Here is a 57,671-nt window from a genome sequence, read left to right as displayed (position 1 = left end):
CGGGGGTGAAGTCCACCACATCACTGATTCCGCGCATCGTCATCCGCACCGTCACGTTCTCGTCCACGAGCTGGAGTTGGTCATTGTCACCGGTCACGATGAGCACGTGGAAGCCCTGCTCCGCGGCGCGCTTGGCGAGCGTGCCCGCAAGGTCGTCGGCCTCGAAGCCGAGAGCCTCCAGGGAGGGTATGCCTAGCGCGGCTACCAGGTCACGCATCGTGGGAAGCTGTTCCTTCAGCGCCGGGTCGGCTTCCTTCCGATGGGCCTTGTACTCAGGAAACTGGGCGTGCCGAAAGGTCTTCCCCGGCGCATCGAACACGACCACGATGCCGTAAGGGTGTTCCTTGTCCAATAGTGAGAGCAGCATGTTGGTGAGCCCGAACAACGCGTTGGTGGGTCGCCCATCACTCGTGGTAAGCAGTTGCGTGGCAAAAAACGCCCGGAAAGCCAGGCTGTAACCGTCCACGATGATATAAGTCTTCCGCGTTGACTTATCGCTCATGGCTGTTCTACACTCCCTAGAGCCTGCCCCGCCTAGAGCCTGCCCCGCCGAAGGCGGGGGGGAACCTGCCGAAGTGGCGGAACGGTAGACGCGGCGGTCTCAAAAACCGTTGAGGGCGACCTCGTGTGGGTTCGACTCCCACCTTCGGCACCATCTTTTCAGGCCCATCCCCCCGGCTAAGCCCCCTGCGTCGCTTCCTGTGCAGTGTACCGGGCTCGCGCTAGCGATGCTCCGGTACCCAGTAGGCAGAATCTCTTAGTTCGCATCGCAAATCTCGCAACGGTACTGATCGGATTCGCCGGACAGGCGCCAACTCCCGAACATATGCATATGAGTGCGCTTGCCCGAATCGGGAACGATCACCCAGGAGTATCTATCACGGAGGATAGCAGATGGGCCTAGGAGATAGCCTCTACAGCCGCTCATCCATCTCATTTGCCGGCCTCTCGACGGGTTTGGACACGGACTCGATCATTCAGCAGCTGCTGGCAATCGAGCAGCGTCCCCTTATCCGCTTGCAGAGCCAGCAACTGCAGCTTCAAAACAGGTTGTCGCTGTACCAGCAATTCAGCGGACGGCTCGCGGCCTTACGTGCCGCAGGAGACGCGCTCAACACGATCACCACCTACAACGCGACCCGCGCCACCTCGTCCGACGACACCAAAGCTACCCTTAGCGTCGGGACCGGAGCCCAGCCAGGCATCTACACGCTCGCGATCTCTCAGTTAGCGCAGGCGCACAAGATCTCCTCTGCAGCCCAAACCGATTCGACGAGCGCGCTCGGCCTATCGGGCACCTTTCTTATCAACGAAAAGGTAATCGAAGTTGCAGAAACGGATACCCTAGCGCAGATCGCCTCCCGCATCAACGCCGCGGGTGCGGGTGTCGTGGCATCGGTCATTAGCGGAGGTACCGGCAATACCTTCCTGACCCTCACGTCCGAGAAGACCGGCGCGGCATCCGCCATCCGCATGTCCAACGTGGGCGACTCCTCGGTGCTGGACAGCCTGGGGTTGCAAGGTACCGCCACGACCATCCGGGAGCCCACGACGAACGGCGCGCTCAGCGCGACTTTTTCGGACCCGAACACCGCTCTCGGACCCTTGCTCAAAGTAACCAACTTCCCGCCCGGCAACCTGAGTATCAACAGCATGATCGTGTCCATAGACCTGATGACGGACACGCTGACCAGCATCGCGCAGAAGATCAACCAGGCAGAGATACCGGGGGTGACCGCGTCCGTCGAAACTATCGAAGAAGGGGGCACCACGAAATACCAGCTCAAGATCGTGGGAGACTCGGGGACGCCGACATTCGTGGACGACAATCACATCCTGGAAAACCTGGGAATTCTGCAAGCTACTCCGAGCAACCAACTACTGGCCGCTCAGGATGCCGAGTATTCGCTGGACGGCGTGAACCTCACCAGCTCGTCGAACACCATCACTTCGGTAATCGCCGGCGGAACACTGAACCTGCTGGAGGCAGGTGGAGGGCCCGTCACCCTCTCGGTATCCCGCGACCTCGATGCCGTCAAAGCGTCGGTCAACAACTTCGTATCGGCCTACAACACGCTGAGAGACTTCGTCTCTAGCTTCTCGCAGTTCGACCCCGAGACATTCCAGAGTGGACCGCTGTTCGGCGACTACAACATTACGGCTAACATGGACATCATCACGGCGCGCATGACAGGAGCCGTCGCAGGCCTCAGCTCCGGCGCGCTGAACTCGCTAGCTCTCATCGGGGTCTCCCTCGGCGAGGACGGCAAGCTGAGCGTGAACGACTCGACGCTGACCTCGGCACTAAACGACCGACTGGATTCCGTGAAGAGCCTCTTCATGGCCGTAGGCACCCCCAGCAATCCCTACGTCCAGTTCCTAAGCGCAACATCCAAGACGCGTACCTCCCCCACCGCTGGCTACGAGGTCGTGATCACCCAAGCAGCGACAAAGGCCAGCACGACCGCCGTGACCGCGCAGGCGGAGGCCAGCACCGAGGTAGAGACGCTCACCTTTTCGGGCAGCCTGTTCGGCAACACGCCGGTCAGCATCTCGCTCAACGTCGGCAACACCGTGGACGACACCATTGCCCAGATCAACTCCCATGCCTCGTTGCGTGGGCTCGTCACCGCCTCGAAGGACTCCGAGGGCAAGTTGGTGCTGACTTCCGCGGCCTACGGTTCCAGCAAGAGCTTCACGGTCACCTCGGACCAGGAGGCCGGTTCGAACAACAGCGGAATTGGGACCACGGAGCAGCAGGCGGTCGGTCTGGACGTGGCGGGAACGATCAACGGCGAAGCGGCCTCCGGCAACGGTCAGATACTCACCGGCGACGACACGAACGAGTACACGGCTGGGTTGGCCCTCCTGATTACCGCCAGCTCGCCTGGAACCTATGGCACGGTAACCTTCACTCGGGGCATCGCGGCGTCTGTCTCCGACGCGGTCGCCACCCTGACGGACCCAACCACTGGGGCTCTGACCGAGCAGGACAAGCAGCTTCAGGCGCAGATCGACGACTTGGACGCCGCCATGGAACGTATTCAGGAGACAGTGACCCGCCGAGGAGACGAGCTGAAGAGGCGGTTTGCCCAGTTGGAGAGCTTAGTCGCGAGCCTTCAGGCCCAGCAAGCACGGCTAACGATGCTCATGAAGAACTGGGGTTCCAGCTAGACCCCGCGATATCAGCAGCCTGTACAACCACCGCCAATCGGCCAATCCAATAGTGAATCGGTGCACAAACGGAGGAGTGCGTGACGGTAGTTTCGGGACGTCAGCTTGCCGCCTACCGCAAGACTGCGGTGGAGACGGCATCGCCTTTGGACCTGATCCTCATGCTGTATGACGGCGCCTTGCGCTTCCTGGAGAGGGGACGCGCCGCCATGGAACGCCGAGACCTAAGTGAGCAGAACGAGAGCCTGACACGCGCACAGGCTATCCTCACCGAACTCGCGGTCTGCCTGAACATGGAGCAGGGCGGGGAAGTGGCTGCCAATCTCTTGGGCCTTTACGGCTACATGAGCAACCGCCTGGTGGAAGCCAACGTGAGCGACGATCCTAAGGCGGTTCAGGAAGTCGCCCGCCTGCTGGGCGAGTTGCGCGAGTCTTGGGCGACCCTGGCGGCGCAGGAGAAGCAGAGGCAGGATGAAGTCGCCTGACGCAGCAGCCGCAATCGAGCGTCTCCGCGCCCTAACGCTAGAAATCGAGCAAGCTTGGGCCTCGGGCGATCATCCACTGGTTGGGCAGCTCGTGCGAGAGCGAGAACGCGTCCTGCGGGAACTAGAGCAGTGTCCACCCAGCCCCGAGCACCTGGAGACTCTCCGCAGGGCCGGTAGCCTGGACACGCGCCTGCTAAGAGTTCTCGAGGCAGAGATAGAGGCGGTGAAGAGCCGCCTCACGACAGTCCACCGCTCGAAGCAGGCACACGCAGCCTACTCGGGTGGCCACAAGTTCGCCCCCCGCCTCATCGAGCGCGAGGGCTAAGCCCCCTTACCCTATGCCTCCGCCGCTTGCGGCGGAGGCATAGGGTCGGATTGAGCGCGCGACCATACTTGGTGCGTGAGAAGCCGCAATCCGGGGGCAATGCCTGGCCAGTGGCACCACCATCCGCTCCCGTACCGTCATCCTGAGCTTGTCGAAGGATGCGATCACCATCCGCGCCCGTACCCCTGAGCCTGTCGAAGGATGACACCCCGCAACTACCACACGCCCCTACGTTCCAGACTTGTGGAAGTTGATCATCACGATCGTGAGGTCCTCGAGGTCCACCTTGCCCGAGCCGTTCAGGTCCGCCTCCGACGTTTCCATCTTGTTGAACCGCAGCAGCACCTGGTTCATATCCTGCAACCCGACTTCGTTGTTCCCGTCCACGTCCCCGTTCTTCAGCAAGTAAGAGGCATACGCCGGGCTACTCGGGTGCAGTGACAGCCCGTCCACTTTCTGACTCAACCAGTGGCTCGCCTTGACCCTGAGCGATGCGGTGCCGACGTGCTGCACCTCGATGCGATACGCGCCGTTCGCACCGAGCAGTGCCCACCCTTCGCTGACCACCGCCCCGCCGCCGTCCATCACCTGATAGGTGATAGGGAAGCCGTCCGTCGGTGGCTGCCACAACTCGAGGAACACCTGACCCTGAATGGCCGAGGCGGGCACGTCCACCCACAGGGCGCCACTCGCCTCGTTCTCCCAGTACTGCGTGTCGCCCGCCCACGTAGCCGTGATCTCGTGCCGGCCAGTCTCGGCGCCGCCACCGACAGGGTAGGGCAGCGAAGCATAGCCCAGCGCGTCGGTCTGCGCATCTCCTACCCACGAGCCGTCCACGACGAACGAAATCGTGCACCCGCTGATACCGAGGCAGGTCCGCCCGAGCGCCAGTCGCGCGCGCAACGTGACGGAGCCTCCCTGCTCCGTGTATGCATCGTCTAGCAGCAGCATCGTCTCCTGCTTCACTCTCTGCCCTGGTCCGATCGCATACAGCGTGTCGTTCACGTGCTGATACAACGTGCCGTTCGCGCCCAGAATCGGCCCTCCCATCGAGTACACCGGACCGAACGAGCGAGACCACGCCTTCGCACCCAGGAAGTCGCCCAGCCACAGGTCTTGGTTCCACCCAACGTTCCACATGCCGCCCAACGCATCCGAGCCCGCCGACCACACGTACTGAATGGTCTCAGGCAGCTTCCATAGGAGGGTGCCATCTGGGTCGAACTGGTACATGTTCACGCGAACACCGGGGCTCCAGCCACCTACCACCCCGATGCGGCCGTTTGCGAGCAAGGTCGGCTTGCCATTGGCCCACGCCGGAATGGGGTAGTTCCACAGCGGCTCACCGACCGGCCCGAAGGCATACAGTCCCGTCGTCGTTGTCACGTACATGCGACCGTTCGGGCTAAGCACCGGCACGGAGGCGTAGTACCCAGGCACGGTCGCGAATCCCTCCACCGCTCCGTCCAGCGTCAGCCGGTACACGCGGCATTGCCCGGTGCCTGCTTCCGCCGTGACATACACCTTGTCGTCCGCACCCACGGAGAGCCCCGCACCGTTTACCGGAACATCCAGGGTTTGTTCCCAACGAGGTGTGCCGTCCAGCCACACACTGAACACCCGGTTGTCGCCTGAGATGCCCGTGTGATACAGTGCGCCGAAGCGGTCCAAGACCAGATTGCCGTGCCCGCCCTGCGCCAAAGACCACAACACCTGCAGGTCTTCGGTGAGCGAGGTCAGGGCCTCGTCGGTCAACGCATACAGCGTTCCGTCTACACCGATTGCCACCGCCGTCAGCCACTGGCCTGGCAGCGAGATCGAGCCGAGCGACTGGCCGGATGAGGACACGCGTTGCAACGTGCTCCCCCAGCCGCAATAGATATCGCCCTTCGCGTTGATGGCGAGCGGTTCGCCGATGCCACCCACCGACCACTGGTCCGATTGCGTCTGCGGTGCGATCGCCCACGGGCTGTTGTGTGTGGATGCGCTGTCGGCGTGCAGCGTGGGCCATGGAGAGTCGCCCTGGTAGGCTCCCACAGGCTCCATGGCAAACACGCGCACCTGCAGCCCTCCTAACGACGCGGTGGAGCTACCGTTGTCGATCGCGAGCGTTACCGGATGCCCATCGCCGAGCATCTCATACCGATACACGTGATCGGGCGAGAAGGTGTGTGGGTGGTAGAACACGCCGTCGGTGGTTCCCATCCAGTCCACGTTCTGCCCGTTCACCAGCAGGTCCAGGCCGTCGCCCGGAGCGGTCGCGTGCCACTGCCCGAAGCTGTCACGATAGAACTCGGCGTCCGTCCGCCTGCCCTGGTGCTTCCCACCCCATTGGCCAGAGGCTTCGATGACGTACCGCGTGCCTTCTCGCAAGGGGTGTGTGCTCACCGGCGTCCCGTCGGCGGGAACCTCGAACCGCTGCAGGTCCGCAGGCGCGCGCTCGATAATGCCGAAGGCGACATGGGTGATCGGCTTGGTCTCCCACTTGCCGCCCTGGCCGGGACCGATGATTGCCACCTCGCCGCTGCCGGGCTGACCATCGGCCCAGTCGAGGTAGCCCACCGCCTCGCCGCTCTCCCACCGCCACTTGCCACTCGGCGCCTTCACGTCGCGCAGACCGATGAGGAAGCCGAAAGACGTACCAAAGGTCGAGACCAGCCAGTCCGCCTCTTCCTCGTCGTTGATGGTGACTAAGCTTCCTCCGAGCGATCTGGCGATGCGCTGCATCTCCGGCCAGGTCGCCTGCATCGCGGGTACCAGGTACTTGTGCTTGTTGCGAGGGTTCCACATCCACTGACCGATATTGGGCCCGCTTACGTGGATGTAGTTGTCGGTGACGAGGACCGAGGCGCCTTGGTAGTCGAAGATACGAGTCGACAGGCCGGTACCGGTGATTCGGTTCTCGAACGCCCAATGAAGCTCCTGGCCCTCGGATCCCTGTGCGACGGTGAACGTGAACAGCGTGCGGTTGAAGTTCCAAGAGGCTTCGCGGCTGCCACTGACACCGATCAGCGCATAGAGGCCCTTCGTCGCGACCTTCGGATACGTGTCGTCGCTCGGGTCCACGGCGTTGTCATACATATCGCCGTAATCCGGCTGCCAGAACGTCCTGATCGGGAAGTGCGTCGGCGGCGTCAGCACGCTATTCACTTGCGTCGCCCAGGTGTTGGCCTGCTCGTCGGTCATGATGGACTTCCCGTCGAGAATAATGGTTGCCTGGAAGGTTCCCCACTTCTCGGTATTGCCGGTCGGGTCGTCTGCGTAGAAGAAATACTTGATGGCGATCTGGTCGCCGACGTCGCAGATCAAGGCGCCCGCGTTCGAGGTGCCCTTCGTCAGGTTCTCGAACCAAAGCCGGACCACATAGCCGCAAAAGCCGGGGGTGGCGGCGAGAAGAAGCGCCGTCGCCAGAAGAGCGGGACCGATCCACCGGAGCCATACACTCGATGCACGCATCGCCTAGCCCTCCGACACAGCAAGTATCGTAGCCAGTATAACCCAGGTTTCCCCCATCCGACCCTCGCCCGGTCCGCATCCCTCCGCCAGAACCCCGCCTCGCTCATGGCGGGTGAGACCCGAGGGCCTACGACATTTGCGGCGCCGGTTCCAAGTGCGGAGCCACCCGGGGCACCTCATGCGGCAGAACGCAGGAGATACTAACGGCTTCGAGCGCAGGAGCCCCCTCGTCTTGCTGGCGAAGCGGTTCGGTCAGCGGGCGTGCACTAGCTTGGGCCGCGCTGCCCTAGGCAGTCTGCGCGACCATGAACAAGCCCCAGATCATTTCGGTCACCCAGTGCCCCCAGTTAAGGACATTCGCTGTGCGCTGTCGTTCTACGAGCATATCGGTTTTGGACGGGTCTTCTTAGGGGCACCCTCGCTATGCCGTGGTACGCCGTGACGCCGCCACGGTCCCCTCTAGTAAGCGGCACCAGGGTGATTGGTGGAGATGAGGAGATTCGAACTCCCGACCTCTGCAGTGCGATTGCAAGTTCAGTCGATTCGAAGAGCCCAATATAGGTTCCAGAACCGGGTCATATGGGGTCTCGATGAGCCAACTCGTTTAGGAACCTCATTAGGAACCTAGCTGCATTTAACCAAGCTTTGAGGCTGGCAAGAAGGTTCTCATCCGAATTGTCTGAAGAGCCCCGACAAGCCGATCAACGACTCCAGACTCAAATAGCCCGTCCGGTCCAAGCGGACTGATGTCAGTGAACGGGGATTCATAAAGGGCACGAGGTTCCATGACGCCATACTCAGTCAAGTAGTCCACGACCATGTTCACAAACTCGATCTGGCTGGCGGTCAGCGTCTTGCCCGCTAGAAACTCGTTCAGCACCGACTTGGCCGCCTCGCGATCTAAGCCAACCAGGGATCTCACAAACAACCCTAGCCCACCTTCTGCAGCCTTCTCGATCGTTTGCTCAGTTCCGGCACCGCTTTCTATGAGGATCTGCTCGAGGTCTTCGAGGTCAGCTTCGGTCAGGGGCTCGTTCAGCCGAAGCTTCTGGATGGACTCTCGGTCCTGGTGACTCCGCAGGAATGCTCTGGCCTTTTCCTTGAATCGCTCAAAACTGATTGCATCCGTGAATCCGGGCAGATCAATGTCAGCCTCGTCTCCCATCTCGTCGGTGAAGTCCGTGAACACGGGACTGCCCTTTCGATGCTCGATAAGCTTAACGAGATTTCGGAGTCTGAGTCTTACGGTTTCTAGCATCGGCACGGTCACGTCATCCCACCAACCGTCCGACTGCAGGTCTTGGATGAGGCTCAGCTGCTCTTTGATGACGGGGATGCTGGAAGACTCTTCAAGCAGGGCCGCAATCTCCTGAACCTGTTGCTTCATGCGCTTGAAAGCGTTCGTCCCCTTCAACGTCGAGATTTGCAGTCTGAGGATGAGAAGGTCAAACTGCTTTGTTTCGACCGCCTCCGGCTCCTTCTCGCTGGGTAGCCCGGCGATCTCATGTTCAAGTTCCGAGAGCTTCTCCTCGTCCAAGCTGAGCCACTCATCGGCGTTCTGATACTTCTCGACCAATCTGCGCTTCGCACGGACGATGAAGTTGTCGGTGTTCATCGATCCAACTTCTGCTTTCAATATTTCGAGGATCGACTGGAAGACTTGCTCGTCAGTCATCGGTTCCGAACCGTACTGCGCCAAGTGCTCCTTGACCGCTTTGGCACCTTCCTTCGATCCCGAAATCGCGGCTAGCAGCTTCAATCGGGCCGCGAACAGACGCTGTGAAAGCGATGCCCCGGAAGTGCCTTCTGTACCGTCGAGTTGCTGGCTGAAGAACTCCAGATTCCCGCAATAGTCGAAGATGTAGAAGAACTCCTTGTCGAGCCCTGGCCCGAAGAGGTTCGGGCAAAGCCTGGTTCCTCTGCCGATCATCTGCCAGAACTTGGTTTTGGAGCGAACCTGCTTGAAGAAAACAAGGTTGACGACCTCGGGCACGTCGATCCCCGTGTCGAGCATGTCAACCGAGATCGCGATCTGTGGCAGCTTGTTCGGATTACTGAATCGGTCAATAAGATCCTGAGCGTATTCGACCTGGAAGTCGATCACGCGGGCGAACTCTCCGCGATATTTTGGATAGTTCTTGTTGAAGCGCTCGGCGATAAAGACGGCGTGGTCGTGGTTCTTGGCGAAGATGATCGTCTTGCCCAACTTGTCGCCGCCGTCCACTTTCAGGCCCCGTTCCATGAGGTGCTTCAGCACCTTGTCCACCGTGTCCTCGTTGAAGAGCCACTGATTCACTGCGGTCGGCTCGACGCGTCCTGAAGCCAACACGTCCTCGGCTCGATCCTTCCAGTCGGTCAGCTCGAAGCGTTCCTTCTCCTCATCTGAAAGCAGGTCGTAGGTGATCCCCTGCGAGGGGAGCTTCAAGGGCACGGAGACTGACTTCGGCGGAACCAGATACTTGTCGGCAACCGCTTCGCTCAGCGGATACGCGTCCGTTGGCACTCCGTCCTCCAGTTCGAAGAGCTTGTAAGTGTTGCGGTCAACTTCGTCTTTCGGCGTTGCCGTCAGCCCAACTAGGAAGCTGTCGAAATAGTCGAAGATCGCACGATATTTCATGAACACCGATCGGTGCGCCTCGTCGATGATCACCAGGTCGAAGTGGCCAACTCCGAACCGACGCTCCGCTCCATTAGTCGCGTCGATCAGGCCCAACATCGTCGGATAGGTTGAAACGTAGACCCGACCTTCTGCGTTTTTCTCTGTCACCAGGTTCACCGGCGCCGCGTCCGGCAAGTACCGCTTGAATGCGTTCACCGCTTGGTTCACGAGCGCGGTACGGTCGGCCAGGAACAGCATCCGCTTGGCCCAATTGGCCTTCATCAGGAGGTCTACAAGAGCAATTACCGTTCGGGTCTTTCCGGCTCCCGTCGCCATGACAATCAACGCTCGACGTGAGTGGTCTTTTTCGAACGCCTCGCCTATCCGCCGAATCGCTCGCGTCTGGTAGTAACGGTCCACGATCTTCTCGTTGATCTTCACGGCCGCGGGGCTTCTGCGGGTCTGGCGGCGCTGGATCAGCAGCTCCAATTCAGACTTCTTGTAAAAACCCTGCACGGATCGAGGCGGATACATCGCGTCGTCCCAAATCCAGTGTTCATAGCCGTTCGTGTAGAAGATCACGGGACGTTGGCCGAACCTGGTTTCCAAGCAGTCGGCGTAGAGCTTCGCTTGGTGCTGGCCGACCCGGGCGTCTCGCCTCGTCTTCTTCGCCTCAACCAAGCCAAGCGGCTTGCCATCGTCGCCCCAGAGCACGTAGTCCACGAAGCCTTTGTTCTCGGCATTGGGCATGCCAGCGACCTCGTATTCTGTGTCCTCTTTCTTGTCGAGTACCCAGCCGGCCTCTCGGAGAAGCAGGTCAATGAAGAGGTCTCGCGTCTCAGCCTCGGAATAGTTGTGAGTGTCGGGTGTGGCCTCATTGTCTTTCTTCGCGGCCGCCACCTCGGCCCGGAGGCGCTTCAACTCGTCGTCAAGCGTCTCCTTTTCGGCAAGAGCTGCGAAGAGCCTCTCTCGCTCTGCAGCGAGCTCGTCATTGAGGCCCTGAAGCTGTGCCAGCGTCTGCTTGGGGACGGCCGTCGTCTTCGGAAGCGCTCCGGGATCGAAGCTGAGTCCGGGCTCGGGTCTGTTTCCCTTGGCGTAGGTTCGGACAAACCAGTACGTGACGTGAAAGAGCTCGCGAACGGCGGAGACCGACTCCTTCGTGGTCATCGGCTTCTGGCTGTGCACGGCGTGGTTCCCAAGATCCTTGATCGCGCGGCACTTGTAGAACACCGCTTGGCCGACCATGTTTCGGAACGTTGGTTCGTGGATCAGAGCGCTCAGATCTTCCCGGTAAGGGAGCTGTAGGATCGGATCGTGCTCATAAGCCCAGTTCACGGCCAATTCGAGAGCTCGTCGAGCATAGAAACACGACGCCCGAGGGTCTGAGCATGCCGTCTCCTCCGCCCGTTGGGCGGATTCGAAGAGCTCTGGAAACTCGGATTCAAGGAAGCTGAACTGCGAACTCATGTTTCTGTTTTCATCATCCTAGCTAAACCTGAACAGATTAGCTACTGCTTCTCGCGGCCCCCGTCGTCAGTGGCACTGTCTTCTTCCTGCTTGTCATCCTCCAATATCTCGCCACTGTGGAATCGGGCGTTTCGCCGCATCGATTTGATGCAGAAATCCCGCGCCCAAAGGCCATCTTCGGTTAGCAGCGAGTCTTCTAGCGCTTCGAGCCCCTTGAAGAAGGGGGAATCCAATTCGCCGCCCCATCCTGAGAAGCCCTGTTGCTTGCGCATGATCGCCATCACATGGTTCACGTATTTTGCCAATCGAGCAGGATCTGACGACATCTCGTCAAACCACTTCTTGTAAGCCTCTTGGCCGTCGAGCCAATTCCAAGCCAGGAGGAACTCGTCAGGACTCGGGTGATCGAACACGGCTTCCGATTCAACGGCATGACGCAACATGGGCGTCAGTTTTTCAGAGAGCGCTGCAAAACGGTCGCTCGTAGTCCAATCTCCCTGCCCGTGAAGCTTCTTTATCTGCTCATGCTCCATTCCGCAGATGTAGCCAATACAACCCACGGCGTTCGTCTTGTCTAATACATCGAGTACGACTTGGACAGCGTTCTCTGCCTTGGCGATGCGAACGAGACACGACGTCCCGATTAGCCAAACTGCGCCCATCGGATCCATGACATTGGCAAAGTTGTCATAAGGTTCAGAAGCCTGCTTCTCGCCCCAGGCGACGATGACTTCAAACAGCTTCTTAGCTTCGTCTATCGACAAGTCAATCGCTCGGTCGGCTACGGCACGGGCAAAGATTGTGCGGTCTTCGGCGTTGGAAAGACGGTCAAGCCAAGGGTAATCCTGAGTTTGCTGACCGAGCGTCGTCCGCATATCGCTCCAGTCCTCATCCTTTAGGGCCGCTCGGCCCGAGTGAAATCCGAAATACACTGGCTTCCAATGCTCGGAAGCAAAGCGCCGCTCAGTATGTTGCCGCAGAGTCCAAGCACGGCGAACGCCGGCGTAATTGTCGACGTCGTCGTTTAGAATGGCGAGTGCTTCAGTCGCCAATGATCGCATGGGCTCATATTCCGGGATCGCTTCTTCCCGCGACTGCTTGCGTCGCTCGGCAAGCTTCTCAGAGTGTGCGATCTCGAAAACAAGGCCCCCGGGAACAGGTGCCTCCTCCTCTCGGAGCACGTTGTATAGCTTCGGAACATATTGTCGAAGGAACTCAAGCGCCAAGTAGTCGGCAGGATCGACATTGCGATATTGATCCACTACCACGCCTGGGAGAAGTGACGCAACGGTGCCCACATACCGCTTGACATGACGAACAGTCGGCAACCCAGGCAAGAGCACACTACGAAACACTTCTTGGAGCCGCTCAAGCGGCTTGCCTTCCAGCTCATGGATGCCAAGCGCTTCAAGATTCCGAGCCAAAACTATTTCTCTCTGCTTCTTTGTCGCCAGAGGCAAATCGAAAATCTGCCCAACAATCTTCTCCAGGAACGCCTCGGCATCATTGACAGAATCCTTGAGCGCGTGGACAACTTGGTCTCGATCATAGAGCAGTAGATAGCGGACGTTCGGAAAGTCAGCACATGCCTTGATGAGTTGAAACACAGTTCGGACTTCGTCTGTATTGAGCCGGTCAATATCGTCGATCACCACCACGACCGGCTTTTCTAAGTCAACCAGTGCCTTGCTCAGCGTTTCGCGAGCTTCTCGGAGAGTCGGCTGGTGCGCTTGAGCTTCGAGTCCCTTTGCGGCTAGGTCAATGGCTTTCTTGCTCCCCCGGAGCGCTTTTGTGGTAACCCCGGCGAACGGGACTCCAAGGGTGTTGCCAGCGTCGGTGGTCAGAGCCAGTGCGTCCAACGTCAAGGCCGTGTACTTGTAGAATCGGGCACGCTTCTCCTTGGCTTCCTTCGTGTCGCTCTTTGGAAGCACAGCCTTTCCAAGCTCCTTGAAGAACTCCCGAGCAAGGGCTTCCGAAGTGCTCACCATCCATGGCTCAAAGCGAATGATCTCGATGTCTTTGTTCGCGGCCCTGACTCGGCTGACGACAAAGTTGGCGACGGTGCTCTTTCCTGTACCCCAACCTCCGGTAAGGCCTACGATCGTCGCTCGCTTCTTGTTTTCCGCCAAAAGTGCGGTGGCAATGAGGGCAGCAAAGGGTCCCCTACCAAGTTCGTCCGCTTCTTCCTCTTCAAGCGGGCTGTCGATCCATTGGCTCATCCACAATCTCCTGAGAAGGCACTCCATTGAAGCGAGGTGCGGAGAGCGTGGGATTCGTCGAGGACGGATTGATAGGCGGCTCTGATCCCTGCAATCTGCTCGACTCGAACAATAAACTTGTCTTGGGCATGCAGATCAGGCGCAGGGATCAATAAGGATCGTACTTCTGACATCGGCGGAAAATTCTGCAAACCGCTTCCTCTTGAGAAACCTGCCAATACCTGCTGAACCGCATGGGACTGCAGAGCCAATCGAAGAAACGTAGGTCTCATCTGGTCGTTCCGCACCCTCAGGCGAAGTAATGCTTGGTTGATTAGACCTGGTGCTGCATTACGAGGAACCTGGGCGATCCGCCCTAACGTGCCAGAGCACGAAACGAGTAGGTCATCGGGCGCAATCTCGAATCCACGCATCTTGCTAAATCGTCGCTCGTCAATGAAGTAGTTCCCGATTTCAAAATCATCTGCAATAACGTTGCCCTGCTCATAGACCTTGAATCCTGATTCAACAAAGAACTCCTTCTTGAGAGCCCCGCCGAATGGGCCACGCTTAAGCTCTGCGAGCTCTGAAAGAGATTTGAGCGGAACTCCGTCGCCGAACATTTCGAGGAAGATGGCTTGGGGGAGTTGGTCGAGCAGGGCGATGGCGGCGCGGCGCTTGGCGCGAAGCTCCTCAGCCTTGTCGAGCATCGCCGCAATCCGCCTTTGCTCATCGATTGGTGGCAACGGAATGGGAAAGTCGATTAGTACGCGGGGGCTAAGGCGAGGCAGATTCGCACCGGCTGCACGATCGGAGGCAAGCGCAATCATTTTCGGCGTCAACAGATAGTGAGCCAGGTAGCGACGATCCAACTTTGGCCCTGGCAAGATGGGAATGATGTCAGTGCTGCAGACGCCTTCGAAGTCAGGCAAAGCTATCTTCGCTAAGTAGGGTCGTAGCTTCCCGTACAGAACATGCTTCGGCGTGAAAGCGAACTTCGTGCTTGCAAGCTCGCCCTCGTCAACTGTCGATACACCCTCAAAACCTCCACCCTTCTTGATGTTCTCAAGTCCAACGAATAGTGTCCCAGACTTGATGTGATTCGGTAGGACACCGTCACGGGCAAATTCGGCAACCTCGCCGAGCTTAATCATAGGGCGACTCATTTGCCTGCCAGCCTCGCTGCCTCTTCGATCCAAGTTCCGAGGTTTTTGTAGCCGTCATCATCTACGTAATCGTAGGTCTTGTAATAGGTTGAAGCGGGCTTCTTCGATCCGCTCTTGAATGTCACGGTGGCGTTGTCCAGTGGGTTTACTCCCTTCCCAGTCACTTGCCCACCAAGGTTCTTTAGTTTGTTTATGCGAACGCCCACGATTCCATTTCCCCGTGCGATGCTCTGTTCGAGTTCGTACTTCACCCAAGGTCGGTCGTTTGTTCTGCTGCCGATTAGAACAACGGTCACTGACGTACCCTGGAGGGCGTCCATGATGAGTTTCTTCAGGGCATCTGTGCTCTTGCGCTTTGCCTCTTCCCAGAGGGAGGCATCGATGAAGCTCTTCACCGTATCGCTGTGTGTAAGCGGCGCATTGCGAATGATGGATGCACGATGAACGTCGAGCTCGTAGTGAAACGAAAAAAAGGCTCGCCGGGCCATTAGGAATCACCTCCCATGAGCTTTGGTGCAAGCAACCAGACCGCGATGATCACGCCGATCAGTGCTAAATAGAACGGCGCGAGAGTTCTAGTGAAGGCGACTCGCAACGCACCTGCAGTCTTTGGCTTCAGCTTCGAAACATCGAGGGAGAAGTCCACCTCCAAATCGTCCTTTGGAGGGTTTTGTCGGACTTGGTCATAGAGCGCCCGGAACTCGCGCTCCGTGCGAAGGTAGTAGGCGTCAAGACTCCAGAACATGATCGCTGGAATCAGCGCGATTGAGGCTGCGTTGGGGTTCGCGTCCTTCGATGTGAAGGCCAGGATGGCGGCCACAAGTGTGACCGTCCAGCCCTTGATCACGAAGGAGTTGGCTGCCATTCGAACGATGGTGATTTGGATGAACTCCAAGTGCTTGATGAGGTTTGGCCGGTCTGGGCTCATACTTGCCCCTCATAAGCTCGTTGGATCAGCGGTAGCGACCTCTCGACGTCCTCTAAGGTGCGAATCTTGACTTCGAGGTCTCCCGTCCCCCAATGACCGATCGTTCGGACATCGCGAAGGCCGTCGCGCATCTCCACTTCCTCCACGTTAACGTGAAGGTAGAGGTTGAGGTCCGTCTTCGTCGCATAGGTCATCGTCGCGAAGTTCCGAGTCCGCTTGTATGCGATGTAAAGTTTGGTCGCTTTCTCGGAGACATCCTCGCCTTGGCTGAGAATGGCTTGCTTCAGAGCCTCGTAGAGAGCCTTGATGTTGGGCGGGGCCTCCTCGAGCCACTGAGAAATGGGCTTGTCAGGGCCGCTCTTCGTGCTGGTCGTTCCTGTAACCGGGGAAGCGGTGACTTCCGATGAAGTGATCCGTTCAAGAAGCAGTTGGCTCTCGCCGAATCTGCGGTACCGCACGAGATCGATGCTGTTTGGCATAAGCTCGTATGCGCCAAGGTCGTCACGGGTGAAGTCGGTGGCGATGCAGATGAGGCGCGTTGAAGAGTGGTCGATGGCGTCAGCGGCCTCCTTGCCGAGCTTCTCGAAGACGACCTTCCAGAACTCAGCCTTGTGGCTGCGGAGCCATGCCATGTACGACATTCCCTGATTGATGACTGTGCGGTTCTTGTCGAGCTTGTACTCGATGACAACCGGGAAGCCGTTCTCGTCAATGCCAAGCGTGTCGATGCGCCCGCTCTGACCGGTCGGGAACTCGGAGGCGACGAAACGGACTCCGAGCAGAGCTTCAAGATTGGCTTCGAAGAGATTCTGGACCTCGCGTTCGAGCTTGAAGCCGGAAGCATGATTTTCGACGGCCTTGCCGCCTTCAATGGAGTAGAGGCGAAGCTCGCTCATTCCTCCCTCCACACTTCGATCCACTTTGCCTCGCTCCCGAAAACTGCCGGGAACGGTTGACATTTGTGCCGCGTTTGCCCATAATGAATGTAATGCGCGACTGCGCAGGTGGACGGCCCGAATGGGCCGGCGAGGGACGAATCCGAAAGGAGTCGTCCCTTTCTCATTTCAGAGGAGCTTCCAGCCATAGCCCTCCACCTGACCAGTGTCGTTCCTGACGTTGAACTTCAGCCGCGCGGCATCGGCGAGCCGGCGTCCGTAGCCTTGAGGTTCCGCGATGATGCCCTTCTGCCACAAGACCCACTGCTTAACCGGATGAGCCAAGACGTCCGCCAGCTGTAAGCCCGCGATGTCCGCGTCCTTGCGCCTAAGCTTCAGGGACTTGCTCGTCAGCACCCGCTGCGCCGTCGACGCATCGAGATACAGCGTTCCGCTGGCGTGGATGTTCGCATAGGCGCTCTCCAGTTGCTGGTCTTCAGCCCTCCCTCTCGCTTCGGCCAACACGTCCCCGACGACGTTCTTGTAGTTCAGCCAGCCGCAATACCTCTGGAGCACCGCCGCCAAACAGTAGTGGTAGGGATGCATCGGGCTCGCGTACTTGTCTTGATGTTGCTGCTTGTCGATGACGATGCACACCATCCGAAAGCTTGAGTTCTGAACGAGCTGGAGCAGCCCATCATTCAGGGCCTTCTCCTTCCCTGGGTCCTGCAGCACGTAGAAGTCTCCACGCTTGTTGATGATGTCTTCACGGTGGAGGATGACCGGATCGTCCGGCCGTGGTCCGAACACGTCGCGACGGAGCTTCTCAAGGCTATCGTGCAAAGCGACGTACTCGTCCCTTTGGCGGCACCATAGGCCGAGAAGAGCCAGGTAGCGATGGCTCACCTCAGCGAGCTTTTTGTATGCATGGTCCCCGGACTCGTCAATGTAGAGCCGATATCGATCTGGACGATGGGTGGTCGGCTGCCCCGCGGCCACGGTGCCTTGCCCGCTCATAAAATCCGCTCCCGCCGAGGTGCTTCTCCAATAACCCCAAACGAACTATTCGGGATTTTCGAATAGTTGCCCGGTCGGTGGGTAGTATGTGCAAGTTCTGCACGAACCGGTTTCACAGCATCCGCTCCAGTTCCTTCATTCCCGCCTGAATCTCTTCTTCCAGCTTCCATAGCTCGGCGAGGATCTCCTTGGGGGCCCGGTGCTCGACTTCTTCGTGCTCGACCTCCTTGTACCGGTTCAGGCTGAGGTCATAACTGTTGGCGGCGATCTCCGACTTTGGAACGCAGAAGCTCTGAGCAGTCCGGGGCCGCTCGCGCTCTAACCCGTCCCTTTCGAACCATCGGTTGAGTGCATCCGGCAGGTTGTTCTTCGGATGCTCTACTTCGGCAGCTTGGCAACTGGACCCAACTTCTCCTCGGGCAAGAGCGCTTGACGCTTGTCGTCGAGGCTCCAACCATCCGCTTTCACGTCGTAAAACCAAACCTGATCAGTCCCACCAGAGTTGGTCTTCGTGAAGAACAGGACCGCCGTCGAGACTCCGGCATACGGCTTAAAGGCTCCGCTAGGAAGGCTCACCACTCCATCGAGCCTGTGGTCTTCCACAAGCATCTGGCGAAGCGCCTTGTGAGCCGTGCTGGAGCCGAAAAGAACCCCGTCCGGCACGATAACAGCGGCCCGTCCACCGGGTTTGAGAATGCGGATAAAGAGCGCCAGGAAGAGCAGCTCAGTCTTCTTCGTTTTAACGATCTGCAGCAGGTCCTTTGCCGTGTTCTCGTAGTCGAGCGACCCGGCGAACGGCGGATTGGCGAGCACCAACGTGTACTTGTTCGCATCCGAACTGTGCTCGTCGGCCAGAGAGTCCTTGTAGGTGATGTCCGGGTTCTCGACGCCGTGCAGCATCATGTTCATGCTGCCGATGCGGAGCATGGTGTTGTCGAAGTCGAAGCCGTGGAACATCTTCTCGTGGAAGTGCTGGCGGAGCTTCGGGTCGCGAAGGGCTTCGGGGTGGTGGTCGCGGATGTACTCGCCCGCCGCCACCAGGAAGCCGCACGTACCGCTGGCCGGATCGCAGATAAGGTCGTCGGGCTTGGGCTGGGTCATCTCGACCATAAGCTGAATGATGTGACGCGGCGTTCGGAACTGGCCGTTTTGCCCGGCAGTTGCAATCTTGCCGAGCATGTATTCATAAAGATCGCCCTTGGTATCGCGGTCCTCCATTGGCACCTTGTCCACCATGTCCACGACCTTGGCTAACAGCGCTGGGGTTGGGATGGTGAAGCGGGCATCCTTCATGTGTCGGGTGTAGTTCCCGTTGCTTCCGCCGAGGGTGCGCAGGAACGGGAAGACGTGCTCGCTGACGACCTCGTACATCTCGCCTGGCGCCATGTGCTTGAACCTGCTCCAGCGGAGGTCTTCATACAAACGGCCCTTGGAATCCTTGCCCTCGGGGTAGAAGCGGCGCTCGATCGGCGTGCCGAGGCGATTGGCCTTATTTTCTTCCAGCTGCTGCAGTTCGTCGAGGCGTCGCAGAAAGAGGAGATACGTGATCTGTTCGATCACTTCGAGAGGGTTGGAGATTCCGCCCGACCAGAAAGAGTCCCAGAGTCGGTCGATTTGATTTCGCAGGTCACCGGTTAGCATGGTTTGATCTTCTTGTGTGGACAGCCCTGAGCGGCAATGTGACGGCAATCACGTCGAAATGCCGGGAAGAGCGCGCCAAAACCCTCGTTCAGGGAGTATTATACACATATCTGCGGATTTGCGAATCGCCGCACGTGACCTCACATGGTATCTTTTGGAAAACTGATCTCGGAGCGTCGGAAAGCACTCGGTTTGAGCCAGAAAGAGCTGGCCGCGAAGATCCTGAAAGAGGATGGTGGCCCAATTTCACCTCAGTATCTGAACGACCTGGAGCGCGACCGCAGAGGAGCGCCGAGCGATTACCTGATCGAGGAGTTTGCTAGAGTGCTCGAACTCGACAAAGACGCCCTCTATTACAGCGCGGGCGAGGTCTCCCCTGATCTGAGGGGACTCAATCCGGAGACTGAGGTCGTGAAGAAGGCGATAGCAGCTTTCAGGAAGACGTTGGAGAAGGGCGATGCCAAGTGAAGTGCTGACGCTATCTGAGCTTTTGGGTAAGCCTGAGTTTCAGCCGACGAAGCGGATGGACTCGACCGCCGAGCAGATCGTCATGGCTCACGTCCAATCTCGGCGCTCGGCTAACCTGTTTCCGCTATCGACAGACGACCTGACAACGCTGATCGAGAAATTTGCGGAAGAACTGGACACCTATGCCGATCTTGGGGAGTTCGGTGAAGGAGTTGAAGGTCTCACTTTGTTTCGGCCGCGTGCGAAGCCGATTGTCCGAGTTTCCGGCTTGCTGAATGAGTCTTCGAATGAAAACCGGCTCCGGTCCACGCTCGCCCACGAGCTCGGACATGTCTTGCTCCATGATCCACTCATCCAACGTAAAGCCCAGGAATCGCTTTTCGATACTAGCGTGCAGTATTTGCAGGTCTGCTACCGTGACGGAGCCGAGTCTCTTGGCCAGGGAGACTTGTTCGAGTATCAGGCTTGGTACATGTGCGGCGCTTTGCTGATGCCCATTTCAGAGCTAACCGCGCGGGTGACAGCGAAGGCGCAAGCATCCGATTCCTACTCCGAGATCTGGCAGGATTCCGCACTGGGTCAGGAAGTCATCGAGGATGCGTCGTCTTGGTTTTGCGTTTCGAAGGCGCTCGCGAGAATCCGCTTGCTGAAGGCCAGTTTGATCGTAGAGACCGAGCCCAGTCCAGCCCTCTTTTGACCACAGATGCATCCAAACCACGAAAAGGCGCGTCATAATAATACGCTGATCTGCGGATACGCGGTACAGCAGCGCAGGAACTACTATGCCTAAGAATAACCCGAAGCAGCAAATCCCCCGAACTCCACGATTGCCAGAGCCCGGCCAGCCGGGCGGTGGCGGAGGAGAGTGTCCTCCTGAGACTCCTGAGACCCTCCTAATTGAGCTGGCGAATCTGGATACGGCGGCTCTAAAGGGCCTTCGGTCCGGGGAACCGATCTCTATTCGTCCAAACGACACCTTCTGGACCGCCCACACAGCGATCGGAACGCGCATCGGCGATATCGTAGGCGAAGACGCAGAGCTCCTGCGTGGACGAAGAATTCGAAGAGCGCGTGTTTACGCCGCCCAGGTCATGCCGCCTCGATGCATCGCAGAGGTGATCTTATAGCCCAGCAAGACTGTCTCATCGGCTTGGCGTGCCGAGACATGGTTCCGCTGTGCGACGCGGGGCGCCTCGGCCTCTCGGGTGAGCACGCTTGCAATCCTGAGCATCCCTGGTGCGCGGCTCCCTCGCTACAAGACCGCGCTTATCGGGAATGGGCGGAATGCAGCATTCCAGAGAACCTGGACTTCAAATCTGTGATCCCCATCCCGAGGCTCCCTGCATGCATCTGGAATCTCTCAGCAAGGGAAAAGCTGGATGACAGCGGGGGGCACCGAGTCGTTGCTGCAAAGCTGACTGACATTGGTGGCATCCTCAGCAAGAACGGGCCGAAGCTCGCGGCCTGGCGTCAATCATACGGTATCAGTTCCGCGACAGCCTTGCTGGTTCATCAGGAGTCTCTCGATCGACTGCAGGAGCGGCTTGGAGTTGCGGCTGGAGATCAAGACTTCTTCGATCATCTCAGACTCCTTGGTGGTCGCATCGTCTTCGTCTCTCCGGGATATTCAGTTTACGACGACGGCTCAATGTGTCCGGTCCGACAAGTGCTGAACATGCGCCGATCGCTCCATGAGGCAGCAAGGGCAAATCGAGCAGGGCTACCGGCTATCCCGACACTCGGATGGAACGCGCGAAGACCCGAGGATTTGGAGTTCCTCGCGGATTGGCTGAAGAGGCAGGGCCGATACGTCCGAACTCTTGCGGTCAACGCTCAGACTGGCACGTCGTCCAATGCCCTGGGGCTCGCCCTTGGATCAGGAATGGTCGAGTTAGAACGGTTGGCGGACAGTTCGTTCCATTGGGTCGTATTCGGTGGCCGTAAGAAGGTTGAAGCCATTTGCGAATTCCTGCCGAGAAGTCGAATCACGCAAGTCTCAAGGCCGAAGGACTTCACTGGGATCGACGTGCAAGCCGCTATCGTTTCAACCTTGCAACTCAGTTAGCCGCCGCCTCAATTCGTTGAGACGGTCGGTGGGTGAAAACGCACCTTGCACCCCCAACCCGAACGGCTCCTTTCGATTCGGAGCCCGGCTTCTATGAGCCAGCCGGTCTTTGGCTCTACGGTAATGCCCGACTGCTTGGAGCGAAGCTCGTGAAAGTCGAGGCGGCTCACGGTCGCCCCGACCACACACCGGGCGAACTTGGCGAGATCGAGCGAACGACAGAGTCACTCGTCCTTAGTAGTGGTGTTGTCGTCACCGGGATCCACAACCCAGCTCATCAGCGGGTGGCGATCGTGCCCCTTCGCTGGGGATCGCCCAGAGTCCTCGTCTTCTCAGGTGGCTTCCATCATCACCTTGGCAAGGATCTGAAGGATGAGCCATTCCGAGCGGCTCGACTCTGGCGATACCAGTTCGACCCTCAAGTTGACCTGGTGATCTCGCGACGGGCCCCGGATCGGCTGCCGACATTCGCACGATTCAACCCGACTGTGGATCGCCTCATCGAGCGCATTGTGAACCGCGACTTTCTCGGCTGTCTGTTCGGCAATCCGGAGTTCTAACCACTTGCCCCTCGCTGTGAGAGGCATTTCTTTGTTCGGTCTTTGTTCGGTTTGATGATTGAAATTTGACGCGGATTCTGCGTCCTGGATGGTCGAAGGATGAGAGTCGATGTTTCCGGCAAGCAGTTCGCCTTCCCTCGGCAGTGCGCCTGCTGCGGGCGCTTTCCTGGAACCTGGCTGACGATCAGCGGGACTGAGAGAAACCGAAACTCCAAGACTCGGGGCTGGGCATGGGACATCCCATATTGTCATCAGTGCCGCACCCACGTTCGGGTTGCGGACCGACTCCTCATTGCAGCCTTGTCCCTGGTTGCCCTCTTGGGAGTCGGATCATTCGTCGCTCTGGGACTTGGGGCGGCTTGGTATGTCAGCTTTGCGGCCTTCTTGCTCGGTTCCGCCCTCGCTTCGATTGGCGTTGCATGGCTCTTTGCTCGGCTTAAGCGAAGCCAGTTCGCCGGCTGTGTGGCGCTCATTCGGAGCGTTCGCTACCTTGGCTCCTCGGGAAGTTGGCACTCGTTCGATATTCGATCTCGAACGTATGTTTCGGCTTTTGTTCGGGCGAATCGACTCAAGCTTGTCAATGCATCCGCATCGATTCGTTCGATGTTGAGGGAGCAGGAAATGAGCGAGTTTCAGGTTGCGCGTCGCATCACGCGTGGGCCGAAATAGTTCGGGAAATGTTCGGTTGGAGAAACTTCAATTGCGGCCATTCCCCTCGGCGGGCACGCTGGATTTCGCAATGACAAAACAACTTCGTATCGCACCAGCCGTCTGCCACAACCGCGTCGCCGCGTTGATGATGCACACGAGCCGGTATAGCTTTCGCGGAACTTCGCGCTTGGCCAAGGACAGCGGCCTGGCTAAGTCCACGATCTGCCATATCGTTCATGGCCGGACAAATCCGCTTTACAGGACGGTGGCGCCGATCATCAGGAACCTCGAGTATCAGCTGGCGCGCAAGCTGAATGTCCGCGATGTGTTCTCCGAGGATGGGTCCTTTCCGACCAAACACGTCTGCAAGCTGGCAGGCTGCAAGGGGTGTTTGCCCGATCGGCTCCACAACTTGGACGGCAGCATCAAGCCTCAGTGGTCCCGCGTTCAGCCCGGCAAGTGGTCTGGTGATGTGGCCGAGTTTATGGAGGGCCGAGGATGAGCGGCCGCGACAGCAACAGCAGCCGCAGTTTATATGTCCGCTCAATGCTTTCGAGCCTCGATTTCAAGTCATTTCAGAGAATCGTTTGGCTCTGGCTCGGAGCAAGTGGCTATCACTGCATTCGAACGCTCAACCGCCCTCGCCGACGCGGCCGAGGCTCCGTGGGTCCGGACTTCCTTGTTCAGATTGGAGAAGACGGCATCGAGGTCGCAGTGCAGATCCGGCACTGGCGATCACCACTTTCAAAGCGGGCGGTCGATGAGCTGCGAGGCATTCTGCTTCGCGATCAGATTCCGGCCGGCATGATCGTTAGCTCGTCTCAAGTCTCTCGGGCGGCTCGTTTGGCAGCTGCCGACTTTTCTGGTCGCCCCATCAGAGTTGTCGGACTTGAGAGCCTGGCCGACTCGATGATCGCGCTGGATCTTGGATCACCTGCCTTCTTCCGTTCGATCGACTCAATGTCGCTCGGACTTGCGGGAGCACCGTCAAAGCCACGCCCTCTCAGCCTACCGGCCGAACTCGCTTCTAGCCCTGACGGACCACAACCAGACCGCGCGAGCTGGGTGCTGGCCGGAGCATTACTGATTCTGCTGGTTCTCTGGTTTGCGAAAGGATTCCTGGAATGAGCGGTTTCGAGCCGATCGGCGAGATCCTGCCCCAGGCAGACGGGAAGAGGCGTCGCCGCCCAACGCCGGATGATGCGGTCCTTTCTCCTGATGAAGAGCTCGTCCTGGAGCTCGTCCATGTCGGAGTCGGCCTTCGAAAGGCCCGAAGCCTGGTCGATCAGTATCCCGCCGAGCGGATTGAGCGTCAGCTGAACTGGCTTCCGCTTCGCGCCGCTCGAAGACCGGCATCGCTGCTTATCTCCGCCATCGAGAACGACTACGATCCTCCGGTGTACGCCAATGAGTAGGCTGGCCAACACGACGCCATTCCCGAACCTGCTCTTGGACCGGGTGATGAAGTTCTTGAGCGACACGGAGTGGCGGGTGCTCTGCGTCATCGTCCGGCAGACCTATGGCTGGCAGAAGCCTGAAGACTGGCTCAGTCACAGCCAACTCAAAGCTCACACGGGCCGGGAAAGCGCCGCCGTTAGCCGCGCCGTGGACACCCTTGTCAAACGTGGGCTGATCGTCGTCCGAGACCGATTCAACCGGCGAATGTATTCGACCGCCGAACGCAGGCGATCCCGGTCGAGGCTTGTCTTTGCGATCCATCCCCTCTTTCTTGAATCGGCACTGTACCGGCGTCGGATCGGACTTGGAGATTTCACGTTGCGAAGTTCGCAAAGCGAAAACAACAAAAGCAACTATCACTCAAAGAAAGAAACAAACGACGACTCGAAATGACCTCTAAGAATCGAAAAAGCGGCGAGGCATCGCAAGAACCGCAATTGGAGTTTCACGGATGCATCGTTCCTTTGCCTAGTGACAAATCCCAAAAACCTGCGAAGCTGACAAGAGAACAGACTCGGCAACTCGCCGAGATCATCTACATCATGTTCAAGAAATGGTACGCGCAATAGCCTACATCCGAGTTTCAACCGACCGCCAGGCAACTGACGGTACATCTCTCGTGACTCAGCGGCGGCGCGTGATTGAGTTCACGGCTCTCAAGGGCTACCGCCTCGTCAAGCAGTTCGTGGAAGAGGGAGAGTCGGCCAAGACAGACAATCGCCCCGTGCTCAAGCAAATGCTGCGCTACTGCGAGGAACAGAAGGGCAAGATCGACCTGTTGGTCGTGCCGAAGATTGATCGCTTCGCCAGATACTCAGAGGACTACCATCACTTGAAGCGCCACCTGCGAAACCTCGGCATTCGTGTTGAGTCCATCGACGAGCGATTCGATGACTCGCCTGCCGGAAAGTTTCTTGAGAGCATGTTGGCGGCCACAGCCCAGTTCGACAACGACGTTCGATCCGAGCGTACGTTCAATGGTATGAGGGAGGCAGTCTCCCAAGGCCGATGGGTCTGGAGGGCTCCCGCAGGCTATCGCAACGTGCGGATTGACGGAAAGGCAAACATTGAGCCTGACCCAAGAACGGGGCCGCTGGTAATCGAGGCATTTGAAAAAATAGCCCGAAAGATCCGAATCGCCGAGGTTCGGGAGTGGCTCAACGAGCACGGCGTTCCAATCCAACGGAACGGCTTTTACAAGATGATCCGCAACAAGGCGTACATCGGCATCATCGAGGCATTCGGTGTGAAGAGCCGCGGAGTTTTGCCGTTCACTCCGCTCATCTCGGTCGAACTCTTTGAGGCCGCTCAAGCAGCGGTCGCCCCGTCAAACCACCCCAGGGTCACTCAGCGCGATCACGAAGACTTCCCCCTTCGCGGCACCATTCGATGTCAGTGCGGCCAGTTCCTCACCGCTTGCTGGTCTAGGGGCCGAAGAAGTCGTTACGCCTACTATCGGTGTCGGCACTGCTCCCGGGTCAATCTTCCGAGAGAATTCGTCGAGCACCAATTCCTGCACCGGCTTCGCTTCCTTCGATCGGAGTTCGATCTAAGCGATGAAATGGCGACCGACCTTCGGGCTTTCTGGGAGCAAGAGCGAAGCCACTATGGGAAGCTCGTCGAAGAACTGCGCAAGGAACGCGAGCGAATCGAGAGTCAACAGAAAAGCCTTGCCAGGAAGGTTGCCGATGCAGTCGTCCCTGACCACCTCGCTAAACAGATGTTCGAGGAGTACGAATCCAAACTCAGGAGCATTGAAGCCAGGCTATCGAAATCGAGTGCGAACGACCGCGAACCGCATATCAACATCCTGATCGACTACGGCAAACGGTTCTTCGACCAGGTTGAACGCTTTTGGCAAACAGCAGATGTCAGCGACAAAAAGCGGGTCCAAAACTTCTTCTTTCCCACGGGGGCCGTCGTGGAAGAAAGACGCGTTCCGCGAACCGCCTCAGAAGCTCCTGCAACAGGAGGCGATGCCTTTCTTTTTGGCCCTTGTGTCCAGTTTGGTGGCCCACAGCGGCAAAAGTGCGAACATGACGAGCTGAGAAAGCGTGTCGAGTTCTTCCGGGATCTCTACAGCACGTTCGGTAGGGATAGGTAAGAACCTTGAGCGGATCGAAGGCACAGCCAATTAGCAAAGGGTAGCGCGTGGGCGCTACCCTTCTTAGGAACAAGCCGTGCGCTAAGCCCGGCCAACGCCCGCCGCTTGTAGATCGTCGGCGCTGACCTTCGATCCTTCGCAGCACGAGCAGAGCTTGCCGTCCACGACGACGGCGGGGACACGGTTGATGCCGTAAGCCTTGGCCTTGTCGTGACACTCGTTGGTGGCGCAGCCTTCACGTAAGTCGTAGACGGTGACCGTGCAGTTCGGACAGGCCGTCTCATTGACGGTCCGGACTGCCTCGTCGCAAAGAGGACAGCCGGCGATGAACACTTCGATGTTTGCCATTTTCTTTCTCCTAGTCTTTCCTAGTCTTTGTGAGTGCGTCTGTTTCCAGGATCGCACAGAGACACTCGTCTTTCGGGAGCTCGTCCCGTTCCCACGCCTTGAGTTGGGCCGCCAAGTGGGCTTGCAGGCGCTGGAGGTCGCGAATCTCGCGACCGATTGTGGTGATGCGATCTCGCACCAACTCGGCGATCTCGGCACAAGGCTGTGGTTCTTGGTCGAGGGCGTCCAAACAGGTCCGAATGAGTTTGAGCGAGAAGCGCTGCCGTTTGGCAGCAACGATCAAGCGGAGGCGAGCCAGGTCGACCTGACGGTACTCGCGATAACCGCTCTCGCGGGTTTCTGGCTTGGGCATCAAGCCTTGCGCCTCGTAGAAACGAACGCTACTGACGCTGATCCCTGCCGCTTTTGCCAACTCACCAATGCGCATCTATTTCAATCTACTGCCTGAACCATGGTTGAGAGTCAAGACCACTTGCGAAAGTTGGCTGCATCGATTCAATTCGACCATGGTGAATGAAGCTACGAAGTCCTAGGTGTCTAATGACCGACGCGTAGAGGAGACAAAGAATTAGGTGATCAAGCGTGCGTGGAAAACTGCGGCTCCACGAATGCAGTGGAACCGCTTGGATGTTCACTCCGATCTCGGAGGGACGTTGAGGATGTAGTCGGTTGCGCGTTGTGCTTGCCCGGCTGCCGCGACGACGGCCTTGGGATCGCCCTGTAGGGCTTCCAGCCAGCCATGGATGTAGCTCGCGGCGTTGTCGAGGATCGAATTGTCGATCCCCACTTCGGCGCAACAGAAAGCCGAGGTCAGCTCGGCCACCAACTCCTCCCGGCTGTAGTCGCACGATCCGAAGTGGATCGCGCCCGTCACTCCGGGCCGGTTGAGCCGGTTCAGATGCCCGGTGGAGTGCCCGAGTTCGTGAAAGAGGGTCGCGTAGTAGGCTTCCGCCGACTCGAAGTCTCGAATCTTGGGAATGCGGACCAAGTCCTCGGGCGGCTGGTAGCATGCGACGTTGCCGCCCTCCACAATCTTTGGAGGATTTGGCATTGACATGACGACCTCTTCCGCCTTCTCGATCCTGGCCGCCAACTCCTCGTTCCAGTCGTCCATAAGAACGGGAAGGTTCAGCCCTTCGCACTGCTCAGCATTGAACACGTGGTAGTAACGCAAGAGCGGGATGCAGCGCCGGCGACCGTCTTGGGCGTCTTCCTCGTCGGTTACGTCCAAGTGCTTCCAGAAGACTGCGATGGAAGACCTTTCACCGCGCCGGATTCGACCGCCAAGCTCGTTCGCCTGGCGCAAGGTCATCCAGCGATGATCCGTGAACGGCGCAAGGGAGAGTAGAAGTAGGTTGACGCCGTGGTACGGCCGTTTGCTGACGGCGTTGCACGGCAGCTGATCGCGTCCCCGCCAAGGCTTTCGCCAAGGCACGACGCCTCGTTTCAGGGCTTCGACGATCCGTGATGTGATCGTCTGATAGGCCGAAGTAGTTGGTTGCGCGAGTTCCCGGTTGGGCGTTGCGCGCGACCGTGGTTTGGGAAAGTGCTGTGACATCTGGAATCTCCGTGGGATTGCGGGTTGAGTCCGCTGCCTCCACGTTCATCCAAGCGATGCCATCAAGCAACTCTCGTTCGTCCGACCGAACGGTTCGCCCTTACTGTGAGTCTGCTGGCTTGGTGATGTCTTTGATGTTCGACTCATTCATCTTCCAGAGGCCGCCTTCTCGGGTCAGCGTCCACGTGCCTTCAAACTCACCAGTCCGCCATTCCCAGGTGCCCGCCTCGACCTCTTCCGTCGAGTAGAAGTGAACCTTCACCATGTTCGTCCGTTCGCCGGGTCGAACGTCCACAAGCCGGATGAAGACCGTCTTGCCAAGCCCCTTGGCCCAGCTGTCATATGGGAGTCTGGCTTTTCGTGCCGTGGAATAAAAGTCATACGCGGCTTGCAGGTCTCCGGCGCCGAGCGTCGAGTAGTACTTCGCGACCACCTCCGTCTGCTCGGACGGATAGGTCAGCTCGCGTTCCTCTCGGGTTGAGGATTCGATGGCCTTGAGCATCTGATCCATGCGCAGTGAGAGTTGCGACCATGTGATCGCATAGCCGACGTTCTCAGCCCCTCTCAGAGTCTGAGTGGCCATGCCAACCACTCGCCCGCACTTGTCCACGACCGGGCCGCCCGAGCTACCAGGCGAGATGGCCGCATCGGTCTGAATGTATTGCCGGTCATCGTAGTCGTCGCTGGTCAAAGCAGAAACGATCCCCTTGGAGACCGTGAGGTTCCTGCCGATCGGATGGCCGATCACATAGACGTCGTCGGCCAGGCGTGGCGGTTGATCGGAGACCCGAACGGGGATTGGCTCGGGATCCACAAAGGTCACCGAGAGAAGGGCGATGTCGCGGAGCGAATCGGTTGCCAGCACCGTCGCCGGGAACCGCTTGTTCACGACAAGCTCCGGGTTGTGGTCCACAACGTGGTTGTTGGTCATGACGGTTGTCGGAGTCACCCAGAAGCCGCTCCCGTCGACTTCCTTGCCCTGAATCAGGACAACTGATGCAGATGCTGATTCAATATCCTCCATGCCACACGTGCGCTCAGGTTGGCGAGTCGCAGCCCTCCAACGCGATTCGACTTCGAGAAGCAGAGCTGCGGACGAGAAGACGAGCGAAACCGCACAAAGAGTGACCATGTGGGCGCGAACCCATTGATACGAGCGGAGATAGCCAAAGCGGACAGCGCGGACAACTGCTGCGTTGCTCCTGAAGTGCCATGCCAGTGCCAGCAAACAAGACGCGAAAACCACCCAGGACAAGACCGTGCTGGTCAGCCCTATCACGACAGCGATTAAGGCGAGAAGCCCGCCAAGCGCTCGCCAAGCCGTTCGTCGAAACTCGGAGCCAGTCGGCACAATTCTCATCCCTTCGAGCGTAGCGAAACTCCCGCGAAGAGCAAGTCATGGCTCTTCGCGCTGGGCGAAATCTAACTCTATGGCAAGTCCACGGGTATCGTCATCACGAGATGGGTGGCCCAGACGACAGCAAGACAAGCCACGGTTCGAACGAGCCTGGTCAAGCTCACGGCACCCGATGCAGTGCTTCCCGAGGCAATTGGGTAGTCGAAATCGAAACGGTCACCGAAGAGCTCAAGAGCGAGTCGCGAGTGGTTGCTTCGACCGGGTTCGTTGCTGTCTGGCGGCGGATCACGTTTGGATCAGGGCTGACCTCGTTCAAGGTTTACGCTGTTGGTCAGATTCTGTTCTTCATCTTCGGTTGGTGGATCGCGCCTGCCTTCCGCCATCCGCTCGCAAACGCGCTGAGTTACTTCGTTCTGTGGTCGGCGTGCGCTCTCTGGCTTATCCGAATATGGAACGTGATCCAAAAGTGCGACTCAGACTCGGCTGAGGATCAACGAATCTACCGGTTGAACATGGCTGGCTTCATTCTAAGCATGTTAGCGACTGCGTTTCTTCAAGGCTTCATCATTGATCTTGGGAGACAACCTCTCCCTCCGAGATAATGCTGCCTTCAGATCTAGTCTTCCAATCTCGTTCTAATATGTCTCTCATGGTCAGAATTGGCCCCGCCCCGGGCGAATGATCCGAGGGAATGGAACGAAAGACGACTGACGCAATGGGAATGAGGAAGGAGGAGTGAGTAACAGAACTCGGAGAATGAGAGTTGAGTTTTGAGGCAAGTTCAACCAGGTTCAAAAAACCCGGTCAGCCCTGGCCGCCCCGTTGGCCGGGTCGTTGACCGAGGGATTGGCCGCACCTTGGAGTATCTCGCATCAAAAAAAGGAGCAGGCGGGGCCTGCTCAGTAGTCGTCGGGCAAGAGAACGGTCGTCGAGGATCGGTCGGCTTCGGTGATGATCCAGAACTTCGCTCCTCGTCGGTCGCTGTATGCGGACAGGACCCGAAAGCCGTTCTGAATCGAAACCTCATTCTCTTGACGATCCTCGTCACAGACCTCGCCCCAGTCGCCCATCGAATGCCTCTGGATCGCCTCGAACACATCTGCCGGGTCGATCGTCTCTTGCGCCCTCGGCGTGATCAAGAGCGCTCCTAGTTCAATGTGCAAGTTTTCACCTCGTACGGGGGCTCGAGACTTGCCCCAGCCCCCGGACAGGGCGAAACGAACATGAGGGAATAGTCGCAATTTCCGCCCGAAGGTCAATTCGCCGCGCCTTGCGTCGAACGATTAGCGAAGGCTCATGCCGGCCTTAGGTAAGGTTGATCATGATGGCTGAACACCCGGGCCATAGAGACGAAAACGACTGGGATGAGGTCGGTCAGTTTGATCTGCCGTCGGGTCAGCGAGTGGTTATCGAAACACGCACTGAAACTTTGTCAGCCACCGACTTTTCTGCGGAAGAAGACTGTCGCAAGGAGGAAGTGTTCAGAGCCGCTCTGGTGCTGGTCGCTAACGTCTTGGCAACGATCACCTACTCGTCAATGTGCTTGATTGGCTTACACCGGATCTTCGCAGAGCAGAACTCCGTGGGCTTCAAAGTGGGCTCGGGACTTGGAGTGCTCCTCTTCCTTTGGGCAATTGTGATCTGTTGGTTTGGCAAGCCACCGCACATTGCCGAAGGTGATCTTGACGCTCAGGGCGTTGTCAGACTCACGAGAATCGCTGGCGTCATTGCACTAATCCCCGTGTTACTGTTCGCGAAGGCTATTGTCTGGGGTTCGTAAAATCTGATACCCAGCAGAACCACTAACGATACATTGGCGCTTCACTCGACATGTCGATCCGAATACTAGACCTGGTTCTTATTGGGCATGCCTTCAGGAGGTGCGATTGAATACGTCAGAGAACTGAATTCCTCCTCCGAAACATTTTGCTCAAGCCAAGACCACATCGTCTTGATAAGCTCAGGCCTGTTCCTTGTCAGACTCGAAAGAAGGTCGTTGATATACATTGCCTTCCCGAGCAAGTCGTCCGGATCAAGCTTTAGGGCAACGTACAGGTGCCATACCGCCTCTTTCACTTCACTCTCTGCCGCGTGCCAACTGCCGAGTTCCTGATGGCACTTCTGAAGCCTTCTTGTGAGCCGGCTCCGATCGCTCGAAACGGCGGTTGCCATGAAGGTTTTCAGTTGTATTGCCAACTCCTCAACGATCTTGAACGGCTCCATAGATATTGGTTTTGATGTCATTCGCGTGTGGTCGATCAGCGCTCCTGCGAGATTGGTCGTCACCATCGCTGCCATCACCAGACTTTCAACAGACGGTGTCAGATTCCGTAGGTCTTCAAGCAGCTCTCGGTTCCGATTCTCAGCCACGGTATACAGCTCGTCGGCATAACATCTGGCCAAGTGACTTGCCATCAGTCCCGACAGAATCTGTGCATCGCTTCTCGACTCGCCCGGCAGGGTTTCACTACCCCATGTCGCTATCGACTCGGCGAGTCCCTGCACGAGCTTGATACGGTCGGTCGCCGCGACGGTGAGAGAGACGATTTCAGGCCATTTATCAAAGTCGGTCAGAGTCAGAGGCAGGTGGCTGTGGTCGGTTATGTCGGACAGAGCCTCGAATTGCCGAGCGGACTGCGCAATGGTGTCGTAAAGTTTTTGTCGATCATCTGCCGTTGGCTTGGCGATGCGTCTGAAAGCACCGACTGCAACTTCGTAGTAGCTCAGAGCTCTGATCCTCTGTTCGGTCGGGTCAACGGCCTCTCTATCCCTATGTAGTCTGTCCAGGTGAAGGGACGCCAGAAGGTGACCGACGCGGGCGACCGAGCCATGCCTTCGGCTGCTCTCCAGGTGGGACAACGCGATTTCGGCGAGTTGCAAAGCGCCGTCGATGTTTCCATTCTTCGCCTGCTCCTCGGCAGCTCGAAACGCTTGCTCTCCCAAGGCAGCGATATCGTTCAGCGCAACCTCGACGACGTTGCCCGGCCGCAGTGGGCGCGATCGGCCCGTTCGGTAGAAGCTCTTCCTCATTTCGAGGAACGGAGAAGGATCGAGGCTCAGCGCCGAGCACATGGCGACGATTGCGGCATCGGACGGTGGCGTAGGGAGCGACCCGCGCTCGACCCGACCTACATAGCTCGTCGAGACGCCAGCTTTTTCAGCGACCTCTTGCAAGGTCAATCCGACTGCCAGTCGAGCCTGTCTGATAGCTTCGCCAAATTCGTTCACGCCTCCCTTAAGCATGGCAGGAAACTGAGTGCTCACGACCCCGTAGTATTACCTGGTTTTACGACAAACGGAGAAAGTGTCTGAAGTTTATAGCGTATTATAAATGCCGGGTGCTGTTCGTAGCAGCAACCCGGCGGAACAGTAGACATGAGAACACCATGCCACTGCTTGGGCACATTAGCAGACGTTCAATTACGAGTCAAGAGGAGTTGCCCCCACGCTGCGCTCGTTCCCGATGTTCGTCTTGGAGGTCACTGCCCGGAGCCTGGTGGGGGCGCTTCGTGAGCGCCCGCAGCCGTTCCTCTCGCCGAACGGTGCCGATCCCCGACCACTGGGTGGGGGTTGTCAAGAACTGGTTGGATGTCTGTGGGTCACTCCTAGAAGCCCTCATTTACCTTTCAGCGGAGGTTTTGAGAACCCACGCCCTGGTGATCGGAGCGACTGGCAGCGGCAAGACGAATTTCCTCCATCATCTCATCGTCGCTGACCTCTTGCGGGGTCATTCCATTATCGTGCTCTGCGCACGCGGCGACCTTGCACTGGCGGTGATCGAACTGGCAGTGCGCGCGGGCATTGATCCTAGCCTTGTTCGGTTTTTCGACCTGCGTGAGAAGCAGAATCCGCTCGGATTCAATCCGTTGGCTGGACAGGGCGAGCCCTATTACAAGGCGCTTGGCTTGATTGACGCTATTGCGGCGCAGGTTGAGTCGTGGGGAGTCCAACTCGCCGAGACGTTTAGGAACGCCCTACTGCTCCTTGCCGAGACGAACAGCTCGTTGAACCAGCTCGAAGGTCTTTTCTACAATGCGTCAGTCCGCCGTGCATTCATCGAAATGGCTACGACGGACTCTCTCAAAGATTTCTGGCGAAGATACGATGCGCTCGGCCCTGACAAACAAGCGGCTCTAGCTTCAGCTGTACTCAACAAAGTCAGTGCCCTCCTCTCGACGGAAGGACTGCGCCGGATGTTCGGCCATCCCGACCCCGTTGACCTCGGTGAACACCTGAACCAGCCGGGGAGCATCACCCTCGTTTCACTCGCGGTCGATGAACTGCATTCGGCGGGATGGATGACCGGCTCGATCATGCTGAGCACGATCCGCCGAGAGGTTTTCTCCAGAGCAACGGTTGCCGAGAGTGTTCGGAACCCGATCCGACTCTACGTTGATGAATTTGAGAACTTCTCGATGCAAGATTTCGAGTCGATCCTCGCGGAGGGTCGTAGGTTCGGATTATCGCTTGTCTTGGCTCACCAAACGCTGGCCCAACTTACGCCAAAGATCCGGTCCGTGATTCTGGGCAACGTCGGCGTAAAGGTCGTCTTCCGAACCGGCTACCAAGACGCCGAAGTGCTGAACAAGGACTTGGCAGGCGTCAAAGGCGCCTTTGACCTTCCCAATCTACCAGTTGGTGAAGCGGTTCTATGGAAGCGCGGGGAGGCACCCATTCAGATCGAAGTGAACGCGCCCTTGATCGATGACGTGGGCAGTGTAAGTCCGGCTGCCCGGGAGTTCCTTGGCCGTCTGTCGGAGCTTGCGCCGGCCTACTACGAAATTGTCGAGGAGCCAGCTGCGGATACATCGGAATCTGGCGGTGCAACCGCCGAGCCAGCGGGCTTTCAGAAACGAACCAGGACCGATCGCCCGCCTAGCGGGAACTTGGAGGATTGGCTCCAATGATCGGCACACTGAATGGCCAACTTTCGGCCAACTGTGGCCAACGGGCTGAGCGCGAGTATCAGCCGAGTCCGGCCCTAGGTCGCCGACTGGCTCTAGAAGGGATCCAGTCCTTCTCCCTCTTCGAACTCCCCCCGGGTTTGAGACATGCGGAGCGATTCCGCTCTATGGTCGCTGACGCTCGCGCCTCACACGGTGCGCTGGGCGCCTGTCTCCATGTGCACTCGGATTCGGAATACACGGCTATGCGACTGTTCTCAGACGCCGACGGTATGGCTGGATTCGCACTGAACGGGCAGGAAGTCGTTTCGGTGTTCTGTCACAAGGATCGTCGCAAGCGTCACGCGACTCGCACAATGATGGAACTTGCCGTCATGCTTGGCGGCATCTTCCTCAACGCGTTCGATACGTTTCTGCCTGCGGTATATGGACGTTGCGGATTCAAGGCCGTTGCCCGTATGGCCTGGGACGATCACCAGGCCCCGGATGGATGGGATTACGAAGCGGCGCGGCGGTTTTGCGGCGGTCGCCCGGATGTCGTCTTCATGACACACACGTCCCGTAGGCCAACCGTGGCCCGCGTTGGTTCGTTCGAGGCAGGAGAACTCCTTCAACGCCTTGCAGCCAACACTGATTTTATTGAGGTGACGCTGTGAGGGTGACCAAGCGAGACATTATGCTCCTCCGGGAATTGGCTCTGAGCCATGTTCTCTGCAGGGACCATTTCCTTGAGCTCGGTTACTTCAACTCGATCACTCGGGCGAACACCCGCTTGAGAGAGTTGAAGCGGCTTGAACTCCTTCGCCGCTTGGAGACACCGTTTTTCGGTCAGAGCCTATACATGGCAACCAAGCGAGCGGCTGAGGTCGTAGATGCGCGAATCTCGTCGCTCATAGCGGGCCGTACTTCCTCGCCTCGCTTTGTGCAGCATGCTCTGTCGGTCACAAACGTTCGGATCGCTTTGCAGCGTAAGTCGAGCGCAGCTTGGAGATTCGAGCAACAGCTCTGGCGAAAGATCCAGGGCTCCAAGGGGCTCGAACTTCGACCAGACGGACTGCTCATGGCAAGCTTGCCCATCTTTGTCGAGGTCGACATGGGGCGCGCCTCCGCGCCTCGCTTCAAAGAAAAGCTGACAGGCTATCAGGCCCTTGCCCGCTCTGGCCAGTGCCAGTCGCTGTATGGATTTAGTCAATTTCGCGTCCTGGTGGTCACAACCGGCCCCTTGCGCTCTCGTCACCTTCGTCGCCTTCAGCCCTCCGACGCAGGGTTTGAGCTTCTTGTTCAAACCTTCGACGAGGTTGGTGCGACCCCGATCACACCTTGGAGTTAAACAACATGCTTCCCCAAAGAACCGACCAACAACCTCTCGTCACTGTCCCGAACTCGCTCCGACAACAGCTTGAGCGAGCCCAGAACCTCCTCGACCAGAGCGAGGAAGCCGAGTCCTACGGCGACCGTTCGCTCGCAGTCGTCAAGGCAAGAGAAGCGATGCGCGTCGTCGAGAGGGTCGCCCAACAGTGCCCCGATATCGGGGCACTCATTGTCCTCGCCGACATGGGATACCGTGGATTCGAGGTTGAGACGATGGAGAGTGTCGATCGCCATCAGCTCGTTCAGAAGACCTTCCTTGGCTTTCCGATGGGCCAGGAAGTCGTCAACGTCCCGACGATCACTCGACGCTTCATCCGGGCGAGGTTGCTCTGATATACGGGATCGCAAAGCCCTGATAGCGGCGGGGTGGGCAGTCGATGAGACTCAATCGCTCAGAAGATTGGCGCGGTGAGAAGCTGGCGTTTCGGATTCCCGAAGCGGCAGTAGTTCTGAGCATCAGTGAGTCGAAATTGAAGCGCCTACTTCGTTCGAAGCGGCTCGGGCACATCAAGGACGAGGGCACGACAATGATCACCCGGCGTCAACTCGAAGCGTACTTGCGGGAACGGGAACTTGAGCAAGGCTGGACCGGAGGCTAACGCCGCGATGTTTTACGCTCGGCTGCCTTCACAACCCGCTCAAGTTCCTTCCTCAGGATGTCCAAGCCACCGCTCAGAAAGCGAGTGTAGTTGCGGACATTCACGGTCAACCCTTTGTGTTCCGAGTTGTTCCGGTTGACGCTATGCCCCATGTGTTCGAGCCTCGTCGAGAGGCTGACTTTTGGGCAGAATTTCTCGATCCAGGAATTGTGCGACAGGCGACAGTCGCGAAGTTCAAGCTCGTCTGGCAAGCCGGACTCTTTCAAGATGCGCTTCCAATTCGAATAGACAACTTTCTTCATCTTCGGCTTGTCAGCGGAGTCGGCATGAAAGAGGTAGCCGTCACTGTCACCGACCACTGGCTTCAATAGATCAGCCAGTGTGGGGCACAGGGCAACCAGCCTCGTCTTGTCGCCCTTCGGGAGCCCGACTTCCTGACGGCCGGTCGGTCCAAGTTTGACCGCACGATCAATGACAATCACTCCTTGGGCAAAGTCGACCTGCTCGGCAGTGAGCGCCATTTGTTCGCTCAGCCTAAGACCCGCAAGGAAGTACAAACCAAGAAAGGCGCGATCGGCGGGAGCCTCCAACTTCCGGATGGCCTTCATCGCGTTTTCTGGTGTCACCACAATAGCTTCTCGGGCTTCAGGAGTCTCAAGCTTCACCTTTGAGAAGGCGTTCCGAAGGTTGGGGAACTTCTCGTAGGTGTCGATCGCGTCGTTCATCACCTTGACCAGCACCGCCTGAACGTCCTTCATTGTCGCCTTGCTCTTGCCAGCTTCCTTCATCGCTCGGAAGAACGCACGGGCGCGATCTACATCAATGAGCTGCACGGGAAGTGAGCCAAGTTCAGAGCGGCGCACGTTCGAGTTGTAGCGGCTGACTTTGGCCGCGATTGTCTGGAGCTTCATTCCGTCTTCGCTCCAGCGACCCGCATAGCCACACTCTGAAGTCCCGGCGAGATCGTCGAACCACGCATTGAGCGTTAGTGCCTTCTTGGTGTTCGACTCCTCAACCTTCTGGCCGGTGTGAACGCGAGCCTTAAGTTCCTTTAGGAACCTGGCTGCTTCGGCCTGGGTCGGGAAAGTGCGATCCACCGTCGTCAGGTCGTTGGACATCGGATCGTTGTATGACCACTGGACCCGCCACTTCCCAGCGAGTTTGCCGCTGAGACGCTTCCGGATGGAGCCTTCGCCCGAAATAGCTTTCGCCATGGTTCCTACAGTCTACCTCTGGTTTAGGAACCAATCTTAGGAACCATTTAGGTTCATTTGAACCTGGTGGAGATGATGGGATTCGAACCCACGACCTCTGCAGTGCGATGGTCGCAAATTGTGCAACTTTGGATGAAACGGGCCGATTTTGAACCTGTTTGACCTCTGCAGACTACAGCTGCAGAGGTCACGATCCTCAGCCTCTGACGACCCGGCAACAGGGACCCAATGTCCCACAGCAATTTCGCCATAATATGGTGTTGTGCGGTTGGGCCGTGCTCTGATCCTCGTATGGTTGCTCCTACTTGGACAAGCTCACGCTTGCTCCGGCACTTGGGTGCTGCCCGACGGTAAGGAGTGCCCCACTTGTCCGCGCGGACCTTGCGTCGACGGCGAATCGAAGAGCCAGTCTGAGCCAACGTTCTCGGTCAGTGAATCACAAGATTGCCATGAGTGCTGCACTCTGACGCCTTGCATTGATTCCAACGAGAAGCAAACGGCAGTCCCGTCTCAGCCGTTCCAGCCCGTTTTCGCGATCCTTCCGGGAGCGATTTGCTTGCCGGTCGTTCGGCCCATCGTCTGCAAGGTCGTTTTCGCGCGCATTGTACAGGGCTTTCCCAATGCCCCGCCCTCAACTTCTCCTTCGCGCGCCCCGCCATTCCAACTGAGCTAGTCGTTCGCTCCGCTCCGGCGGAGCCGTGACCCTAACTTCAGTTGGAGATTTCATGAGAACCCTAACCATGTTCTGCCTTGCTGGCGTCGCCATTTCGGCGCACGCCCAGCAGATCGGGCTTAACGACGTTCTTCGTTCGGCCCGATCTAATCGCCCCTTGCTTCAATCGGCTAGTCTTAGACTCAGCCAATCGAAGTTGACCAGTCGCGCTTTAGGGGCATATCCCACAACGCGTTTATTCGTTGGATATACGTCTGATCCCGAGACCGGTGGGTCTGACGATGACCTTGTCCTATCCCAACCCATCGACCTGTTTGGTCGAACGACCGCCTTTCGGCGCTCGGGCAGAGCTCTCGTTGCGGAAGCGGAAGCCAGCTTTCGCCAAGTCTCGCTGGACGTTCAAACTGAAGTTCTTGAGGCGTATCTTGACGCCGTCACATCGTCTGAACTGGCGAAGAGCGCTAAGGCGGTCCAGTCTGTCTATGAACAGCTCCATGAAGCAACGCGCTTACGGGTTGAAGGCGGAATTGCACCGGGCTTCCACCTAACGCAGGTCAGCCTTGATCTTGAGCAGGCAAAGCTTCGTGCCGAACAGCGCCAAGCCGAATTGGAGGCGGCACTGCGAAAGCTTGAATCTTCAAGCGGGTTAACCGAATTGCGCGACTTTCAAGCCGGGTTTCCGGACCTAGCCGTAGTTCAAACCGACTCGGAGGCTCTGAAGCGCCAGCGGCCGGAACTCATGCTCCTCGATGCACAAGCGCAACTTGCGGAGGCCGACATTGCCATTGCCCGAGCAAGCGGCCGACCGGAACTGGAGCTACAAGGGAGACGAACCCCATGGCAGGAGCGAAACGATCGGTACGGCCTTCGACTGCAGTTGTCCATCCCGCTCTTCGATCACGGTCGAGCCGCCTCGGAGTCAAAGGCCGCCGCATTGCGAGCGGAGGCAGCACGAAAAGCGCTTGCCGATGCGATAAAGCTCGCCGAGGGCGAAGTTGCAGCGGCTCAGATCGAAGTCAGGTCAGCAGATGATCAGGTCGGTAAGTATGAGGCTCTGGTCGGGCGGGCAAAGGAACTGGTGAACCGACTACGGCCCGGTCTCACCGAACAAGCGACGACTTTAATCGAGGTACTCGACGCAACCCGAGTGCTACGAGATCTTGAGCAAGCGTATATCGAAGCGCGAAGCCGTCTGGCACAAGCACAAGCGCGGCTGATCCGTGCATCAGGACAGATTCTGGAGGTGAATCCATGAAGAAATTCCAATTGATTTGGATTCTTGGCGTTCTCGCCGTTGCCTTGGCGGGGTGCGCGAAGGACGGAGGGGCGGCTGCTTCGATGGATGAGCATGGCCACGAAGAAGCGGGGCACACCGAGGGTGAATCAGGGGCTGCCAAAGAGGAAGCTGGTCACACCGAAGACATCCAGCTAACTGCAGAGGCCATCAAGATCGCCGGAATTGAGACGCAACTTGCAAAGCAGAGGCTGCTTCAGCAAGAGTTGAGGGTTCCGGGAACGGTCACTGCTTCGTCCCACGGCCGGGCGATTGTGACTCCGCCCGTTGGTGGGCAAGTCGTTCGGCTTCATGTGAAGCCTGGTGACCGAGTTCGAGCTGGACAACCTATCGCGACACTGCGTTCCGGAGAGCTGGCACAAGCGTCAGCGCAGATCATCGAAGCGCAGCAAGGGGTCGTTTCGGCGCAGGCTGCAGTAAGAGAAGCAACTGCCGAGATCAATTTGGCAAACGCGAAATTGCGCACAGCCAAACAGCAATTGGCCCGGCAACAAGCATTCGCCAAAACGGGTGCATTTAGTCAGCCCGCTCTCCAAGCCGCCCAAAAGGAACTGGCCGACGCCGAAGCGGAGCTTGAAAAGGGAAAACAAGACCAGGCTGTTCATGAAGCTCAACTGGAACGGGCGGAACGTCTCTACAAACAGGAGCTCATCTCGCGCACGGAGCTGGAGCAAGCCAGGCTCGAGGTGGCTACCGACAAGATTCGACAGCGCAATGCTGAGAGAAGGATTGAACTCTCTAAGGCGACATTTGAGCGTGAGCGAAAGATTGCCGAACAAGGTCTATCGAATTTGCGAGAAATTCAAGCCGCAGAAGCAGAGGTTCGTTCCGCAAACCTCGAAGTCCAACAAGCACACATCCGGCTTGGCTCCGCGAGTGCCGGTGTGGTAGCAGCCAAGAAAAAAGTTGAAGCGGCAAGAACTGGCTATTCGGCCTTGGCCGGGTCAGGACGGGCGTCCGGTGGATTGCTCGTCGTAAACGCTCCCATCAGCGGCGTTATCGTCGATCTTGAAGCCACTATTGGTCAAGCCGTAGAAAGGACGACTGAGCTGGGCGAGATTGAGAACCTTTCCTCCGTTTGGGTCGTGGCGCAGGTCTCTGACAAGCAGATCGGAAGGGCAAAAGTTGGAAGCGTCGCACAGGTAAGTGTCAGCGCCTATCCCAATCGTGTATTCAATGGCCTAATCCAGTCGATAGGAAGCCGCCTCGATCCAAAGACGCGGTCCATGCCGGTTCAAGTCCTTGTTGATAACTCGCACTCGCAGCTAAGCAGCGGTATGGCCGTGACGGTTCGTTTGGGTGTCGGGTCTCGATCTCAAGCTTTGACCGTTCCAGTCAGCGCGATCGTCGAGGACGGAGACGCTCGAAAGCTGTACATCGCTGAGGACGGCGGCAAGTTTGAAGAACGCACGGTCATTCTCGGACGAACCCAAGGGGATTTTGTCGAGATACTCGAAGGCGTTTCCATGGGTGACCGGGTGGTCAGCAAGGGTGCCTTCGTGCTTAAGAGCGAGAAGGTCAAGGGCGAACTCAAGGGGCATGAGCATTAATGCTAGACCGCCTCTTACACTTCAGCCTCACTCAACGATTGCTCGTGTTCGCCGGAACGATCGGGCTTGTTTTTTGGGGGGTCCTTTCGTGGACCAGGCTCAACTTAGACGCGGTTCCAGACATTACTACCAACCAGGTTGCCATCAACACCGAGACGGGGGGAATGGGGCCCGAGGAAGTCGAGCGGTTGGTGACTTTTCCTATCGAAACGGCCATGTCGGGCTTGCCCGGCGTCATGAACACTCGGTCGCTTAGCCAATATGGGCTTTCGCAGGTCACTGTGACATTCCACGATAACGTGGACATCTTTTTTGCGCGGCAATTGGTAAACGAACGCCTAAGCCGGGTTATGGCGGAGCTTCCCACGAACCTCGATGCTCCGCAAATGGGCCCGGTCTCGACCGGACTTGGCGATATCTACATGATCGCGTTAGAGAGTGACAAGAGATCGATCACCGATCTGAGAACGATCATGGACTGGCAGATCGCACCTCAGCTTCGCTCCCTCACCGGGGTCGCTGAAGTCAATGTAGCTGACGGCAATGTCAAGCAATATCAAGTGATCGCGGACACGTCCCGACTCCAAGCGCGGGGGCTGGGAATCCATGACCTTATCGAAGCGCTACAAAATAACAACCAGAATGCGGGCGGCGGCGTCCTGGATGCTGGCGGTGAGAGGACGCTTATCCGGTCAGTCGGAATGGCTTCCAATCCTGCTGAAATCGAAACAATCCCCGTAACCTCAGAGGACGGCACCCCCGTCCTCGTTCGCGACGTGGCCGAAGTCAAAACGGGAACACCGGTGGTGACGGGTCTTAGCACCAAAGATGGCCATGAAGCTCTCCTCGCCATTGCGATGATGCTCAAGGGTGCCAATGGACGAACAGTCGCTCAGGCGGTGGACGCGAAGATTGAAGAGATCAAGGCACAACTCCCTGACGATGTCAAGCTGACCACGGTCTACAACCGCGCCCACCTTGTCGATAAGACGGTCGGCACAGTTGAGAAAAGCCTGCTGGAAGGCGGATTGTTCGTCATCGTTGTCCTCCTTATCTTGCTCGGCAATTGGCGCGGTGCGTTGATTGTCGCTTCAGCGATTCCTCTCTCAATGCTCTTCGCCATCGGCATGATGAACCAGTGGGGCATTTCAGGCAACCTGATGAGCCTCGGCGCGATCGACTTCGGTCTCATCGTGGATGGCGCTGTTGTTATGATCGAGAACGCGGTGCGCAGGCTTGCCGAGGCCCGCGAGCATGCGGGGAAGACACTGAGCCGCCACGATGTGCGGCATGTAGTCTGGGAGTCCTCGAAAGAAGTAGCTAAGCCGACAGCATTCGCGGTTTCGATCATCACCGTGGTCTATCTGCCGATCCTGGCACTCGAAGGAACCGAAGGCAAGATGTTCAAACCGATGGCCTTCACGGTCGTCTTTGCGCTTCTAGGCGCGTTGGTTTTGACCCTCACGTTGGTTCCGGCTCTTGCAAGCCTCTTCTTGTCCGGTGACACGCGCGAAGGAAAGAATCCAATCATGGGATTCTTCAGCCGTGTTTACAAACCGGCGTTGAACTTTACCCTCCGAGCGAAGGCAATCGTTGTTATAGGGGCGGTCGCCCTTTTGGGGGTTTCAGCTTGGCTCTTCACCACTTTAGGAGCTGAGTTCATCCCGACGTTGGATGAAGGCGATCTCGTTGTGCAGCCAATTCGTATCCGCACCGTCAACGCAGAGGAGACGATCCGGCTCGTAACTGCCGCCGAGAAGAAGGTGCTTGAAGTTCCTGAAGTGATCACGATGTTCTCCCGGAGCGGAACGCCAGAAGTCGCCACCGATCCAATGCCGCTAAGTCTCACCGACAGCTTCATCATGCTGAAAGAGCGCGATCAGTGGCGGGCCGGGATGACCAAAGAGAAGATACGCGAAGAGATCGAGGAGAAGCTCAACGAAGTTCCTGGACAAGGCTATAACTTTTCGCAACCTATCGAAATGCGGTTCTCGGAGTTGGTGTCCGGAGTCAAAGCGGATATAGGGATCAAAGTGTTTGGCGAAGACCTCGAAGTCCTTCGTCAGAAGGCTGAAGAGATCCGGGCGGTTGTGGCGGAAATCCCCGGCGCGGCCGACGTCGAAGTCGAGCAGGTTGAGCCGATTCCCGTCCTCCAAATCGACATCGACCGCGAAGCCATTGGGCGGTTCGGCGTATCGATCAGCGAAGTTCAAGAGTTGATCAGCTCGGCCTTGGGCGGCGAAGAAATCGGGCAGATTCGTGAAGGGGACAAGCGGTATGAACTGATCGTTCGCTTACCTGCCGAAGTACGAAACGACGCTGATGCAATCGCTAGTTTGCCCGTCAAGCTCGCCAACGGAGAATCGGTCCCGCTGTCGAGTCTCGCACACATCGACAACCAGCCAGCTCCGGCCCAAATCAGTCGGGAATCGGGCAAGCGTCGGGTGGTCGTCCAACTCAACGTTCGCGGAACCGATCTCGCCGGGTTTGTCGCAAACGCCCAAAAAGCCATAGACCAGAAGGTGAAGTTGGACGAAGGCTATTACATCACATGGGGTGGCCAGTTTGAAAACCTGCAACAAGCGAGCGCACGGCTGATGATCGTGGTGCCCCTGGCACTTGCCCTGATCTTTTCGCTGCTCTTCATGACCTTTGGTTCTATTAAGCAAGCCTTGCTTATCTTCACAGGCGTACCGCTCGCGGTAACGGGTGGAGTCCTTGCCTTATGGGTCAGAGGGCTGCCTTTCAGCATTTCGGCTGGCGTAGGCTTCATCGCCTTGTCCGGCGTGGCTGTCCTGAACGGCGTCGTGATGGTATCGGCGATAAACCGATTGAGACAAGAAGGCAAGCTCTTGGTAAAAGACGCGGTCAAGGAAGGCGCTCAACAGCGACTTCGCCCGGTGCTCATGACCGCACTTGTAGCCGCGCTTGGATTCATTCCGATGGCGCTCAACACGGGCATTGGAGCAGAAGTCCAAAGACCTCTGGCAACGGTTGTTATCGGCGGAATCGCTTCTGCCACGCTACTCACCCTTCTGGTTCTTCCCGTTCTTTATACGTGGTTCGAGCGCGATAACGAAGTTCCGGAGGAACTATGAAGACGGTCTTCCACATCGGCAAGATGGATTGCCCCACGGATGAAGGCATTATTCGGAATCGCCTAAAGGGCATGGAGGGGATCGAGAAGCTTGACTTCGATCTCATGAGTCGCAAGCTGACGGTCTTCCACGAACATTCCGACGAAAGCAATATTCAGCGAGCTCTCGAATCGGTAGGAATGGATCCAAAGCTTGTCAGTGAGAACGAGCCCGAACCGGCTGGGCATAGACCGGCTGTTCCAGTACTTGATCGATGGCTCATGGGAGCTTCCGGCGTCCTCGCGGTGACCGCCGAAGTCACCGCGTGGACTTCTGGCACTGAACGGTCGTGGCCCGTTATGGCTCTAGCCCTTGGTTCGATTGCACTCGGCGGGAGGGAAACGATTCGTAAGGGAATCGTTTCCCTGCGCACACTGACACTGAACATCAATTTCTTGATGACCATCGCGATCATTGGGGCGGCCTTCATCGGCCAATGGCCAGAAGCGGCAATGGTCACTTTCCTCTTTGGCGTGGCTGAAATGATCGAAGCACTCTCCCTCGATCGCGCTCGTCATGCGATTCGCTCTCTCATGGAAATGTCGCCTGATCGTGCGCTGGCGCTTGTCGACAGCGACTGGAGAGAAGTCACCACGGCTGAAATAATGGTGGGGCAGCTTGTTCGTGTACGCCCTGGGGAAAGGATTGCCTTGGACGGCATCATCAAGACTGGAGCGTCCGCAGTTAATCAGGCCCCCATTACCGGCGAAAGCATGCCCGTACCCAAGGAACTTGGGGATCAGGTCTTCGCAGGGACGATTAACGAGAAAGGCAGTTTCGACTTTGAGGTGACTGCGAACACAGGTCAAACGACATTGGCGCGGATCATTCGAGCGGTTCAGCAAGCCCAGAGTCAGAAGGCGCCCACGCAGCGTTTTGTCGATCAGTTCGCCCGGTACTACACTCCTATTGTCGTCGTTCTGGCAATTCTGATTGCCGCCATTCCGCCGCTACTCTTTGCCGAGCCGTTCTCGGCTTGGCTTTACAGGGCATTGGTGCTCCTGGTAATCGCGTGCCCTTGCGCGCTGGTCATCTCGACCCCGGTCACAGTCGTTAGTGCGCTCGCGTCGGCCGCACGACGAGGGATTCTGGTGAAGGGTGGCGCCTACATCGAGGAGGGTCGAAGGCTCTCGCAGATTGCTCTGGATAAAACCGGCACATTGACCCACGGCTCGCCGATGGTGACAGATGTTGTACCCCTTGACTCCATCGAGGGAGCTGAGCTGCTTCGCCTGGCGGCTAGCCTGGATGCTCCTTCGGAACATCCTGTGGCCACAGCCATCGTCACCGCGTACGAAGGAGAGATTGCTTCGGTCGGAGAATTCGAGTCTATCACTGGTCGCGGGGTCAAGGGAGTCGTCGATGGGCAGCAGTATTTCCTTGGAAACCACCGGCTAGCTCATGAAGAAAAATATTGCCGCGCTGAGGTCGAGGCTGTCTTGGAACGATTTGAAGAGCAGGGCAAAACGGTCGTTATTCTCGGCGACAAAGATCGAGCGCTCGGAGTCATCGCCGTAGCCGATACCGTCCGCGAAACGAGCATTCAAGCAATAAAGGAGCTACACGAGTTGGGGGTGAAGACCCTTATGCTCACCGGTGATAACGTCAGAACGGCGAAGGCCATTGCTGCCCAAGTTGGAATTGACGACGCGCGCGGCGATCTGCTTCCGGAAGACAAACTAACAATTATCACGGAACTCACGGCCGAGCATGGCCATATTGGAATGGTCGGCGACGGCATCAATGATGCCCCGGCGCTGGCTCAGGCGAACGTTGGTTTCGCAATGGGCGCGGCAGGAACAGATACAGCACTAGAGACCGCCGACGTTGCACTGATGCAGGACGATCTTCGAAAAATCCCAGAGTTCATTCGTCTTAGTCGTCGAGCCTCGCTCGTGTTGAAGCAGAACATCATCTTTGCCATTGGCGTGAAGGCCGTTTTCTTCATTCTCGCGTTCATCGGAGTCGCGACCCTTTGGATGGCTGTCTTTGCCGACATGGGCGCGAGTCTGTTGGTAGTTGCAAATGGCCTGAGGCTATTGCGAACTCCGAATGCCTCGCAGCTTAGGAACCAATCGTAGGAACCAAGTTAGGTTCAATTGAACCTGGTGGAGATGATGGGATTCGAACCCACGACCTCTGCAGTGCGATTGCAGCGCTCTCCCAGCTGAGCTACATCCCCACCATGGAGTTCAGGCCCTAGGTGCTCGTACCGAGCACGCGGAACCGCCGGGATGGTCCGAGATCAACCCCCGAACCGCGAGGCGGTATACCGGACGTCTACTTCGAGATAACATGAGTGCCGTGCACAGAACGCCTGGGGTTTTGCCCCACCCTCGTCATTAGCTAGCGAAGGAGAAGTGCCCAGGGGCCATGGACAACTCGACGAAGTCTTATATTCCCACTCCGGCGGGTTCGCGGACGTAGGAGCATCCCTTGCGGCTGCAGCGGATGGTGGTACCGGATTTCAGGGTCTTCTCCACCAGCGAGCCACCACACACAGGGCACTTCTCGCCGGTAGGTGGGTCCCACGTCGTATTGTCGCACTCAGGATAGCGAGAGCACCCGTAGAACGTGCGCCCTCGTTTGGACCGCCGCTGCAGCATCTGGCCCTGTCCGCACACCACGCAGGGCACCCCAGTCTCTCCCTCCATCGGCAAGGTTTTCTTACATTTCGGGTAGCCGCTGCAGGCATAGAACTCTCCGGTACGCCCCTTGCGTATCACCATCGGCTCCCCGCAGACGGGGCAGATCTTGTCCGACTCGCGCACCTTTGGCTCCTCGCCCGGCATCGGCAACGTCTTCTTGCACTTGGGGTATCCCGTGCACGCCAGAAACTCACCGGAGCGCCCCGTGCGAATCACCATCGGCTTGCCACACTCGGGACACACTTCGTCCGTGGGCTTCGGTTCCGGCCGTTGCGCCTCACCCGGCAGGGGCTTGCTGTTCGTACATTCCGGATACCCGGTGCAGGCGAGGAAGCGCCCACGCCTCCCCACGCGAATCACCATAGCCTTGCCGCACTTCTCGCACACTTCATCGGTCTCTTCTGGCGGCGGGCCTATGGGCGCGGTCTGTTTGCACTCCGGGTATCCCGTGCAGGCAAGAAACTCCCCGCGCCAGTTCCTCTTTACTACCATAGGCCTGCCGCATGCGGGGCAAGTTCTGCCCTTGATTCCCAGTGCGTCTTCCAGCTGGTCCTTCATCGGGTCGTAGAATTCGCGTACAACTTCGACCCAGTTTGCACCGTTTTCGGCGATCTTGTCCAAGTCCTCTTCCATATGTGCCGTGAAGCGCACGTCGAACGTAGATGGAAACGCCTTGACCAGCGCGTCGCACACCTGCTCGCCAAGCTCCGTCGGCGCGAACACACGTTTGGTCACCGTCACGTACTTACGCTCCACGATCACGGAGAGAATCTGCGCGTAGGTGCTAGGGCGCCCGATGCCGTGCTGTTCCAACGCCTTGACCAACGTGGCTTCGGAGTAGCGCGGGGGTGGCTGGGTGAAGTGCTGCTCGGGGATCAGGTCCAGCAGTGTTAGTATCTGGTCCTTTTTCAACTCGGGCAGCGGTGCTTGCTGCTCTTCGGCACCGTTGTCGGTGCCCTCGGAGTACACCGCGGTGAAGCCTCGGAAGAGCATCACGCTCCCGGTAGCGCGAAGCCAATACTCGCCGGCCTTGATATCCACTGTCGTCACTTCATAGCGTGCATCCGCCATCTGACTGGCGATGAACCGGTTCCAGACCAGCTCGTACAGCTTGAGCTGCTGCGGTGTCAGGTAGGCAGAGACCGAATCCGGGGTTCGGTGAGGGTCCGTCGGCCGAATGGCTTCGTGCGCGTCCTGCGCGCCCTTCACCTTCTTGGCGGCTCGCACACCGCTCGGCAGGTAGTCCGCGCCGAAGCGGTCGCGAATCAGATCGGCAGCGGCACGCTTCGCCTCGTCCGCCACTCGGGTCGAGTCGGTTCGCATGTAGGTGATGAGGCCCGTAGAACCTTGCGCACCCAACTCGATCCCTTCGTACAGTTCCTGAGCAATGCGCATCGTTTGCTTCGCACTGAAACCGAGTTTACGCGATGCTTCCTGTTGCAGCGTGCTGGTTATGAATGGCGGAGCGGGGCTTTTCTTGCGCTGCGCCTTGGAGACTTTGTATACGAGATAAGTGGCCTCACGCAGTTCGTTAGTTACAGCGGTCGCGTCCGCCTCGTTTGCCAGCTCGATCTTCTGATCGCCCTTTGCACGAAGTTCCGCGCGGAACTCATTCTTCTTAGTGTCTGGAGTCAGATCTGCGGCAACCGTCCAGTATTCCTGGGGCACGAAGGCGCGGATCTCGCGCTCTCGCTCCACGATGAGCCGTAGGGCAACGGACTGCACCCTACCCGCGCTGAGGTTGCGATTGCCGATGGACTGCCAAAGATACGGGCTTAGCTTGTAGCCGACCAACCTATCGAGGATTCGCCTCGCTTGCTGTGCGTTCACCCGCCGCATGTCTATGGTCCTCGGGTGTGCCAGCGCGTTTTCGACGGCGGTCTTCGTGATCTCGTTGAACTCGATGCGCAGCGGGTCCTTCAGGTCGAGGGCTTGCTCCAGATGCCACGCGATAGCCTCGCCCTCACGGTCGGGGTCGGTGGCGATGTACACCCGGTCGGCTTCCTTCACCGCCTTTTGCAGACGGGCGAGATGCTCCTTTCGGTCGGGCAGCGGCACGTAGGTCGGCGCGAAGTCGTTGTCCAGGTCTACGCCGAACTCCTTCTGCGGTAGGTCGCGAACGTGACCCATGGACGCAGCAAGCTCGAACTGACCGCCGAGAAAATTCTTCAGCGTCTTGGTCTTCGCAGGGCTTTCAACAATGATGAGGGGCTTTGGCATTCTCTTTTCGTCGGCGGTGCGGCCCGCACGAGCCCGCAGACTACCGAGCCTTCCCTCCGCCTGTCAAGCAGGGCCCGACCGCAACGTCCGTCCTCGCATGGAGTCTTCGGCATCTAGTATCGGCAGGTTCCCACCTAGGTCGACAGAGTGCCTCGGGGCAATTCGGCTCGCCGAACCCAACGCAGAATGCAGCGCTCCAGCAAGCGGCTGATTTTGGTTCCAAGGAACTCTCGCGGGTGAAGCGGCCGAACCCAGATGGTGAGCATCCCCACGCGGTTTCCGCCCCAAATGTCCGTGAAAAGCTGGTCACCGACCATCGCCGAGTCCCTCGGCGTCGCGCCCAGCCTCTCCATGCCGAGCAGAAAACCGCGACGGCTCGGCTTCATGCGCGCTCGTACGTAGGGAACTTCAAGCATCTCCGATAGCGACTGCAGCCTTGCCATGTTTCGGGTGTTGGACAGGATGCAGAACCGCAGGCCCGCGGCGTGGCCCTTCGCCAACCAGCCCTCCACCTCGTCTGCGACCTCCCGGCTCCGCCAAGGGGTGAGGGTATTGTCCAGGTCCAAGAAGACGTGCCGGATACCCCGCTCCAAAAGGTGCTCCGGTTGGAGGTCGCTTACGTGCTCCGCGTACACGTTCGGGCAGAAGGGGCGCAGCAGCCTCGGAGCCTTGGAGCGGTCGAAGAACGTGCAGTCGTTCACTGGGCACGCTCCACGGCGATCTTGCGCCGATTGGCAACGTGCTCGGCGAAGGTGCGCGCGAACAGATGAGAACCGTCCGGCTTGGCTACGTAATAGAGGTATTCGGTCTTGGCGGGTTTGGCGGCAGCCTTCAGCGATGCGAGGCCGGGGTTGCAGATGGGTCCCGGCGGAAGCCCTTTGTTACGATAGGTGTTGTAGGGCGAAGGATGCTCCAGGTCGCGGTAGGTGACTCGAGACTTCCACTCTCCGATGCCGTACAGCACGGTTGCATCGATCTGCAGCGGCATTCCTTTCTTCAGCCTTCCTTCGATGACACCGGCAATCAGCGCACGCTCGTCATCCCGCTTGGCTTCCATCTCCACCATGGATGCAATAGTAACCAAGCGGTGCAGATCGAAGTCCGCCGGGATGTCCGCTTCATTGATCTTCCGGGAGAAGGTGGCCAGAAGCACCATGGCGACGTCCTCGGGCCGGGTCTTCGGGCGGAAGTAGTAGGTGTCGGGAAACAGATAGCCCTCGAGGGTCTTCACATTCCTCAGGAAGTGCGCGGTGCTGCTGACTTTTTCGGGCTCCGCGCACACCGCAGCGAACTCGGCCTCCGAGCAGATCCCTTTGTCCTCCAGCTCCTTCGCGATCCACGCCTGGTTTCGCCCTTCTGGAATGGTGATTCGGATGAGCAGCGTGTTGCGCTCTGCAAGTGACCGCAGGAGCGCGGGTGTCGAAAGTGAGGGAGCGAGGTCGTATTGGCCCGGATGCAGTGGCCTTCGTCCCGTTCCGGAGGCCGCCAGATAGATTCGCGCGGCTACCACGCTACGAATCAGCTTGCGCTCCGCCAGACGCTCGATTGCAGCCGACCACCCATCCCCATCCCGCACGGGAAAGGCGGTGTGACCCGTGCCACCGACCGGCGACAGCGCCCACGCAAACCACGCGCCCGCCAGCGCAATTGGACCTACGACTACCAGGGCGAGGACGAGCCTACGTCGCACGGCCTAGCTCGTCCAGCAATTCCTGGAGCAGTACGACGGCGGCTATGCTGTCGCCGGATGCAGCGCGGCGCTTGCGAGAGGCTCCGGCCTCGACCATGAACTCTTCGGCTTTCGCAGTCGTCAGTGCCTCGTTGCGAAAGACTATCTTCAGACCGGTCAGCGCAGCCAAGCTTTCGGCCGCGCGGCGGATTGGCTGGCACTGCGGGGTCTCGCCACCGTCGGCGTTCAGGGGCAACCCGATCAGGAGAGCATCGGCTTCGTGCGTCCGGACGACCTCGGCGAGGGCCTCGGGGTCCACGCCGTGGCTCCCGAAGTCCAGGGCGCGCTGCGGGAAGGCGATGCCGACGCATGTGTCTCCGGTGGCGATGCCGACGCGCCGCTCGCCGATGTCCAGGGCCACGTATCTCATGCGGGGCCGATTCTACCGTCCGAGAGCGCTGCCGAACGGGGCGTGCACCTGCTTCAGCACTCCAGCCGGAAGAAGCTGCGCGCATTGTCACGCAGCACCATCGTGGCGATCCGGGCCGCATCGTCGTGCGATAGGTAGTTATCCTCTACCTTCTGGGCGAGCACTCGCGCAACGTTCTCCCTAGCCATCTCGGCATGCGCCACTACTCCCTCTACGAACAGGTAGTCCCCCCCGAACGCGAAGATTTTGGACGCCGGAATCAGCTCCAGCCACTCGCTGAGCGCGCGGCGCGAGCCGATCGCCGTGATGATGTTTGTCCAGCAGAGGTCCGCGTGAACCCCAGGGAACATCTTGGCGAGTGCCGCCAACTCTCGCCAGTAGGGATAGCCGGCGTGGAACAGGTCGAAGCGACCCCCCGGATAGGTCATGAGCAATTCTGTTAGGTGGAGCGGGTTCGTCCACTCGAGGTAGTTTCCGTTGCCTTCCTGTAGCCCCGTATGTATTTGCATGGGCACGTCGTGCTCCACGCATAACTGCACGAGGCGGTGGAACACATAGTCCTGTAGCGGCTTCACCTGGTCGAAGGCTGCCGGCTCCTCGCTGTGCACAGCGACCTCGAATGCCCGGCACGCTTCCGCCTCCGACGGGTTGGCATAGGCGAGGGTGCGCTCGTACGCCAGTCCGGACTTGACGCACGCCATGCCCCCTTCCCGGTTGCGCTGAAACTCCGCTTCCAACGCGTTGACGAGGTCGTACGGCGAGTGGATGGAGACGCAGCACTGCGACTCGCGAGCCTTGAGATCGGCTCGGCTGCGGACGAACACGAGATCGTCGAAGCGGATGGCCGGCACGAAGAGCTCCCGGTCCACCTCCAGCGTGCCTCCATCCAACACGCTTACTGCGATGTTGGCCTTCTCCTTCAGCACCCAACGGTAATAGCCCGGCTTGCGGCACTCACGCATTCGCTCGGCGAACGGCCGATACGTGTCGCGGCTCAGGCCCGGGAGGTCGAAGAGCCGCCGGATGGCCATATCGACGGCGCGGCAGTATGCGGTGTTACGCGCCTTCTCCCAGTGAGGCTCGAAAAGAGCCCACTTGTCGTCGAGCGGCGTGTCGGCGCTACGCACGCGCTCTAGGTCGGTCGCGGGCATGCCCGCCGACACGAGGTCCACGCTGGCATAGTGCATGAAGAAGCGCGAGAAGTCCACCAGACCTTCGTCAGCCGCCAGCCAGGCTGCCTCGGGCTCGATGTGCTCGTGCGTGTCCACCAGGGTGATCGCGTCCACGTGTTGCCGCAATGATTCGTAGGTGACTGCCATTCGCTCACCTCCTCGCCGCCTCGGTGCCGCGCAGCCTGGCGGCACCTGCCAAGCGCCCCATTCGGGTTGGAGTGCGGTTCTCCTGCCCAGCATATCTCGCGGCATTGCCCTACAGTGCGCTACCCTCTTGTCCTACACCAGGTTTGTGACCCAGCGATAGAATGACTGCAGCGCAGTCAACGAGCAGCCGTCGATTCGAGGCTGGTGCTCGGTATCGCCGGGCCGGATCGAGAGGTACTGCTTCACAGATGACCGCGCATGCGGCCTCGAAGCGCACACGCTTGACCGGGCCGCACGTCGGCCCAGGATAGGGGCGTGATCGCGCTCGAAGGGTTTTGCATCGGGAGGTCGAAAAATGATACGCAATCTTCCCGCTGCGAGTGCGATCTTGGTCAGCTCGCTCGCACTCGCCAGCATCGGGATAGCGACCCTCACTCCGGTCGAGGATCTCGGCAAGAACCTCTTCTTCGACACCAACCTCTCCACACCGCCGGGGCAGTCCTGCGCGGCATGCCATGCCCCCGAGGCGGGGTTCACCGGCCCGATATCTGATATCAACGCTACCACCGTCGTGTACCCAGGCGCGGTGCACACCCGGTTCGGAAACCGAAAGCCACCGACTTCGGCGTACGCGTCCTTTAGTCCCCCGTTTCACTACGATCCGGATGAGGATATGTACATCGGTGGGCAGTTCTGGGACGGGCGAGCCAGCGACCTCGTCGAGCAGGCGAAGGGGCCATTCCTGAACCCGCTCGAGCAGAACAACCCGAACGCAAAGAAGGTGTGTATCGCAGTAGCGCACTCCGGCTACGCGATGCTGTTCAGAGATGTGTTCGGACCCGACTCGCTCGACTACGTGAAGGACGTAGACGGAACATATCACCGCATCGCGACGGCGATTGCGGCTTACGAGGCGTCGCCCGAGTCGGACCAGTTCACATCGAAGTTCGACTATTACCAGATGGGACTGGTAGACCTGACTCCGCAGGAACTGTGGGGCAAGGAGCTGTTCGAGGGCAAGGGCAAGTGCGCCGAGTGCCATCCGAGCACACCTGGCCCCTATGCGGACAAAGCTCTTTTCACCGACTACACCTATGACAACCTAGGCATACCACGCAACCCAGCGAACCCGTTCTACAAGATGCCGAAGAGCATCAACCCGCTCGGAGCGGCATGGGTAGATCTGGGGCTCTACTGGACCACGGGGCGAGATCAGGACAAAGGCCTGATGAAGGTACCTACCCTGCGCAACGTAGACAAGCGGCCCTATCCTGGGTTCGTCAAGGCCTATGGTCACAACGGCTTCTTCAAGTCGCTGAAGGAGATCGTGCACTTTTACAACACTAGGGATGTGCCCGGAGCGGGATGGCCTCCGCCGGAGGTACCCGAGAACGTAAACGTGGATGAGCTCGGGAACTTGGGGCTTACTGACGAAGAGGAGGACGCGATCGTCGCGTTTATGACGACGCTGTCCGACGGCTACGTCTTATCACCCTAGTGCTTGGCGCCAAGCGCCGTGGTCGGAGAGGGGCGCGGGCGAAACCGCCCGCGCCCCGTCGTTTGCAAGAGTCCGAGTGGATGCCTAGACGTTGCAGTTGCCATCCACGCGCAACCTATCGCGGGAGAGTACTCTCTGCAGCCGAGAGTCGGGGCTCTGACAGCCTTCTCAACGCCCTGGCTCGGGTTCGCATGTCAGCACCATCCGATGGCATGGCACACCCTCGACGGCCGCATGCGCACACGTGTCTCTAGAGTGCTACGGCTCTCCCTGCTCCCCGAAGGAGACCAGTACCAAGTTCAGATCGCCGAGTGCCACCGCCCCGTCGCCATCTATGTCCGTGTGCGGCGAACCAACGGTGCCGAAAGCGAGAAGCACCGCATTCAGGTCCGACATGTCCACCCGATTATCATTGTTAGCATCGCCCGGCTTCAGCAAGACCGTTACACCCAGTGGGCTCGGGACGCTGACGGTCGCCGCGACGCTACGCAGCCAGCCCGGTGCCTTCACCGCTATGTCCCACGTACCGGCGGGGATGTCGTCCGGCAGCTCGAAGGTGCCAGCGGTAGTCAGCGGCAGGTAGAAGAGGCCGACGGTCTGCGTCTGTCCCGGCTCTCGAAGCTGGACCTCTACCGTAACCGCGGAGCGGTCACCGACGTACTCCGGCATCAGCACTGCTGCCATGCCATTCGACACGTTGGCAAGGTGAGCGATTCCTGCAATCGCCGCTATGGCGCACTCACGCTGGAACTGCGGGTGCAGGTAGTCCCACGTGTCCGTGGTCCTATGGTAGTTAGGATTGGAGCCACCCCATATTTGGTCGGCCGTAGCCTCGGCTACCATGCAGTTGGGGATGCCGGCGTAGCCGAACGCCCACTGATCACTCGGGCACTGCTCGTGTCTTGCCACCGCTCGGCCGGGGTTGTAGTATTGGCTGAGCTGCGCCACCAGATCCGCGAGAGGATAGATGTAGTTGCACTGTGCGACCACGATCGGGGTACCGGGGTTCTTCTCGTATGCTGTCATGTCGCAGTTGATAGCTCCTAGAAACTGCCTGCCGCCGGGGTTCTGCACGTAGTAGCTGCTACCCAGCATCCACTGCTCCTCCCCGGTGAACAGCACGAACTCGACCGCGTACTCAGTGGGGTAGTTCTGCAGGAGGAGCGCCGCTTCCATTACGATCGCGCTGCCCGAGGCGTTGTCGTCTGCGCCGGGCGCGTTCGTCCAGTTCTGGTTCGAGACGGAATCCAAGTGTGCACAGATGACGAAAACCTGATTCGTCCCGTTCGTTCCCGGCTTGCGGGCGATTACGTTCGGCGCCGCAGGATAACCGTCCACGGTGCCCCACGTCTGCAGGGTTACTGTGTAACCGAGCGATTCGAACCACGCCTTCGTCCAGTTGGCTGCGGCAAAACACCCGCTCGAAGGTGTGTATCGTGTCTTGATCGAGGAGGTGGCTCCGCTAAGGTACTTGATGTTGTCCATCATCCTATCGGCGGAGATGGCGTTGACGATGTCCTGCTCGGGGGTGCCGAAGCAGGCTAGCGCAGCGAGCGTAGCGGCGAGGGCAACTGCTTTCATGTTCAACCTCCTATGGCGCGCGGAGGCTCGTACGCGCGCCGCGTCGGTGCCTGCACATCCACACACATAATAACCCGATCCGTGCGAGAATGCACGTTCCAGTTACGAATTCTTGAGAATGGGGATGTCCGTTGCTTCTGCAGACACCGAAATGCCCAGGGACCGGAACCACGGGAACAAGTCCTCGCCTACCGCCCTGCTCCACACGGCGACGCAGTCGTCGAGCGTGTAACCAGACCTTCCGGGCTTCAGGGTCTGCCTCTTCTCACGGAAGTACTTTGCAATAGCGCCCGGGCCGTATTTGGCCTCCAGCTCCTCGAAGATGTAGAACGTCTTGCCCCAGACGACCTCGTTCGGCGCATCGGGTTTCTTGATGTCCACAGCCGTGAAGTCGGGGTCCTTGGCCCGCGCCCGCTCGATGGCTTTCTTCAGCGTCTCGTCGGCCTCGGGCATGCCCATGCGCCTGCCCACCTGAATGCCCAGATAGGTGGCGATGGGCTCGTTCCACACGGGCTCGGCGTAGGGGAGCACCCACGAATGCCCGGCCTCGTGTCCGATCAGCTCTATCATCGGGTAACGGTTCTTCGGGTAGTCGCCCCACCATGCGCCGATGGCAATCCGCTCGCCGCTGGAGAAGCCGCCACCGCCCGTCGGGAGCAACAGCAGCCTGCCGATCATGCCGGGCGAAGGTTCCACCCCAGTGATAGCGACTAGATGGGGTCTGACCTCCAGGTACTCCTTGGTGATCATGTCTGCAAAGGGCTTCATCCCTTCACTGAACTCGACGGTGAGAGGGCCGACCTGCTGCGTGAGCTCTGCAAACTGCCCCTGCAGCGGCTTTTGCGGGTCCACCTTCTTTCCCTTCGCTAGGTCCAGCAGCAGCGGCTTCACCCAAGTCGCGTTGATGGGGTCGCTCGCGTCGGGACGGTTGCCGAAGAGCCCGCGGATGCCGACGAGTACGTGGCCCTTTCCGTAGGTCCGCCGTGCTAGAACCGGCTTGTCGGCCGCATCTTGCACCAAGGTCTTCCATCCTGGGCCGAGCTTCAGCACCCCGCCACCGTAGAACTCCACCTTGTCCGCCGCGAGCGATTTGTCTGCGATGAGGGGTTGCTTTGCGCGCTCGGCCAAGAACTCGGCGCCGAAAGCCTTCACCAGCTTCTGAATGCTCACCGGTTCGACCCCGATCTGGTCGGAGAGGATGACCACACCCCCGCCACCCTGCGCGAACGCTCTCACGTGCGCGATGGACCGTGCGTCGTAGTCCACCCTCGTCTGCCCGCTGCTCAGCACGAGCAGGTTGGCGTTCTCCAGGTCCTGCTTCCAGAGCGAGCCCCAGTTGCGAACGTCCACGCCGTTCTCGCCGATGTATTGGCCGTGAAAGCGGCCGTCCATATAGAACGTGAACTCGTGCGAGATGTCTGTCACGGAATGGATTCGCGGCGCCTGGGCGCTCGTGACCAAGGCCATAGCAATGAAAGTGAGCATGCGTTCTCTCCTCTACCGGCCGGTCGGTGTCGGCCTATGCATGGACATTCGACCCGAGTCGGTTTCGACCTGTTGGGAGGGCCGTGACCCCACGGGTAAGCTAGCGGCATGATGTGGTTCTTAGTCGCTGCAGCCTTGGCGTTCTCTGGCTCTGGTTCATCAGGTGGTTACTCGCGTCT

Annotated in this window: 47 protein-coding genes, 2 tRNA genes and 1 pseudogene (1 of these 50 running past the window's edge); 24 read left to right on the top strand and 26 right to left on the bottom strand. The window is 58.7% G+C overall.

Annotated elements, in window-relative coordinates:
• Positions 1-502: the start of a DNA polymerase I gene (gene polA, locus HRF45_05340; GenBank protein MEP0765951.1), read on the bottom strand. The gene continues 2,051 nt to the left of window position 1, outside the view; 502 of the gene's 2,553 nt are visible here — the first part of the coding sequence; the start codon lies at positions 500-502; the stop codon falls past the left edge of the window.
• A 67-nt stretch (positions 503-569) separates the two neighbouring features.
• Here polA and HRF45_05335 point away from each other — a divergent pair.
• The 4 genes from HRF45_05335 (at position 570) to HRF45_05320 (ending at position 3,984) form a co-directional block, all read left to right on the top strand.
• A tRNA-Leu gene (locus HRF45_05335) sits at positions 570-655 on the top strand.
• A 239-nt stretch (positions 656-894) separates the two neighbouring features.
• Complete coding sequence (fliD, locus tag HRF45_05330; protein MEP0765950.1) at positions 895-3,174, top strand: flagellar filament capping protein FliD; 2,280 nt, start codon at positions 895-897, stop codon at positions 3,172-3,174.
• An 80-nt stretch (positions 3,175-3,254) separates the two neighbouring features.
• Positions 3,255-3,659 (top strand): flagellar export chaperone FliS, encoded by a 405-nt coding sequence (gene fliS, locus HRF45_05325; protein ID MEP0765949.1) that lies wholly within the window; start codon positions 3,255-3,257, stop codon positions 3,657-3,659.
• Positions 3,646-3,984 (top strand): hypothetical protein, encoded by a 339-nt coding sequence (locus tag HRF45_05320; protein ID MEP0765948.1) that lies wholly within the window; start codon positions 3,646-3,648, stop codon positions 3,982-3,984. The genes fliS and HRF45_05320 overlap by 14 nt, the downstream gene beginning before the upstream one ends.
• A gap of 228 nt (positions 3,985-4,212) precedes the next feature.
• On the opposite strand, the gene HRF45_05315 is transcribed toward HRF45_05320, so the two are convergent.
• The 9 genes and pseudogenes from HRF45_05315 to HRF45_05275 form a co-directional block, all read right to left on the bottom strand.
• On the bottom strand, positions 4,213-7,440 hold the full coding sequence (locus tag HRF45_05315; protein MEP0765947.1) for a hypothetical protein: 3,228 nt from the start codon (positions 7,438-7,440) through the stop codon (positions 4,213-4,215).
• A 634-nt stretch (positions 7,441-8,074) separates the two neighbouring features.
• Positions 8,075-11,506, bottom strand: coding sequence for a DEAD/DEAH box helicase family protein (locus HRF45_05310; protein MEP0765946.1), 3,432 nt, complete (start codon positions 11,504-11,506; stop codon positions 8,075-8,077).
• 41 nt (positions 11,507-11,547) lie between these two features.
• Entirely contained in the window at positions 11,548-13,725 is a 2,178-nt protein-coding gene (locus HRF45_05305) for an AAA family ATPase (protein MEP0765945.1), read from the bottom strand.
• Complete coding sequence (locus HRF45_05300) at positions 13,722-14,858, bottom strand: restriction endonuclease subunit S (GenBank protein ID MEP0765944.1); 1,137 nt, start codon at positions 14,856-14,858, stop codon at positions 13,722-13,724. Before HRF45_05300 ends, HRF45_05305 begins: the two co-directional genes overlap by 4 nt.
• Before the next feature lie 8 nt (positions 14,859-14,866).
• Complete coding sequence (locus HRF45_05295) at positions 14,867-15,358, bottom strand: TIR domain-containing protein (GenBank protein ID MEP0765943.1); 492 nt, start codon at positions 15,356-15,358, stop codon at positions 14,867-14,869.
• The gene (locus HRF45_05290) at positions 15,358-15,798 is read right to left on the bottom strand and encodes a hypothetical protein (protein MEP0765942.1); all 441 of its coding nucleotides are present in this window, start codon (positions 15,796-15,798) and stop codon (positions 15,358-15,360) included. The genes HRF45_05295 and HRF45_05290 overlap by 1 nt, the downstream gene beginning before the upstream one ends.
• On the bottom strand, positions 15,795-16,694 hold the full coding sequence (locus HRF45_05285; GenBank protein ID MEP0765941.1) for a DUF91 domain-containing protein: 900 nt from the start codon (positions 16,692-16,694) through the stop codon (positions 15,795-15,797). Before HRF45_05285 ends, HRF45_05290 begins: the two co-directional genes overlap by 4 nt.
• Positions 16,695-16,862: 168 nt before the next feature.
• Positions 16,863-17,690: a DUF3800 domain-containing protein gene (locus HRF45_05280; protein MEP0765940.1), complete on the bottom strand. Its 828-nt coding sequence runs from the start codon at positions 17,688-17,690 to the stop codon at positions 16,863-16,865.
• A gap of 112 nt (positions 17,691-17,802) precedes the next feature.
• Positions 17,803-19,331, bottom strand: a pseudogene (locus HRF45_05275) (SAM-dependent DNA methyltransferase).
• 144 nt (positions 19,332-19,475) lie between these two features.
• Here HRF45_05275 and HRF45_05270 point away from each other — a divergent pair.
• Entirely contained in the window at positions 19,476-19,799 is a 324-nt protein-coding gene (locus HRF45_05270) for a helix-turn-helix transcriptional regulator (protein ID MEP0765939.1), read from the top strand.
• Positions 19,789-20,496, top strand: coding sequence for an ImmA/IrrE family metallo-endopeptidase (locus tag HRF45_05265; GenBank protein ID MEP0765938.1), 708 nt, complete (start codon positions 19,789-19,791; stop codon positions 20,494-20,496). Before HRF45_05270 ends, HRF45_05265 begins: the two co-directional genes overlap by 11 nt.
• A 378-nt stretch (positions 20,497-20,874) precedes the next feature.
• Here HRF45_05265 and HRF45_05260 read toward each other — a convergent pair whose 3' ends face one another.
• Positions 20,875-21,030: a hypothetical protein gene (locus tag HRF45_05260; protein MEP0765937.1), complete on the bottom strand. Its 156-nt coding sequence runs from the start codon at positions 21,028-21,030 to the stop codon at positions 20,875-20,877.
• Between the two features lie 983 nt (positions 21,031-22,013).
• Between HRF45_05260 and HRF45_05255 the strand changes: the two genes are divergently transcribed.
• The 6 genes from HRF45_05255 (at position 22,014) to HRF45_05230 (ending at position 26,637) form a co-directional block, all read left to right on the top strand.
• Entirely contained in the window at positions 22,014-22,424 is a 411-nt protein-coding gene (locus HRF45_05255; GenBank protein ID MEP0765936.1) for a hypothetical protein, read from the top strand.
• 739 nt (positions 22,425-23,163) lie between these two features.
• The gene (locus tag HRF45_05250) at positions 23,164-23,577 is read left to right on the top strand and encodes a hypothetical protein (GenBank protein ID MEP0765935.1); all 414 of its coding nucleotides are present in this window, start codon (positions 23,164-23,166) and stop codon (positions 23,575-23,577) included.
• Positions 23,574-24,203 carry a restriction endonuclease gene (locus HRF45_05245; protein MEP0765934.1) on the top strand — a complete coding sequence of 210 codons (630 nt, stop codon included), beginning with the start codon at positions 23,574-23,576 and terminating at the stop codon, positions 24,201-24,203. Before HRF45_05250 ends, HRF45_05245 begins: the two co-directional genes overlap by 4 nt.
• Complete coding sequence (locus HRF45_05240) at positions 24,200-24,490, top strand: hypothetical protein (GenBank protein ID MEP0765933.1); 291 nt, start codon at positions 24,200-24,202, stop codon at positions 24,488-24,490. The genes HRF45_05245 and HRF45_05240 overlap by 4 nt, the downstream gene beginning before the upstream one ends.
• Complete coding sequence (locus tag HRF45_05235; GenBank protein ID MEP0765932.1) at positions 24,483-24,926, top strand: replication protein; 444 nt, start codon at positions 24,483-24,485, stop codon at positions 24,924-24,926. The genes HRF45_05240 and HRF45_05235 overlap by 8 nt, the downstream gene beginning before the upstream one ends.
• A gap of 160 nt (positions 24,927-25,086) precedes the next feature.
• A complete protein-coding gene (locus tag HRF45_05230) occupies positions 25,087-26,637 on the top strand; it encodes a recombinase family protein (GenBank protein ID MEP0765931.1) in 1,551 nt (516 codons plus the stop codon).
• 81 nt (positions 26,638-26,718) lie between these two features.
• Here HRF45_05230 and HRF45_05225 read toward each other — a convergent pair whose 3' ends face one another.
• From HRF45_05225 to HRF45_05210, 4 genes are all read right to left on the bottom strand, one after another.
• Positions 26,719-26,985 carry a thioredoxin family protein gene (locus HRF45_05225; GenBank protein ID MEP0765930.1) on the bottom strand — a complete coding sequence of 89 codons (267 nt, stop codon included), beginning with the start codon at positions 26,983-26,985 and terminating at the stop codon, positions 26,719-26,721.
• Between the two features lie 10 nt (positions 26,986-26,995).
• A complete protein-coding gene (locus tag HRF45_05220; protein MEP0765929.1) occupies positions 26,996-27,412 on the bottom strand; it encodes a MerR family transcriptional regulator in 417 nt (138 codons plus the stop codon).
• 204 nt (positions 27,413-27,616) lie between these two features.
• Positions 27,617-28,543 (bottom strand): DUF1738 domain-containing protein, encoded by a 927-nt coding sequence (locus HRF45_05215; GenBank protein MEP0765928.1) that lies wholly within the window; start codon positions 28,541-28,543, stop codon positions 27,617-27,619.
• A gap of 100 nt (positions 28,544-28,643) precedes the next feature.
• Positions 28,644-29,492: a trypsin-like peptidase domain-containing protein gene (locus tag HRF45_05210; GenBank protein ID MEP0765927.1), complete on the bottom strand. Its 849-nt coding sequence runs from the start codon at positions 29,490-29,492 to the stop codon at positions 28,644-28,646.
• Between the two features lie 449 nt (positions 29,493-29,941).
• Here HRF45_05210 and HRF45_05205 point away from each other — a divergent pair, with 449 nt between their 5' ends.
• Positions 29,942-30,502 (top strand): hypothetical protein, encoded by a 561-nt coding sequence (locus HRF45_05205; GenBank protein MEP0765926.1) that lies wholly within the window; start codon positions 29,942-29,944, stop codon positions 30,500-30,502.
• Positions 30,503-30,799: 297 nt separating this feature from the next.
• On the opposite strand, the gene HRF45_05200 is transcribed toward HRF45_05205, so the two are convergent.
• Positions 30,800-31,063, bottom strand: a complete 264-nt coding sequence (locus HRF45_05200) for a hypothetical protein (protein ID MEP0765925.1) — start codon at positions 31,061-31,063, stop codon at positions 30,800-30,802.
• Positions 31,064-31,221: 158 nt separating this feature from the next.
• Between HRF45_05200 and HRF45_05195 the strand changes: the two genes are divergently transcribed.
• The gene (locus HRF45_05195; protein MEP0765924.1) at positions 31,222-31,680 is read left to right on the top strand and encodes a hypothetical protein; all 459 of its coding nucleotides are present in this window, start codon (positions 31,222-31,224) and stop codon (positions 31,678-31,680) included.
• Positions 31,681-31,745: 65 nt separating this feature from the next.
• On the opposite strand, the gene HRF45_05190 is transcribed toward HRF45_05195, so the two are convergent.
• A complete protein-coding gene (locus HRF45_05190) occupies positions 31,746-33,143 on the bottom strand; it encodes a helix-turn-helix transcriptional regulator (protein MEP0765923.1) in 1,398 nt (465 codons plus the stop codon).
• Positions 33,144-33,538: 395 nt separating this feature from the next.
• Between HRF45_05190 and HRF45_05185 the strand changes: the two genes are divergently transcribed.
• From HRF45_05185 to HRF45_05165, 5 genes are all read left to right on the top strand, one after another.
• Positions 33,539-34,807, top strand: a complete 1,269-nt coding sequence (locus HRF45_05185; protein ID MEP0765922.1) for a type IV secretion system DNA-binding domain-containing protein — start codon at positions 33,539-33,541, stop codon at positions 34,805-34,807.
• Positions 34,808-35,049: 242 nt separating this feature from the next.
• On the top strand, positions 35,050-35,460 hold the full coding sequence (locus HRF45_05180; GenBank protein MEP0765921.1) for a hypothetical protein: 411 nt from the start codon (positions 35,050-35,052) through the stop codon (positions 35,458-35,460).
• A gap of 2 nt (positions 35,461-35,462) precedes the next feature.
• Positions 35,463-36,134 carry a replication-relaxation family protein gene (locus HRF45_05175; protein ID MEP0765920.1) on the top strand — a complete coding sequence of 224 codons (672 nt, stop codon included), beginning with the start codon at positions 35,463-35,465 and terminating at the stop codon, positions 36,132-36,134.
• Between the two features lie 5 nt (positions 36,135-36,139).
• A complete protein-coding gene (locus HRF45_05170) occupies positions 36,140-36,508 on the top strand; it encodes a hypothetical protein (protein MEP0765919.1) in 369 nt (122 codons plus the stop codon).
• 44 nt (positions 36,509-36,552) lie between these two features.
• Complete coding sequence (locus HRF45_05165; protein MEP0765918.1) at positions 36,553-36,774, top strand: helix-turn-helix domain-containing protein; 222 nt, start codon at positions 36,553-36,555, stop codon at positions 36,772-36,774.
• Here HRF45_05165 and HRF45_05160 read toward each other — a convergent pair.
• On the bottom strand, positions 36,771-37,892 hold the full coding sequence (locus HRF45_05160) for a tyrosine-type recombinase/integrase (protein ID MEP0765917.1): 1,122 nt from the start codon (positions 37,890-37,892) through the stop codon (positions 36,771-36,773). The two genes, HRF45_05165 and HRF45_05160, sit on opposite strands and share 4 nt — an antisense overlap.
• An 821-nt stretch (positions 37,893-38,713) precedes the next feature.
• Here HRF45_05160 and HRF45_05155 point away from each other — a divergent pair.
• The 4 genes from HRF45_05155 to cadA are packed head-to-tail and all read left to right on the top strand — an operon-like array spanning position 38,714 to position 46,723.
• Complete coding sequence (locus HRF45_05155; protein ID MEP0765916.1) at positions 38,714-39,916, top strand: TolC family protein; 1,203 nt, start codon at positions 38,714-38,716, stop codon at positions 39,914-39,916.
• On the top strand, positions 39,913-41,505 hold the full coding sequence (locus tag HRF45_05150) for an efflux RND transporter periplasmic adaptor subunit (protein MEP0765915.1): 1,593 nt from the start codon (positions 39,913-39,915) through the stop codon (positions 41,503-41,505). The genes HRF45_05155 and HRF45_05150 overlap by 4 nt, the downstream gene beginning before the upstream one ends.
• Positions 41,505-44,603: an efflux RND transporter permease subunit gene (locus tag HRF45_05145; protein MEP0765914.1), complete on the top strand. Its 3,099-nt coding sequence runs from the start codon at positions 41,505-41,507 to the stop codon at positions 44,601-44,603. Before HRF45_05150 ends, HRF45_05145 begins: the two co-directional genes overlap by 1 nt.
• Positions 44,600-46,723: a cadmium-translocating P-type ATPase gene (gene cadA, locus HRF45_05140; protein MEP0765913.1), complete on the top strand. Its 2,124-nt coding sequence runs from the start codon at positions 44,600-44,602 to the stop codon at positions 46,721-46,723. Before HRF45_05145 ends, cadA begins: the two co-directional genes overlap by 4 nt.
• A gap of 25 nt (positions 46,724-46,748) precedes the next feature.
• Here cadA and HRF45_05135 read toward each other — a convergent pair.
• The 6 genes from HRF45_05135 to HRF45_05110 form a co-directional block, all read right to left on the bottom strand.
• Positions 46,749-46,824: transfer RNA gene (locus HRF45_05135), tRNA-Ala, on the bottom strand.
• Between the two features lie 211 nt (positions 46,825-47,035).
• Positions 47,036-49,510 (bottom strand): type I DNA topoisomerase, encoded by a 2,475-nt coding sequence (gene topA, locus HRF45_05130; protein MEP0765912.1) that lies wholly within the window; start codon positions 49,508-49,510, stop codon positions 47,036-47,038.
• Between the two features lie 134 nt (positions 49,511-49,644).
• A complete protein-coding gene (locus HRF45_05125; protein ID MEP0765911.1) occupies positions 49,645-50,211 on the bottom strand; it encodes a YqeG family HAD IIIA-type phosphatase in 567 nt (188 codons plus the stop codon).
• Entirely contained in the window at positions 50,208-51,200 is a 993-nt protein-coding gene (mltG, locus tag HRF45_05120) for an endolytic transglycosylase MltG (GenBank protein MEP0765910.1), read from the bottom strand. The genes HRF45_05125 and mltG overlap by 4 nt, the downstream gene beginning before the upstream one ends.
• Positions 51,190-51,609: a Holliday junction resolvase RuvX gene (ruvX, locus tag HRF45_05115; protein MEP0765909.1), complete on the bottom strand. Its 420-nt coding sequence runs from the start codon at positions 51,607-51,609 to the stop codon at positions 51,190-51,192. The genes mltG and ruvX overlap by 11 nt, the downstream gene beginning before the upstream one ends.
• Before the next feature lie 53 nt (positions 51,610-51,662).
• Positions 51,663-52,928 (bottom strand): amidohydrolase family protein, encoded by a 1,266-nt coding sequence (locus HRF45_05110; GenBank protein ID MEP0765908.1) that lies wholly within the window; start codon positions 52,926-52,928, stop codon positions 51,663-51,665.
• Between the two features lie 355 nt (positions 52,929-53,283).
• Between HRF45_05110 and HRF45_05105 the strand changes: the two genes are divergently transcribed.
• The gene (locus HRF45_05105) at positions 53,284-54,426 is read left to right on the top strand and encodes a cytochrome C (GenBank protein MEP0765907.1); all 1,143 of its coding nucleotides are present in this window, start codon (positions 53,284-53,286) and stop codon (positions 54,424-54,426) included.
• A 258-nt stretch (positions 54,427-54,684) separates the two neighbouring features.
• Here HRF45_05105 and HRF45_05100 read toward each other — a convergent pair whose 3' ends face one another.
• On the bottom strand, positions 54,685-56,007 hold the full coding sequence (locus HRF45_05100; protein MEP0765906.1) for a M28 family peptidase: 1,323 nt from the start codon (positions 56,005-56,007) through the stop codon (positions 54,685-54,687).
• A gap of 102 nt (positions 56,008-56,109) precedes the next feature.
• Positions 56,110-57,492: a hypothetical protein gene (locus tag HRF45_05095; GenBank protein ID MEP0765905.1), complete on the bottom strand. Its 1,383-nt coding sequence runs from the start codon at positions 57,490-57,492 to the stop codon at positions 56,110-56,112.
• Positions 57,493-57,671: the final 179 nt, after the last annotated feature.

The sequence above is a fragment of the Fimbriimonadia bacterium genome (assembly GCA_039961735.1).
Classification (GTDB): domain Bacteria; phylum Armatimonadota; class Fimbriimonadia; order Fimbriimonadales; family JABRVX01; genus JABRVX01.
The sequence above is the reverse complement of the archived record's forward strand: the minus strand, read 5'-3'. Positions and strand labels throughout refer to the sequence as shown.

Bases quoted from the DNA above. Each gene is read 5' to 3' on its own strand.
- fliD (MEP0765950.1), top strand. From the start codon at position 895: ATGGGCCTAGGAGATAGCCTCTACAGCCGCTCATCCATCTCATTTGCC.
- HRF45_05320 (MEP0765948.1), top strand. From the start codon at position 3,646: ATGAAGTCGCCTGACGCAGCAGCCGCAATCGAGCGTCTCCGCGCCCTA.
- HRF45_05315 (MEP0765947.1), bottom strand. From the start codon at position 7,440: ATGCGTGCATCGAGTGTATGGCTCCGGTGGATCGGTCCCGCTCTTCTG.
- HRF45_05310 (MEP0765946.1), bottom strand. From the start codon at position 11,506: ATGAGTTCGCAGTTCAGCTTCCTTGAATCCGAGTTTCCAGAGCTCTTC.
- HRF45_05305 (MEP0765945.1), bottom strand. From the start codon at position 13,725: ATGAGCCAATGGATCGACAGCCCGCTTGAAGAGGAAGAAGCGGACGAA.
- HRF45_05300 (MEP0765944.1), bottom strand. From the start codon at position 14,858: ATGATTAAGCTCGGCGAGGTTGCCGAATTTGCCCGTGACGGTGTCCTA.
- HRF45_05295 (MEP0765943.1), bottom strand. From the start codon at position 15,358: ATGGCCCGGCGAGCCTTTTTTTCGTTTCACTACGAGCTCGACGTTCAT.
- HRF45_05290 (MEP0765942.1), bottom strand. From the start codon at position 15,798: ATGAGCCCAGACCGGCCAAACCTCATCAAGCACTTGGAGTTCATCCAA.
- HRF45_05285 (MEP0765941.1), bottom strand. From the start codon at position 16,694: ATGAGCGAGCTTCGCCTCTACTCCATTGAAGGCGGCAAGGCCGTCGAA.
- HRF45_05280 (MEP0765940.1), bottom strand. From the start codon at position 17,690: ATGAGCGGGCAAGGCACCGTGGCCGCGGGGCAGCCGACCACCCATCGT.
- HRF45_05270 (MEP0765939.1), top strand. From the start codon at position 19,476: ATGGTATCTTTTGGAAAACTGATCTCGGAGCGTCGGAAAGCACTCGGT.
- HRF45_05265 (MEP0765938.1), top strand. From the start codon at position 19,789: ATGCCAAGTGAAGTGCTGACGCTATCTGAGCTTTTGGGTAAGCCTGAG.
- HRF45_05260 (MEP0765937.1), bottom strand. From the start codon at position 21,030: ATGCTCAGGATTGCAAGCGTGCTCACCCGAGAGGCCGAGGCGCCCCGC.
- HRF45_05250 (MEP0765935.1), top strand. From the start codon at position 23,164: ATGACAAAACAACTTCGTATCGCACCAGCCGTCTGCCACAACCGCGTC.
- HRF45_05245 (MEP0765934.1), top strand. From the start codon at position 23,574: ATGAGCGGCCGCGACAGCAACAGCAGCCGCAGTTTATATGTCCGCTCA.
- HRF45_05240 (MEP0765933.1), top strand. From the start codon at position 24,200: ATGAGCGGTTTCGAGCCGATCGGCGAGATCCTGCCCCAGGCAGACGGG.
- HRF45_05235 (MEP0765932.1), top strand. From the start codon at position 24,483: ATGAGTAGGCTGGCCAACACGACGCCATTCCCGAACCTGCTCTTGGAC.
- HRF45_05230 (MEP0765931.1), top strand. From the start codon at position 25,087: ATGGTACGCGCAATAGCCTACATCCGAGTTTCAACCGACCGCCAGGCA.
- HRF45_05225 (MEP0765930.1), bottom strand. From the start codon at position 26,985: ATGGCAAACATCGAAGTGTTCATCGCCGGCTGTCCTCTTTGCGACGAG.
- HRF45_05220 (MEP0765929.1), bottom strand. From the start codon at position 27,412: ATGCGCATTGGTGAGTTGGCAAAAGCGGCAGGGATCAGCGTCAGTAGC.
- HRF45_05215 (MEP0765928.1), bottom strand. From the start codon at position 28,543: ATGTCACAGCACTTTCCCAAACCACGGTCGCGCGCAACGCCCAACCGG.
- HRF45_05205 (MEP0765926.1), top strand. From the start codon at position 29,942: ATGGCTCTTCGCGCTGGGCGAAATCTAACTCTATGGCAAGTCCACGGG.
- HRF45_05195 (MEP0765924.1), top strand. From the start codon at position 31,222: ATGATGGCTGAACACCCGGGCCATAGAGACGAAAACGACTGGGATGAG.
- HRF45_05190 (MEP0765923.1), bottom strand. From the start codon at position 33,143: ATGCTTAAGGGAGGCGTGAACGAATTTGGCGAAGCTATCAGACAGGCT.
- HRF45_05180 (MEP0765921.1), top strand. From the start codon at position 35,050: ATGCGACTGTTCTCAGACGCCGACGGTATGGCTGGATTCGCACTGAAC.
- HRF45_05170 (MEP0765919.1), top strand. From the start codon at position 36,140: ATGCTTCCCCAAAGAACCGACCAACAACCTCTCGTCACTGTCCCGAAC.
- HRF45_05165 (MEP0765918.1), top strand. From the start codon at position 36,553: ATGAGACTCAATCGCTCAGAAGATTGGCGCGGTGAGAAGCTGGCGTTT.
- HRF45_05160 (MEP0765917.1), bottom strand. From the start codon at position 37,892: ATGTCCAACGACCTGACGACGGTGGATCGCACTTTCCCGACCCAGGCC.
- HRF45_05155 (MEP0765916.1), top strand. From the start codon at position 38,714: ATGAGAACCCTAACCATGTTCTGCCTTGCTGGCGTCGCCATTTCGGCG.
- HRF45_05150 (MEP0765915.1), top strand. From the start codon at position 39,913: ATGAAGAAATTCCAATTGATTTGGATTCTTGGCGTTCTCGCCGTTGCC.
- HRF45_05145 (MEP0765914.1), top strand. From the start codon at position 41,505: ATGCTAGACCGCCTCTTACACTTCAGCCTCACTCAACGATTGCTCGTG.
- cadA (MEP0765913.1), top strand. From the start codon at position 44,600: ATGAAGACGGTCTTCCACATCGGCAAGATGGATTGCCCCACGGATGAA.
- topA (MEP0765912.1), bottom strand. From the start codon at position 49,510: ATGCCAAAGCCCCTCATCATTGTTGAAAGCCCTGCGAAGACCAAGACG.
- ruvX (MEP0765909.1), bottom strand. From the start codon at position 51,609: ATGAGATACGTGGCCCTGGACATCGGCGAGCGGCGCGTCGGCATCGCC.
- HRF45_05110 (MEP0765908.1), bottom strand. From the start codon at position 52,928: ATGGCAGTCACCTACGAATCATTGCGGCAACACGTGGACGCGATCACC.
- HRF45_05105 (MEP0765907.1), top strand. From the start codon at position 53,284: ATGATACGCAATCTTCCCGCTGCGAGTGCGATCTTGGTCAGCTCGCTC.
- HRF45_05100 (MEP0765906.1), bottom strand. From the start codon at position 56,007: ATGAAAGCAGTTGCCCTCGCCGCTACGCTCGCTGCGCTAGCCTGCTTC.
- HRF45_05095 (MEP0765905.1), bottom strand. From the start codon at position 57,492: ATGCTCACTTTCATTGCTATGGCCTTGGTCACGAGCGCCCAGGCGCCG.